Below are 56,733 nucleotides of genomic sequence, written 5' to 3'. Positions count from 1 at the left end.
GTGATCACGCCGGGCTCTTCGGGGGCGTTCCTGCTGAGCTTTACCGCGCTTTTTGACAGTGGCGACCGGGTCGGCATCGGTGCGCCGGGCTATCCCTCCTACCGTCAGATTCTGCATGCGCTGGGGCTGACGCCTGTTGATATCGAAACCTCGCTTGATCACCGCCTGCAACCGGTGCCGCAGGATCTGGCGGGGCTGGATCTGGCGGGTCTGATGGTGGCCTCACCGGCCAACCCGACCGGCACCATGCTGGACCGGGATGCGATGGCGGCGCTGATTGATGCGGCCCAGGGGCAGGGGGCGGCCTTTATCTCGGATGAGATTTATCACGGCATCGAATATGACGCGAAAGCGGTCACCGCACTTGAGGTGACGGATGAGTGCTATGTGATCAATTCCTTTTCCAAGTATTTCTCCATGACTGGCTGGCGCGTGGGCTGGATGGTGGTGCCGGAAGACCACGTACGGGTGGTCGAGCGCATCGCGCAGAACATGTTCATCTGCGCGCCTCATGCCAGTCAGGTTGCCGCGCTTGCGGCGATGGACTGCGGTGCGGAGCTGGAGGAGAATCTGGCGGTCTATGCGCGCAACCGGGCGCTGATGCTGGAGGGGTTGCCAAAGGCCGGGTTTGACCGGATCGCGCCACCGGACGGGGCGTTCTACGTCTATGCGGATGTTTCCGAGCTGACCAATGACAGCCGCGCCTTTGCCAAGGAAATCCTGGATCAGGCCGGGGTGGCGGTGACGCCGGGGCTGGATTTCGATCCCAAGCGCGGCGCGACCACCCTGCGGTTCTCCTATGCGCGGTCGACGGCGGATATCGAAGAGGGGCTGGCGCGGCTCAAGAGCTTTATGGAGCAGCGTCGGGTCTGAGAGCGCGTCGCGAAAGGGCAGGCCGTGCGGGGCAAGCGGATGAGGCTGGCAATCAGGCCTCGCGATGGCTTAGTCTTTGGCCAAAAGCCGTGCCGCCACCAGCCGCGCGGCCATCCTGTGTCCTTATGGCCGGGCAATACAAAAAAACGGGCGGAGCAACAGCCATGAGCAGACCTATTAAAGCCCTCGCAGCCCTGCTGCCGGCCCTGGTGATTGCGATGACGCCGCCGGTTGTCGCTGAGGAAACAGCTGCTGCCAGCAGTCAGATCAGCGGGCAGGGCTTCAGCGGTCTGGCGCGGATCCTGCCGCAGGACAGCCGCGCCACCGATCGCCGCTCGGGGGTGGATGTGACATTGGCGTTGAGCCAGGGGGTGCCGTATCGGCTGTTCACGCTGGATGGCCCGCCGCGCGTGGTGCTGGATTTTCAGGAGGTCGACTGGAGCGGCCTCGGCGCCGAGGCGCTGGTGACAGAGGACGGCATACGGACGGCGCAGTTTGGCACCTATGTGCCGGGCTGGTCGCGGCTGGTGCTGGAGTTGACGCGCCCAATGCAGGTCGAGACGGCGGCGATGGAGGTTGATCCGGTGACAGCGGCTGCGGGGCTGACCGTTGCCCTGCGCGAAACGAGCGCGGAGCAATTTGCCAAAACCACCGGCGCTCCGCGGGATGCCCGCTGGGATCTGCCCGCACCAACGCCAATGATCGCACCCGAGGACAAGGATTCGCTGGCGCCGCTCTTGGTGGTGATTGATCCGGGTCATGGCGGCATTGATCCGGGGGCGGAGGCCTTTGTTCAGGGCGGTCTGGTGCAGGAGAAGGATCTGATGCTGCAATTCGCCATCGAACTGGGCGAGATGCTGGTGCGGTCGGGCCAGTTCAATGTGCAGCTGACGCGCGACGACGATTACTTCGTCTCGCTTGAGCGGCGGATCGCGCTGGCGCATCAGGCCAAGGCGGATCTGTTCCTGTCGCTTCATGCCGACAGCCTGTCCGAAGGGCGCGCTCATGGCACCACGGTCTACACGCTGTCGAAAGACGCTTCTGATGCGGCCTCGGCGACGCTGGTGGAACGTCATGAACGCGGTGATCTGCTCGCGGGGACCGATCTGAGTCAGGTCGATGACCGGGTGACCGATGTGCTGCTGGATCTGGCGCGGGTGGAGACACATCCGCGCAGTCAGGCGCTGGCCCGGGCGCTGGTCAAGGGGCTCAAGACCCAAGGTGGGGCAATGAACCGCCGACCGCTGCGCGAGGCGGGCTTTTCTGTGCTAAAATCGGCCGACATCCCCTCGGCGCTGGTGGAAATCGGTTTCCTGTCCAGCCCGCGCGATCTGGCCAATCTGATGGACCCGGAGTGGCGCGAACGCACGGCGCGGGGCATCCTGAATGGGCTTTTGTCCTGGCGCATTGCCGATGATGAGACCCGCCCGCTGGTGCGTCAGTAGCTGCCGCTCGCCGGGATCGCCGGTCAGGCGGAACGGATCTGGCCCAGCGGCGTTTGATATCCGGGGACGGCCAGCACCGCTTTCCCCCTTTTTTCTCCGGGTCAGCGGCATCAATATGCCGTTTCCCGTTTTGACCCCACGCGCCGCTGCACCTATATAGGCGGCACTGCGCGAGAAAGGCTCTACAGTGGTCAGATATATTCTATCGTTCTTTGGTTCCATCTTCAGCACCATCACGCTGGGCATCGCGATGATCGCGCTGACCATTGGTGCGGTGTTCTGGATCTATGGCCGGGACCTGCCCAGCCATGAATCGCTGGCGCAGTATCAGCCGCCGACGATCAGCCGGATCTACTCCGGCGAGGGGCAGCTGATTGACGAATTTGCCCAGGAACGCCGCCTTTTCACGCCTTCCGAGGAAATTCCCGATCTGGTCAAACAGGCTTTCATCTCGGCCGAGGACAAGAATTTCTACAGCCACAAGGGCTATGACATGCGCGGCATCGCCGCGGCGGCGGTCGAGGCGGTGCGGTCGCGCGGGTCGAACGTGCGCGGCGCCTCCACCATCACCCAGCAGGTGATGAAGAACTTCCTGCTCTCCGGGGACCGCAAGGCGGAGCGGAAGGTGAAGGAGCTGATCCTGGCTTCCCGTCTGGAAGATACCTTGAGCAAGGAAGACATTCTCGAACTTTACATGAACGAGATCTTTCTGGGGCAGAACTCCTATGGCGTGGCCGCAGCCGCCCAGACCTATTTCAACAAGACACTGAGCGAACTGGCCCCGCATGAGGCCGCGACTCTGGCCGCCATGCCAAAGGCGCCGTCGGATTATCACCCGGTCCGCCAAAAGGACCGCCTGCTGACCCGCCGCAACTACGTGCTACGCGAGATGCGCGAAAACGGCTATATCTCTGATGCGGTTTACAAGGTCGAGGTCGATTTGCCGCTGCGCTCGGTGCAGAATGGCGATTTTGAGAGCTTCCGCACCGCGCTGCCGCCGCGCGACTATTTTACCGATGAAATCCGTCGTCAGCTTTCGGAGGATTTTGGCGAGGGCGAATTCTTCACCGGCGGCTTTACGGTGCGGGCGACGATCGACGAGGAGATGCAGGCCGAGGCCGCTGTTGCGCTGCGTGCGGGTCTTCAGGACTATGACCGGTCGCGTGGCACCTGGCGGGGCACTGGCGTGACGCTGGACGCCGATCTGTTGGCATCCGAAGACAGCTGGCGCGCGGCGCTCAGCGCTGCTGCCGTGCCGCGTGATATCGAACTGGGCGGCAAATGGCATCCGGCGGTTGTGCTGGAGGTCGGTGACCAGAGCATCAGCGTAGGCGTCGAGGAGGTGGCCGAAATCGGCTCGGTTCCGCGCTCTGACATCAAATGGATGAAGGGCAGCTTCAAGGACAATCTCGCCACCGGGGATGTGGTGCTGGTCCGCGCGGTCGAAAAGGACGGCGCACTGCAACATTGGTCGCTGCGTCAGGTGCCGGAAGTGCAGGGCGGCTTTGTCGCGATGGATGTGAACACGGGCCGGGTTCTGGCCATGCAGGGCGGGTTCTCCTACCAGCATTCGGTGTTCAACCGCGCGACCCAGGCGCAGCGCCAGCCGGGCTCCAGCTTCAAACCCTTTGTCTATGCGGCAGCTTTGGACAGCGGCTATAGCCCTGCGACCATCGTTGTGGACGCCCCGATCGAGATCAACACCCCGCAGGGGCTGTGGCGCCCCAAGAACTCCACCAACAAGTTCTACGGCCCGACACCGCTACGGACCGGAATCGAGATGAGCCGGAACCTGATGACCATCCGACTGGCCCAGGAGGTCGGCATGGAGGTGGTTGCAGGCTATGCGGAGCGTTTTGGGGTCTATGACAATATGGGGGCTTTCCTTGCCAACTCGCTGGGGGCCGAGGAAACTACACTCTACAAGATGGTGGCGGCCTATGCGATGTTTGCCAATGGCGGCGAACGGGTGCAGCCGACACTTGTGGACCGCATTCAGGACCGCCGGGGCGAGACCATCTATCGCCATGATGACCGTGACTGCGTGGACTGCGCCTCGCCTGCGCTGGCACCGGGGCAGGCGCCCCGGATCGTGGACAACCGCGAGCAGGTGATGGATCCGATCACCGCCTATCAGCTCACCTCGATGATGCGGGGCGTTGTGGAGCGTGGAACCGCCTCCAGCGTGATCAACCTGCCGGTGCCGACCGCAGGCAAAACCGGCACCACCAATGACTCGCGCGATGTGTGGTTTGTCGGTTTTACCTCCAATATCGTGGCGGGCTGTTACATGGGTTATGACCAGCCGCGTCCGATGGGCCGCGGCGCCTATGGTGGCACCATGTGTGGTCCGGTGTTCCAGCAGTTCATGCAGAAAGCGACGGCCAAATATGGCGGTGGTAAGTTCGCGGTGCCGGAGGGCGGCCATTTCATCAAGATCGACCGCTACACTGGTGCGCGCCTTGCCGATGCGGCTTCGGGGGCCAATGTGGTAGCGGAGTATTTCCGCGATGGTGAGGAGCCGATCTTTGGTCTGGCATTTGACGGTGGTTTTGCGATGGGGTCGAACCTGCCGCTGTTTGAGGAAGCCGCGCAATCAGCGCGCCGGGTGACCACATCGGATGGTGGCACGGCGGTTCTGGGACCGAAGGCGAGTTTTGGCACCATCAGTTCCGGCGGGCTTTACTGACGCCGACTGTTTAGCGCGAACCTATCTGTTGGGCGGGGCGTGGAAATCATGACCCCGCCCCGTTTTATGCTGTGCGGTGACGTGGTGCGCCAATCGCGCTGCTGCCTGCTGCGTCGGCTTGCCCGCAGGGCGCGGGTGGTTTATCACGCAGGCCTGATACGTGATTTCAAGGGATTGCCATGCGCGCCGAAACTCAGAACATCGTGGCCGATATCGAAAAGTCGCTGGAGCTTTTGGCGCAGCGTCTGGATTGGGAAACCGCAGAGTTCCGCCTGGAAGAGTTCAACGCCCGCGTTGAGGATCCCAACCTGTGGGACGACGCCGAGGCGGCGCAGGCCCTGATGCGCGACCGGCAGATGCTGGTTGATGCAATCGACACCTATAAATCCATCAAGCAGGATCTCAGCGACAATATGGAGCTGATCGAGCTGGGCGAGATGGAAGAGGACGATGAGGTCATAGCCGATGCCGAGGCCGCGCTGAAGGCGCTGAAGGAAAAGGCCGCCGAAAAGGAGCTGGAGGCGCTGCTGGATGGCGAGGCCGACAGCAATGACACCTTCCTTGAGATCAACGCAGGCGCTGGCGGCACCGAGAGCTGCGACTGGGCGTCGATGCTGGCACGGATGTATGTCCGCTGGGCAGAGAAAAAGGGTTACAAGGTTGAACTGCAGTCCGAAAGCGCGGGCGAAGAGGCGGGGATCAAATCCGCCGCCTACAAGATTTCGGGCCATAACGCCTATGGCTGGTTGAAGTCGGAAAGCGGCGTGCACCGTCTGGTGCGGATTTCCCCCTATGATTCCGCAGCCAAGCGCCACACCTCGTTCAGCTCGGTCTGGGTCTACCCTGTGGTGGACGACAATATCGAGATCGAGGTGAACCCGTCGGATATTCGGGTGGATACCTATCGCTCCTCCGGTGCCGGTGGCCAGCACGTCAACACCACCGATTCTGCGGTGCGCATCACCCACGTGCCCACCGGCATCGTGGTCACTTCCTCCGAGAAGTCGCAGCACCAGAACCGTGACATCGCCATGAAAGCGCTGAAGTCGCGGCTCTATCAGCTGGAGCTGGACCGCCGGAACGCCGATATCAACGCCGCCCATGAGGCCAAGGGCGATGCCGGCTGGGGTAACCAGATCCGTTCTTACGTGTTGCAGCCCTACCAGATGGTGAAGGATCTGCGCACGCAGCACGAGACCTCCGACACCAAAGGTGTGCTGGACGGCGATCTGGACGGGTTCATGGCGGCAACGCTGGCGTTGAACGTCGCCGGAAAGAGCCGCTCGGAAGCGCAGGGCGAGTGATTTCGACGCGGCATCCTGCCGCTTTGCGATAGCAGCACCCCCGGTTGAGAATTTGCAGACCCGTTTGCCTCGGCAAGCGGGTTTTCTTTGTGTTTTGCTGCGGCTAGGCTGACATCATCTGCCAGCCAGGAGCCCCCGGAGATGACCCAGATCCAGACCAGCGCCCGCGAGATCCTGCGCGATCTTTCGACCGGGCGTCGTCGCGCAGAGGCGCTGATGGAGGAGACGCTGGACCGCATCGAGGCGATCAACCCGAGCGTCAATGCAATTGTGGCCCTGCGGGCGCGAGACGTGCTGCTTGCCGAGGCGGCCGCTGCCGATCGGGCAGAGACGCGGGGGCCGCTGAATGGGCTGCCGATGGCGGTCAAGGATCTGGCAAATGTGGCTGGTGTTCCTTCGACGCAGGGTTCGCCATTGCTCGCAGATTTCGTGCCGCAGACGGACGATCTGATGGTGGCGCGGTTGCGGGCGGCGGGGGCTGTGATCATCGGCAAGACCAACACCCCGGAATTCGGCCTTGGGTCGCATACCTATAACCCGGTCTACGGGGCGACGGCCAACCCCTATGACCGCAGCCGCAGCTGCGGCGGTTCCTCCGGCGGCGCGGCGGTGGCATTGGCGACCGGGATGGTGGCACTGGCGGACGGGTCCGACATGATGGGATCTCTGCGCAACCCTGCCGGCTGGTGTAATGTCTACGGTTTCCGTCCCAGCTGGGGGCGGGTTCCGAATGAGCCACGCGGCGATCTGTTCCTGCATCCGCTGTCCACCAATGGGCCGATGGCCCGCAGCCCCGAGGATCTGGCGCTGCTGCTGGATGTTCTCTCCGGTCCCGATCCGCGTCAGCCGTTCTCGACCGGGTTTGCGGCGGCGGATGGTGTCGCCCCCCTGCCTGCCGCGCGACCGATGCGCATTGGCTGGCTTGCGGATTGGGGCGGTGCCTATCCGATGGAGGCGGGCATATTGGAGACCTGCGAGGCCGCGCTGGAGGTGCTGCGCGGCTTGGGGCATCAGGTCGAGCCGATTGCACCGCCTTTTGCGGCGGAGCGGATCTGGCAGAGCTGGAGCACGCTGCGCTCCTTTTCCGTGGCCTCTGGTCTCAGGGTGTTTTCCGGGCAGCGGCAACAGCTGAAAGCCAGCGCCCAATGGGAGTTGGAACGGGGCATGGCGCTGAGCGGGCAGGAGGTTCAGGCAGCATCTGATTTGCGGTCGGACTGGCAGCGCGTCGCGGCGCGTCTGTTTTCGCAGTATGACGCGCTGGTGTTGCCGACCGCGCAATGCTGGCCCTTTGATATCACGCTTGAGCACCCGCAGGCGGTCAACGGCACCGCGATGGACAGTTACCACCGCTGGATGGAGGTGGTGACACCGGTCAGCCTGCTGGGCCTGCCCTGTCTGGCGGCTCCGGCGGGGTTTGGAGCTGGTCAGCTGCCGATGGGCCTGCAGATCTTTTCCGCCCATGGCCGCGACCGTGACCTGCTGGCGCTGGGGCAGCAGTATCATCTTGCGACCCGCTGGCCAGAGCGGCGCCCGCCCGAGCTGCCGTGCTCGGACACGCCCCTGTAAGGAGCTCCTCATATGGATGAAAAAGCCTTTGGCGTGCCGCAGTTGCAGCCGATGACCCTGTCGACCCTGGGGCAGGCGTTGCGGCGCGGATGGGCTGATTTTCGGGCCAAACCGGGCTATGGGCTGTTCTTTGCCGGGGTCTATGTGCTGGCGGGCTGGATCATGGCCTGGATTACCGTTGCGACCGGCACAACCTTCTGGCTGGTTCTGGCGGCCATCGGCTTTCCGTTGGTCGGCCCTTTTGCTGCGGTCGGCCTATATGAGGTCTCGCACCGGCTGGAACAGGGGCGGGCGCTGGGTTTTGGCGCGATCCTGAGCGTTGTGCTGCAACAGAGCCGCCGTCAGCTGCCGTCGATCTGCGCCATCATCATCATTGTCTTCCTGTTCTGGTTCTTCCTTGGTCATATGATCTTTGCGCTGTTTCTGGGCCATTCGACGATGACCAATATCTCCAGCTCGCCCGAGGTTTTCCTGACGGCAAACGGGATAACCATGCTGCTGGTCGGCAGCCTGGTCGGGGCGGTATTTGCGCTGCTGCTTTACATGATCACAGTGATTTCCCTGCCGCTGCTGCTGGATCGTGAGGTGGATTTTGTCACCGCGATGATCACCAGTTTTTCCTATGTGCAGGCCAATTTTCTGGTGATGCTTGTCTGGGCCGCAGGCATTGCCATAGCCACATTCTTGGCCATGGTGCCGGGGTTTCTGGGGCTGTTTCTGGTGCTGCCATTGCTCGGCCATGCCAGCTGGCATATCTATCGGCTGATCGCGACCGCGGCCTGAGCGGCAGCTAGCGAAACCGGGTTCCCACGCCGAGCAACCGCTGCTGAAACGGGCTCAGCTCATGCTGTTCTATGAACCCGGCCCGGCGCGCGGCGCCGAGGATGGCGGCGGGATCCTGGCCGAGATGTTCATAGACCATGCGGGTTACCCGGTCCGACGTATCGCTTTCGCGGCTGGTGCGCGCAACATAGCCTGCCCAGATGTTGGCCTGCATTGACGGCACATTGGCAAGATAGTTGAAGGAGGAGGTCCGCCCGCCACGCCGCGACAGCAGAAAGGCTACCCCATCATCATGGGCCGAGGCGTAGCCACGGAACTCTCGTGATTGCGGATCCGACGGCAGGCCCTGGTAGCGCATGGCGGATTTCGCTTCATAACCGCGTAGGTAGGTGATGCCTTCGGTGCGAAAGACCAGCGCCAACCCCAGGATATAGCGATCCGTGCGTACAAAGCTGCGGCGTACGAACTGATAGAGGCCGGAGGGAAAGAATGCCTCGGTCACATTGGCAACGCCGGGGCCAAGAAAATCGCCGAGGAACGGCCCCTGAAGGATCTGCCCTTTGCAGGAGAGCTGATCGACGGGATCCAGCAGAATCCGCGCATCAACGTCAAAGAAATTGCAGATCCGGTCCAGCACGTCAGGGCGGGGGAAGCTCTCGCCGGTCAGGTAGCGGTTGAACTGGGTGCGATTGATCCCGAGGCGTCGAGACAGATCCGAAATTGAGCGGTAGCCCTTGGCGAGCTGACGCAGGTTGGCACCGAACATATTGCGCAGTTCCGCCGGCGAACGATCGGCCTGGTTCAAGATTGGCTCCCTCTGTGTCGTGGACCGGGTGTTACACCAGATCTTGTGGTTTCCCTAGGGACTCCCTAATACCCTTGTAGATAATACATGAGGATCTGACGCTATCCAGCATCAATTTTGCGCAAACCGGACACAAATTGACACAGATCTTGTTACAGGTTTTTGGTGTTCCTTTGCCATGATTTATCCCAGAATAGCTCGGGACCAATGTGAGGTATGATATGATTGGCGTCGTTCTTTGGACGGACTACGATCTGCGGCAGGCGGTGATCTGGAGCGAAGATCACGGTGATCTGGTATATTATCGCTGGACCTCGCTCGATGAACCCGTAGGGCTGCGCAAGGGTGACTGCGTCGCTTTTCGGGTTGAGACCAAGGGCGCGTTGCGGTTCGCCAGCGATCTGGATGTCATCGAAGAAAGCCAGAGTCCGGAACTGGCGGCGAAGCTTGGCGATGCCGAGCATGAAGCCAGCCAATCGCTGCCCAACAGCCGCTCGGAGGCGACGGTGATGACCTGGGAGGACGCGCGCCACGATCCCTTGTTTGTGGATCCCTCGGTCTACCCGGAGCATAACGCCCATGAGGTAAAAGCGCCTGTTCGTGGTGCCGGTGATAGCCAGCCGTCCAGCGCGACCATTTTGTCCTTCCCTGACAAACAGGCCCGCGACGCCCGCGCGCAGGCGAAACGGCGCAGCGCTGATCGAAAGCTGATCCGTAGCTGATCTACAGAGCGGATCCGCCGCAGGAGCGTGATCGGATCAGTTTGTATGGGACACGAAAAAGGGCTGCGCGATGGCGCAGCCCTTTTGTCATCCTGTCGGAATGGTCAATTGCCGCGCAGCAGGGCAGCTACGCCGGTGCGGGCGATCTTGGTCAGGCCCAGCGGGCGCATCATCTCGGCAAAGGCGTCGATCTTGTCGGGTGCGCCGGTCAGTTCAAAAATGAAGCTGTTGAGCGTGGTGTCGACAACCTTGGCGCGGAAAATATCCGCCAGCCGCATGGCTTCCACGCGCTTGTCGCCTTCGCCGACCACTTTCACAATGGCGAGTTCCCGCTCGACAAAGGGGCCTGCGACGGTGAGGTCGGTGACTTCATGTACCGAAACGATCCGGCCCAGCTGCGCCTTGATCTGCTCGATCACCTGCGGCGTGCCGGTGGTGACGATGGTGATGCGCGACAGATGGCCGGTGTGATCGACCTCGGCCACGGTGAGGCTGTCGATGTTGTAACCCCGACCCGAGAACAGGCCGATCACACGGGCCAGAACACCGGGTTCGTTTTCCACCAGAATGGTGATGGTGTGGCGTTCCTGAACATCCGAAAAATTCGGGCGCAGGTTATAGGCAGAATGGCTGGTGGAGCCTTTTTTGATGTGTAGGGCAGACATTTACGTCCCTTTCCTAGAAATCGGGGCAGGGCGATAGCGCCCCGCTGTATCTGTTCCTGAACCGGGTTAAACCAGCACCGCGCCGCCGGATTGGATGACGCCTTGGGTCTCGGCATCGCCCAGCAGCATTTCGTTATGCGCCTTGCCCGAGGGGATCATCGGGAAGCAGTTTTCGTGCTTCTCCACCAGACAGTCAAAGATCACCGGCCCGTCATAGTCGAGCATTTCCATGATCGCATCATCCAGATCCTTTGGATCCTTGCAGATGATGCCCTTGGCGCCAAAGGCCTCGGCGAGCTTGACGAAATCGGGCAGGGCTTCGGACCAGGAATGGCTGTAGCGTTCGCCGTGCAGCAGCTCCTGCCACTGGCGCACCATGCCCAGACGTTCATTGTTGAGGATGAACTGTTTCACCGGCAGGCGGTACTGCACGGCGGTGCCCATCTCCTGCATGTTCATCAGCCAGGAGGCCTCACCGGCGACGTTGATCACCAGCGCATCGGGGTGCGCGACCTGCACGCCGATCGAGGCCGGTGTGCCATAGCCCATGGTGCCCAGACCACCGGAGGTCATCCAGCGGTTGGGATCCTCAAAGCCGAGGTACTGTGCGGCCCACATCTGGTGCTGCCCCACTTCGGTGGTGATGTAGCGGTTGCGGTCCTTGGTCAGGGCTTCCAGACGCTCCAGCGCGTATTGCGGTTTGATGGAGGTCTCCGAGGCGGTGTAGGACAGACAGCGAATATTGCGCCATTCGGTGATCTGCTCCTGCCATTTTGCGATGGCAGCGCTGTTCACCTTGCGGCCGCGGCTCTTCCAGACTTTCAGAACGTCTTCCAGCACGTGGCCGATGTCGCCGACGATCGGAATATCGACGCGGATCACCTTGTTGATCGAAGAGGGGTCGATGTCGATATGCGCCTTGGTCGATTTCGGGCTGAAGGCATCCAGACGACCGGTGATGCGGTCATCAAAGCGGGCGCCGATATTGATCATCAGGTCGCAGCCGTGCATGGCCATATTGGCCTCGTAAAGACCGTGCATCCCCAGCATCCCGAGCCAGTTCTTGCCCGAGGCCGGATAGGCCCCAAGCCCCATCAGCGTGGAGGTCACCGGAATGCCTGTGGCCTCGGCCAGCTCGCGCAGCAGCTGGCTGGCGCCGGGGCCGGAGTTGATCACGCCACCGCCGGTGTAGAATACCGGGCGTTTTGCGGTTTCCATCGCCGCCACCAGCTCGGTGATGGCCTCCAGATCGCCCTTCACCGGCGGCTGGTAATGCGACGCGGCGGGTTTCGGCCCCTGATAGGTGCCGGTGGCAAACTGCACATCCTTCGGGATGTCGATCAGTACCGGACCGGGGCGGCCGGCAGTGGCGACATGAAAGGCCTCATGCAGGGTGCTGGCCAGCTTTTCGGTGTCTTTCACCAGCCAGTTGTGTTTGGTGCAGGGGCGGGTGATGCCCACGGTGTCGGCTTCCTGAAAGGCATCGGAGCCAATCATGAAGGTTGGAACCTGACCGGTGAGAACAACCAGCGGAATGGAATCCAGCAGCGCGTCGGTCAGGCCGGTCACCGCATTGGTGGCGCCGGGACCGGAGGTCACCAGAACAACACCGGGCTTGCCGGTTGAGCGGGCATAGCCTTCGGCGGCGTGAACCGCGCCCTGTTCATGGCGCACAAGAATGTGCCGGATATCATTCTGCAAAAAGATCTCGTCATAGATCGGCAGAACGGCACCGCCGGGGTAGCCAAAGACCGTGTCCACCCCCTGATCCTTCAGGGCCTGAACAACCATTTTTGCGCCGGTCATCTCACGTTTCATCTGCTTTAGCTCCAATTGGCGGCATCGTCCGTTTCGCATAAAAAAAGCCCCCGATTTCTGGTCGGAGGCGCATGGGTTCGATTATGGTCTACCGTTACCGGCCCATGCGCGTGGTTCCTACGACTACGACTAGGATATTCATCGTGTTGGCTCCTTTAGCGTTGCAGCGGACCTTAGGACCGGTGGCCGGGGGCGTCAACAGGGAAATGAACCGAAAATACCCCAGTTTCGGACATTTTGTTGCGTCGGTGGGGTTCCTGGCGACATTTTCGCCTTTCGCACGGCTGAAAATCGGGCCATTTCGGCCCTAAAGTCGAAAATCTCCCTGAACCAAAGGCCAAGGTCAGATCACGCGCGACGGCGTTTTGCCAAATTGCGAGGCGCTTCGGACCTAGTTTGCGGGAGTTTCTGCTGCATTGCGGCGCAATTTTAGCTCTGCCACCAGGCGGCGGGGTGGGCGGGTCAGAAACTGTGACCGGTGCCCTGCAGCACGCCATGTTCCAGCGCGTAGCGTGTGAGACCGGCGGTCGAGGAAATGCCAAGCTTGCGTTTGATGTTCTTGCGATGGGTTTCCACGGTGCGCACCGAGATATCCAGCGCCAGGGCAACGTCCTTGTTGGATTTGCCCTGTGCGAGTTCGAGCAGAATGGTCTGCTCACGTCCGGTCAGCGCCTCGCGGGCGGGGTCGTCCTTGGGCTTCAGCGAGCCTTCGGCGCCGGTGCAGAGATATGTCTCGCCACGCATCACCGTGTCGATGGCCTGGCGGATCTCCTCGGTTGGGACATCTTTCAGCACATAGCCCATGGCCCCATGCGCCAGCGCGCTGGAGATATATTCGGGGCTGTCGTGCATGGACAGGATCAGGATGCGGGTGGCAGGGGTCTGTTCGAGGATGATTTCCGTGGCGCTCAACCCGCCCAGTTTCGGCATATTGAGATCCATCAGGATCACATCGGGTTTCAGCGCGCGGGCCTCGGCCACCGCCTCTTCGCCGTTGCCGGGGATGCCGACAACCTCGATATCGTCATAGCTTTCAAGGATGGATTGAATGCCCTCGGCGACCATCGGGTGATCGTCAACGATCAGAACGCGAATGGTATTTGGCATGGTCTCCCCCCTCATTTGGCGTGGCGCGGTCTAGCCCGTCGCGTGCATCCACCGGTGCGGCGGCGACAGTCTGGCAAGAGCGCCGATTGGCTCAGGACACCCGCTTGGACGCCGGTTTGGAGGCATCACCCGGGGGCAGCAGATGGCTCAGCGGCAGCAGGACCTCGATCACGGTGCCGCTTTGCGTGCCCCGTGATGACAAAATCCTGAGGGTGCCGTCAAGCTGTTCGATTCGTTCCTGCATATTGCGCAGCCCGATGCCGGGCCCGCTGCGGTCCTGAACCGGGGGCAGGCCGCGGCCATTGTCGGTGATCCGCATAGTGGCACCGCGCGCGTGTCCGCGCAGATCCATGGTGACCTCCGTCGCCTCGGCGTGGCGTTCGATATTGGTGAGCGCTTCCTGCGCGATCCGGTAGAGCGCAATCTTGGCATCCCCGTCCAGACGGTTGCGGAACACGACAGTGCTGAAACGGGTCTCGATGCCGGTGCGTGCGGCGAAATCATCGGTCAGTGCCTTCAGCGCCGGGCCAAGGCCGAGATCATCCAGCACACCGGGGCGCAGGTCGCGGCTGATGCGGCGCACCTCGGTGATGGCGGTGCCCAGATGCGAGATCCCTTTGTTCAGCGGATCCTCGACCCGGTCAAAATCTCCCCGCGACAGGCGTCTGCGCGCGTTGTCCAGCGCGTAGCGCACCCCGACGAGGAGCTGACTGATCCCGTCGTGCAGCTCGCGCGCCACCCGGCCGCGCTCTTCCTCCTGGGCGTCGAAAACCCGCTGGGTCAGCTCTTTCAACTTGGCGTCCGCCAGACGACGCTCGCGGATGTTCAGCACCATGCCGGAGGCAAAGACCAGCCCCAGTGCAAACAGGGTGATGCCACCGATGTAGTAGAACGTACGGCGCACACGGGTCTCGACTTCGGCGCGCGAGGCTGCGACAGAGGCCAGCACATCGTCAATGAACACCCCGGTGCCGATGGCCCATTGCCAGTCCTGCAAGCCCAGCACATAGGCAACCATCTGCGCCTCTTCGCCGGTTGAGGGTTTCTCCCACATAAACGTGTGCCATCCGGCGCCCTGACGGGCCAAGCGGATGAATTCATCCACGACCGGTGTGCCGCGGCTATCGGTCAGCCCCTTCCAGTTGTTGTTGATGAACTCGGTCTGGCGCGGGCTAACCAGATTGGTGCCGTCGTAGTCATAGACAAAGAAAAACCCGTCGCGGTCATAGATCATTGCACTGAGAATCTGGGTGACCTTTTCCTTGGCCTCCTCGTCATCTGGCGCCGCCAGACCGTAGATGTGCGAAAACCCATTGCGGGCCTGGGTCACATAGTTGCGCAGCTCGGCCATCTTGGCCTGCAACAGCTGCTGTTCCAACGCTTTGATCTCGCGTTCGGCCAATGCGCGCGACTGCACGGAGACCAGCACGGCAATGGCGGCACCGGCCACGATCAGCGGCAGCGTCGCCAGCAGGGACAGCTTCTGGGCGTAGTTGGGTCGCAAGAATTGGGGGATCAGCTGCATGGTCGAATCGTTACGCAATCCGCCCGGAGAATCAAAGCCCCCACAGCTGCGCTCAGCGCGCGAATCTCGGGATCGGCCTTGGCGGTTGTCACAGGCTGCCCAGATTTTGGCCAAATAATTTGTCCAAAATGCGGTTTTCTACGCAGTAGTAGGTATTCACATGACGCAGCGTACAGCTAGGCTTGCGTCACTCGACAAGACCCGCCTCGGGCACAGACCCGGGGCAATCCAATTAAATGGGAGGAGAAACCTATGGATCGTCGTTCCTTTTTGAAGACATCCGCGCTGGGGGGCAGCGCCGCTGCAGCAACCACTCTGGCCGCACCGGCTTATGCGCAGGGCAAGCGTACCCTGACCATGGTCACCACCTGGGGCCGTGGCGCCGCGGGCGTTCATGACTCCGCACAGCGCGTCGCAGATTCGATCACCGCCATGTCCGATGGCGACCTGACCATCGACCTCAAAGCTTCCGGCGAACTGGTTGGTGCATTTGAGGTATTTGACGCGGTGACCGCCGGTCAGGCCGACATGTACCACGGTGCCGACTATTATTTCACCGGCCAGCACCCGGCCTATGCCTATTTCACTGCAGTACCTTTCGGCATGACGCCGCAGGAACTGGTGAACTGGTACTACCAGGGCGAAGGCATGGCCCTGCATGATGAGCTGGGCCAGATCTTCGGTCTGAAATCCTTCCTTGGCGGCAACACTGGCCCTCAGGCCGGCGGCTGGTTCAACAAGGAAATCAACAGCCCCGAAGATTTCAACGGTCTGAAGTTCCGTATGCCGGGTCTGGGCGGCAAGGCGCTCGGCAAACTGGGCGCATCGGTTCAGAACATTCCCGGCTCCGAAGTGTATCAGGCGCTGTCCTCCGGTGCGATCGACGGCACCGAGTGGATCGGCCCCTGGGCAGATGAGAAGATGGGCTTCCAGGAAATCACCAAGGTCTACTACACCTCCGGTTTCCATGAGCCGGGTGCGGCGCTGTCCGTGGCGACCAACCGTGACGTGTTCGACAGCCTGTCGCCCGCGCATCAGAAAATCATCGAAATCGCGGCGGCCGAAGGTCACCAGTGGAGCCTGTCGCAGTTCATGAACAACCACGGTGCGGCTCTTCAGCGTCTGCAGACCGGTGGCGTGAAGACCCTGGAATTCCCTGACAGCGTCTGGGATGCCTTTGGCTCCGCGACCAAGGAAACCCTGGACGAGTTCATGGGTGACGAGCTGTTCGCAAAAATCCGCAACAGCGTCGAAGCGTCGATGAAAGCCTCTTCGGGCTGGATTACCAAATCTGAAGGTGCCTATCGCACCCAGCGCGACCGCGTTCTCGGCTAACCGCCCCAAGAGTGGGTTCAATCGGATCCTCCGCATCGGCGGGGGATCCTTTCGCAATAGCAGCCGACACGGATGGCTCGCGCCATTAGTGTCCATCGGGTCCCAGGATCCGTGCGGCCTGATTATTATCCCTATGATGACGATCCAGACCGCCCACGCTGCACGCATTTATTCGAGGGAAAAATGCAGGACGAAAGTGGCGTTTCCTTTTTCGGGACCTTACTGGACGGCCTGATCTGGCTGGTACAGAACATCGCGGGCGCCTTTTACAACTTCGGCTATGCCGTCGCCAACCCGCAGCTCTGGCTCGACTGGTCGGACAAGGCTTCCATCATGCGGTTCGTCTACTATGGCGGGTCGGTTGAGTTCTTCTTTGTTGTCTTCACCGCGTTTCTGGTGCTGACGGCGGTCGGCATGTATCGCCGCTCCATCATGTGGGGGGTCGTGCGCGGACTGGAGGGCTTTGCCAACACGCTGGGTCGGCTGTTTGCCTGGGCAGGTCTTCTGATGGTGCTGCAACAGATCATCATCGTCTTCATGCAGCGGGTGTTTGCGCGCCCGGACATGAGCTTTGGCCTGGGTATCGCGCTGGAAAAAGACATCAGCTGGTTCGCAGAAGAACTGAAGCTTTACAATGCCTTGGTGGTCTGCCTTTGTGTCACATACACCTTTGTGCAGGGCGGCCACGTGCGGGTCGATCTGATCTACTCCGGCATCAGCTTCCGGGCCAAGCGGGTGGTGGACATGCTGGGATCGCTGATCTTCATGATGCCCGCCGCCGTGCTGACCTGGATGTATGGCTGGTACTTCCTGTGGCGTCACCTGATCGTGCCGAAGCCCTCGGCCTCGGACACGCTGGAGCGTCTGGTGATGAAATCCCGCGCGCTGCGCTGGAACATCGAGACCATCGGCTTCAGCCCCAATGGGTTCAACGGATACTTCCTGTTCAAGATCCTTCTGGTGACATTCGCCGGTATCGTCTTCCTGCATGCCATCGCGTTTTTCTACCGCTCGTATCTTGAGTTTGTGGAAGGCCCCGGCAGCGAGAACAAACACCTCGACAAGGACAGCCTTGGTGAAGGTGAAGAAGCCTATGAAGGCGCGCATTAAATAAGGGACAGCCCCCATGCTATTCGGACTTGATGGCGTTGAAATCGGCCTGATCATTGTCTTCTTCTGCCTTTTCGGAGGCATTCTCTCCGGCTTTCCAGTGGCCTTTGCCATTGGCGGAGCCGGCATCATCTCCTTCGGGATCATTGCGGCGCTCGACAGTGCCGGGATCCTGGTTCACCAGGCCATCGACACCTCGTCGCAGGTCTATCGCGACCTGGTGGGCTCCGGCGTCAAGCCGGATGTCATATCGGTGTTCAGATATCCTGAACTGCCACGGGTCGCCGAGGCGGTATTCCCGCAGGGTTGGGAAGTTGCGATGGACCGCAACATCTCCTTTGTCGTGAACCGTATGAACGAACGGGTTCTGGCCGGTGCCTCGATCGAGACCCTGCTGGCAGTGCTGATGTTCGTCCTGATGGGCATCACGCTGGAACGGTCGAAGATCGCCAACGACCTGCTGACCACCATGGCGCGCGTCTTTGGTCCGCTGCCCGGCGGTCTGGCAGTTTCCATCGTGGTTGTAGGCGCTTTCCTTGCGGCCTCCACCGGGATCGTCGGCGCAACCGTGGTGACCATGGGCCTGCTGGCGCTGCCCACCATGCTGCGCAACAACTATTCGCCGGAACTGGCGACCGGTGTGATCGCCGCCTCGGGCACGCTGGGGCAGATCATTCCGCCCTCCATCGTGATCGTTCTTCTGGGCACGCTTGCGGGGGATCTCTATTCCACCGCACAGGAAACCCGTGCGCAGGAATTCGGCTGCTCCGATGCGCTGACCTATCTGGGTGAGCCAGCGGTTGTTTCGGTCGGGACGCTGTTCCAGGCCGCGCTGCTGCCGGGTATCCTGCTGGCGCTTCTTTATGCGCTCTATGCCTTTGGCTATGCGCTGCTGAATCCGGAAAAAGCTCCGGCAGTTGTGCTTGAGGGCGGTACTGGCGAGCCGATCACCCGTGGCGAAGGCCTCACCTGGTTCCTCGGTGTGCCGGTGGCGCTGATTGCCGGTGCGTTGCTGCTGGGCCAGGTGAACCTGATCGGTAGCCAGAACATCACGGTTTCGACCTTCTCCGATGCGGGGCAGACGGCATCGCTGCGCACCAATGTGGGTGCGGACTGTCAGGCGGCAATGATTGACCTGCATGGCCAGGAGGCCTGGGATGCCGCCGTCGCCGAGCAGAAGAGCATCGACGACGCAGGCGGCGTTGCCCAGGCAACCAAGCTGACCGAGGACGAGATGGCCGCAGCCCGTGTCGCCAAGATCGAAGCCGCGGCTCCGATTGGCACCGGTCTGACCGTGCTGATGGTGCTGATGGGGCTGACGCTGGCGGTTGGTCGCGGGGTTTCGCCCTCGCGGGATCCCAAGCCCTTGATCCTGGGGGCGATTGGCGTGCTGCTGATTGCGCTGGTCGATATCGTGGCAATTTCACCGACCACGACGCCCGGGGTCACCGTGCTGCTGATCGCGCTGCCAAGCCTCCTGGCGCTCTATGGGTGCAAGGTCGCGGCGGTGCGCAGTTCACAGAACGATCTGATCCGCGTGGTGTTCCCGCCGCTGATCCTGATCATTGCGGTGCTGGGGTCCATTCTGGGCGGCATCACCAACCCGACGCCCGCTGCGGCGCTGGGGGCTGGTGGCGCCATCATGCTGGCGGCCTACCGCAAGCTGCAGGACCAGGGGAAATCCGGCTGGATCATCATCTGGGCAACCCTTGCAGTGGCGATCTGTATCCTGGTTGGTGTCAACTTCGATCTGCGGATCAATGGGCAGGATGGGGTTTCGGCAGAGACCATCATCGCCTTTGGTGTGGCCTATGGCGCCTATCTCTTTGCGCTCTTCGGGCTGCTCTACGGTTGCTGGGTGCTGTTCAAGGGCGGGGTGCTGACACCGGTGGTACGCGAAACGGCCAAGGTCACGTCGATGGTCTTCACCATCCTGATCGGCTCGCAGCTGCTCAATCTGGTGGTGATCTCCTTTGGCGGGGAACACTATATCCAGCAGTTCCTCAAGAGCTTTGACAGCGAGCTGAAGGTCTTCCTGATCGTGATGGTGGTGCTGTTCATCCTTGGCTTCGTGCTCGACTTCCTGGAGATCATCTACATCGTGATCCCGATTGTCGGGCCGGTGATCTACGGCGGCTCCTTCGATCCGAAGTGGGTGACCATCATGGTTGCGGTGAACCTGCAGACGTCGTTCCTGACGCCGCCGTTTGGATTTGCGCTGTTCTATCTGCGCGGGGTGGCACCGAAGGAGGTGACCACAGGCCATATCTATCGCGGGATCCTGCCATTTGTGCTGATCCAGGTGGTGGGTCTGGGGATCCTGTGGATGTTCCCCTCCATCGTGACCATCGTGCCGGCGCTGATGCCAAACTGATTGCAATCAGCCAAAGACGACAAAGGGCCCCGCTTGCGGGGCCCTTTTTTCATGTCGGCACCGGGGCGAAAGCAGAAACAGGGGCGCTGCCCCTCTGCGCCATGCGGCGCATTCACCCCGGGATATTTGACGCCAGAAGATTGGCCATGCAGCCGTTTGCCGATGGCAGCTGAAGGGGCGGTGCCGAATGGGACCGGCGCCGTGCGGTTCAGGTGAGCTGGAGCAGATCCCAGCGGTTGCCGAACGGGTCGCGCCAGACCGCAACCCATCCGTAGGGTTCATGGCGGGGTGCTTCGTCGAAGGTGACGCCCGCGGCCAGCATGGCGGCATGGTCTCGGGCGAAGTCATTGGTGTGCAGGAACAATCCGACGCGGCCGCCAAATTGATTGCCGATGATGGTCTTTTGAGCACCACTGTCGGCCCGGGCCAGGATCAGGCTGCCCTCACGGGCGCCCGGCGGCAGGATCCGGACCCAGCGCTTGCGCCCCTGATCGACATCTTCGGCCAGCTGCCATCCGAGGGTGCCGCAGTAAAACGCGATCGCGCTGTCGTAGTCCGGGACAATCAGCGTCACGGCATGAAGAGATTGCATTGGGTTACCTGCTGTGGCTGCGCGATTCCGGCAGGTGAATATTAGCGACCTGTTCCGCAATCGGATCGGTCGACAGCGGATGCGCCGTGTCATCAAAGGCGTCGGGATCGGTCATCGGCTGCCAGGCGCCGCGATGATAGACTTCAAGCCCGGTGAACTTCGCCTTGTAGCCCATCTTGGCGCTGCCTGGCACCCAATAGCCCAGGTAGACATAGGGCAGCCCGGCCTCGCGCGCGATGTCGATGTGATCCAGGATCATGAAGGTGCCGAGCGAGTTTTGCGGCAGATCGGGCCGATAGAAGGAATAGACCATGCTCAGCCCATCCTCCAGCACATCGGTCAGCGACACCGCCGTCAGCGCGTTGCTGTCGCGGTCGATATATTCGACGACGCGGCTGCGAATGGGCGTCTCCTCGATCATGGCGGCATATTCGAAGACATCCATATCGGCCATGCCGCCATCGGCGTGCCGGCTGTCGAGGTAGTTGCGGAACAGCGCATATTGATCTTCGGTCGCCCAGGGAGAGGTCGCGCGCCGATCCAGCCCGGCGTTGCGCTTCAACGTGCGTTTCTGCCCCCGGCTGGCGGTGAAGGCGGCGACATTGATCCGGGCAGACAGGCAGGCGGAACAATCGGAGCAGGATGGCCGGTACAGAACATTCTGCGAGCGGCGGAATCCCTGCTGCGACAGGCTGTTGTTGAGCTGTTCGACACCATCGCCCTGCAGGGCGGTGAACAGTTTGCGCTCCATCCGATCTGCCAGATAGGGGCAGGGCTGCGGCGCAGTCACGTAGAACTGTGGGGCAATCGGCAGAGTGTGGCGCATCAGGCGGTCAGGTGTCCGTTTGGGCTTGGCACAAATGGCCCCGAGTGTCGCGCGGGCGCCGAGCACTGATCACGGAGCCGCTGACAGATCGGGGCATTCTGGCCACAGGGTTATCTTGAATGATAGCAATGCCATCGCACTGCGCCAAGAGGCCAGTTGGGATTAAGGTTTACAGATTGCTCATCTTCGCCTTGAATCAGACGGCGGATCAGCGGCGCCGGTTCAGCATGACGGTCCCCATCACCGCATCCGTCAGCCCCTGACCGCGCGCGGACATCAGCATCATGAGGATGGAGATCACCTGCAGCAGCGGGAAGGCCATGGAGACTGTATATCCGGCGGTATGCAGCAATGCGCCCTGACCGTCGAGCTTGCGTCCCGACAGGTCGCGCAATTCGATGCCTGCGACGGTCATGCCCCAGGTCGCGGAACCAGAAGCGATGGCTGCGGCACGATAGATGAAACCGATCACCAGATAGAGCAGCGGCCAGATGAACAGCCCGGTAAAGGCGGTGAAAACCACGGCGATACTGGCAAGAACGGTGATCAACAGGCTGTCGATAAGCCAGGCAAACAGACGTTTGGCAGGGACCAGCTGATAGAAATCAGCCTGGTAGTCTGGATCGGGCAGGGCGGTCATCAAAGCTTCCTTATCGCGATAACGGGGTCGAAAGAACCGGGGCGGGGAACCGGGCTCATGGTTTGGCCGTCTGGCCAGGGTGGCGGCTGACACGCGGGCTGATCATCAGCTTCGGCGCCAGGCCGCTCCCGCCGGGATAGGCCCCGCCCAATGCGGGCGGAGCTGGCTCTGGTCAGTGACGCTTGCTGCGCGGGCTGTCCGCGTCATCCTCTGCATCATCGATTTCGATGGCCTCATCGTCGTTCTGCAGCGCGCGTTCGTGCATGAACTGATCGAATTCCGATTTGTCCTTTGCAGCCCGCAGACGTTGCAGGAAGGCTTCGAAATCATGCTGTTCCTGTTCCAGCCGGTGCAGCGTATCGGCCTTGTAGGCGTCAAAAGCGCTGTTGCCGGACGGGGTCATCGCGGACATGCCATGACGGGCCCAGGATTTACGGCGTGTGGTGCAGGATTTCGAGAACATGCGCTTGCTCCAGATCATGTAAAACAGCAGGGCGAGGCCAACCGGCCAGAAAAAGACGAAGCCGAGGACCATGGCGGCAATCCAGGCGCCTTTGCCTTTGCTGTCGAGCCAGGATTCACTGCGGGAAAACCAGCCCTGTTCGGACGGGTGCGGGGCGGTAGAGGTGTAACTCGTCATCGGGGTCTCCAGGTTAACGTTGCGAGGTTCGGCGTCCATGTAAATGCGCTTCACATTATGGAATATCGGACTGCCCCCGCACGGTTTCAAGCCTGCATGTAAACATTTTTCACATTTTCGCAGATCGAAACAATTAACCTGTTGATATGTTTGTGTTAATTGATGATTTTTTGGCTAAGGGGAGATAAACGGCTGCGCTTTGCTGTCAGACTTTGTGATACATATCCGATGACCTGAACACGCGTTGTATCGACATTTGGGCAATACTACGGTGCCGGTCGGTCACTGGTTCACTGGTTACTAAGACGCTGTCTGACATGCCCCCGGAACTTGAGCGCAGCCGCAGTACCAGCATTAATGTCTCATTCATAAAAGGGCTATTCCGGTATTCCTTACCTTACGTAACCTTTTGAGCTCTGGCAGGGCCAGAGGGTGGTTTCCTCAATTGACGACGGCGGCGTCTCACCCCAGTGTCTGCGGATGGGACAGTCGATTGATATTCAGCGCCTTCCACGGGCATTTGATGCGGATCTGGCCGGCGATGCGCTTGCGCTTGTGCCGGACCTTGGCGGCGATGAGGCGCGCCTGGTCGCAGGGGCGGCGGGCTCCAGCCCTTATCTGAAGGAGCTGATCACCCGCGAGGCCGCCTGGCTGGCGCCCGCACTGGCTGATCCGCTGGCTGCGCTTGGTAAGATCATGGAGGATGTGCGCGGTTTGGCACCGGATCAGCTGAAGCCGGGGCTGCGGCAGGCCAAGCGCCGACTTGCGCTGCTGAGCGGGCTTTGCGATCTGGCCGGGGCCTGGGATCTGATGCAGGTGACCACGGCGCTGACGCAATTTGCCGAACTCTGCGCCGATCGGGCGATCAAGGCGGAAATTGCCGCACTGATCCGCCGTCAGAAACTGCCGGGCCTGACCGAGGCCGATGTGGAGACCGCCGGCGGGTTGACCCTGCTGGCCATGGGCAAGATGGGCGCCTATGAGCTCAACTACAGCTCCGACATCGACATGATTTGCCTGTTTGACGAGACACGGTTTGATCCGGCCGACTTCTATGAGGCGCGTCAGGGCATGGTGCGGGCGACGCGCAACATGTGCACGGTACTGAGCGAACGCACTGCCGACGGCTATGTCTTCCGTACCGATCTGCGCTTGCGGCCCGACCCGGCGGTTACACCGGTGGCCATGGCGATGGAGGCGGCGGAGCGCTATTACGAGAGCCTCGGGCGCACCTGGGAGCGCGCCGCCTATATCAAGGCGCGCCCCTGCGCCGGTGATCTGAAGGCGGGGGCCGAGTTCCTGCAGACGCTGCGCCCCTTTGTCTGGCGGCGGCATCTGGATTTCGCGGCTATTCAGGACGCCCATGACATGCGTTTGCGGATCCGCGAAAACAAGGGGACCGGCGGGCCACTGACGGTGCCCGGCCATGACATGAAACTGGGGCGTGGCGGCATCCGCGAAATCGAGTTCTTTACCCAGACCCGGCAGCTGATCGCCGGCGGGCGGGATGAGAGCCTGCGTCAGCGCGGCACGCTCGACGGGCTGACCGCGCTCGCGGCCAAGGGCTGGGTGCCGCAGGAGGCCTGCGCGCAGCTCAGCGCGCATTACATTGCCCACCGCGAGGTGGAGCACCGCATCCAGATGGTGCATGACGCCCAGACCCACCGGGTGCCGCAGTCCGAAGATGGCATTGCCCGGATTGCCTGTCTGATGGACCGCGACCCGCAGGCGCTGCAGGCGGAGATCCGTGGGCGGTTGCAGGAGGTGCATGAGCTGACCGAGGGGTTCTTTGCCCCGGATGTGCCAAGGCCGCAACCGGCCGCGGCGGTGCCGGAGGCTCTGGATGGCGATATCCTGGCGCGCTGGCCGACCTATCCTGCGCTACGCTCGGCGCGCGGTGCGCAGATATTCGAGCGGCTGAAACCGGAGCTGCTGGCGCGACTGTCCCGCACCGCCCAGCCGGCCGAGGCGCTGGTGGCGCTGGATGGGTTCCTGGCGGGGCTGCCTGCCGGTGTGCAGCTGTTTTCACTCTTTGAAGCCAACCCGCAACTGATTGATTTGCTGATAGATATTGTCGGCACCTCTGGTACGCTGGCGAGCTATCTGTCGCGTAATTCCGGGGTATTCGATGCGGTGATCGGCGGCTCTTTCTTCAGTGACTGGCCCAAGCGGGAGGGGCTCTGCCAGTCGCTTGCGGCGGTGCTGGCGCAGGAAGAGGATTATGAAACCCAGCTGGATGCCACCCGGCGCTGGTGCAAGGAGTGGCATTTCCGTATCGGGGTGCATCATCTGCGTGGGCTGATCGATGCTGCCACCGCAGGGGCGCAATATGCCGAACTGGCCGAGGTGGTGATTGCCGGGGTGGCGCCGGTTGTCCTGCAGCAGTTTGCAAAGAAACACGGAACGCCTCCGGGGCGCGGGGCGGCGGTTCTGGCCATGGGATCGCTGGGTGCGGGGCGGATCAATGCGCTGTCGGATCTCGACCTGATCGTGATTTATGACCCCGGAACCGCGGAGGCCTCGGAGGGGCCGCGATCGCTGGCGACACGCCCGTATTATGCGCGGCTGACCCAGGCGCTGATCACGGCGCTGACTGCGCGTATGTCGCAGGGGCAGCTCTATGAGGTGGACATGCGGCTGCGACCTTCCGGCACCCAAGGCCCGGTGGCCACGAGCCTCGAGAGCTTCTGCGCGTATCAGCGCAATGACGCCTGGGTCTGGGAACATCTGGCGCTGACCCGGGCGCGGGTGATGGCGGCTGTGCCTGCACCGGGCGCGGAGGGGCTGGCACAGGATATCAACGCATTTCGAGCGGGTTTTCTCGGGGCGCCGCGCAGCCGCGCGGCGATCCTGCCCGAGGTCGCCAAAATGCGCGCCCGTCTGGCCGCTGCCAAGGTGCCGACAGGTCCCTGGGACGCCAAGACCGGCGCGGGTCGGCTGATGGATATCGAGCTGATCGCCCAGGCCGGGGTCCTGCTGAGCGATGCCACCGGGCAGGACGTGGCCGCCGGGCTGGCGGGCGCTGTCGCCTGTGGCTGGCTGGATGCCGCAGATGCAGCGGAATTGCAGCGCGGCTATGATCTATTCTGGTCGGTACAGACGGCGGCGCGGCTGGTCTCGGGCAAGGCAATTGATGCACGGACATTGGGAGAGGGCGGCGCGCTCTTTCTGTGTCGCAGCACCGGCTATGACGATCTCGCCGCGCTGGAGGCGACGCTGACCGAGAGCTACGGCAGATGCGGTGACATCATCGCCGCCGCATTGGAGAGAGAGGGGGCGACAGGCCATGACGAATGAGGCGACGGTTGATGCGGCGCAGCTGGCGCGTCTGGATCCCAAGGGGTTGATCCGGGAAAGCTACCGTATCGAGGGGATTGGCGAGGGCGAATGCCGCAGCATCTTTCTGGATTGGGCGCTGAGCCTGCCTGATGGGGTCGACAGCCGTGTGGCAACCATCGCGCTCGTGGAGCAGCTTGCGGCAGTGCATCCCGATCACCCGATGACGGCTGTTCTGCGCGAGGGGCAGGAGGCTGCCGACAGGCCTCGCAGGCGCGGCGGCTGGCGTTCCCGCCCGCGGTGAACTCACTTGCGCCGCGCGGGATCGGGCCGCAGAGCCTGACGCGACCAAGGCATCGGCTCTGCGTGGCGGATGCCCTTTCAACCGCGCGTCGTTGGGAGTAAGAGAGGCGCATGACAGCATCTTCCTCCGCGCCCGAGCGCGCCCGCGTAAAACTGAAACCCAAAGCCAATGCCCGTGCCCTGCGCCACGGCTTTCCCTGGGTCTATGCCAATGAACTGGTCACCGACCGGCGCACCCGGAAACTGGCACCCGGCACCCTGGCGGTGCTGGAAGACGACGCGATGACGCAGATGGGGCTGGTTGCGGTCAACCCCGAAAGCAAGATCATCGCGCGGATGCTGGACAGCGATCCTGCGGCCGAGCTGAGCGTGGAGTGGTTCAGCGCCCGCCTGCGCCGCGCGCTGGAGCTGCGCGAACAGCTGTATGATGCGTCGTTCTACCGGCTGGTCCATGCTGAATCCGATGGTCTGCCCGGCGTGGTGATCGACCGCTTTGGCGATACCTGCGTGGTGCAGCCCAATGCCGCCTGGGCCGAAGCCCATATCGAACCGCTGACCGAGGCGCTGGTGGCGGTGACCGGGGTGACAACCGTATTGAAAAACGCCTCGGGCCGGACGCGCAGCCTGGAAGGGCTGGACGATATCAGCACTGCCCTGCGCGGCACCGCCCCCGAGGCGCCGGTAGAAGTGTCCATGAACGGCGCCACCTATATGGCGGATCTGACCGGCGGGCAGAAAACCGGCCTGTTCTACGACCAGCGCGACAATCATGCCTTTGCCGCCAAGCTGGTCAGGCCGGGCGCAAATGTGCTTGACGTGTTTTCCCATGTCGGCGGCTTTGGTCTGGCGATGCTGGCGGCTGGCGCAGCGACGGCAACCTGTGTCGACGGATCCGCTCCGGCGCTGGATCTGGCGCGGGACGGCGCAGGTGCCAGCGGTTTTGGCGATCGGTTCAACGCACGGCAGGGCGATGCCTTTGAGGTGCTGGCCCAGCTCGCCGAAGAAGGGGCGCAGTTTGATGTGGTGATCTGCGATCCGCCAGCCTTCGCACCGTCGAAACAGGCGCTTGAGGCGGGGTTGCGGGCCTATGAGCGGATTGCCAAACTGGCCGCCCCTCTGGTGGCGCCGGGTGGCTATCTGGGGCTGTGCTCCTGCTCGCATGCGGCTGACCTCAGCCGGTTCCGCAATGCCTCGGCGCGTGGCATCGGGCGCGGCGGGCGGCGCAGCCAGCTGCTGCACACCGGGTATGCCGGGGCGGATCATCCACAGCTGCCTCAGCTGGCCGAAAGCGGCTATCTGAAGGCTGTGTTCTTCCGGCTCGACTGATCTGTTGCGGTTGATCAGGCCATGAAACTGTTGCTGGACGCCTGTGTCCTCTATCCGACCGTGATGCGTGAGATGCTGCTGGGGGCAGCCCGGATTGGCCATTTCACCCCGCTGTGGTCACAGCGCATCCTTGAGGAATGGGCGCGGGCGGCGCGCAAGATCGGTCCTGAGGGGGAGCCGCAGGCGCGGGCAGAGATCGCGCTGATCTCTGCGGCCTGGCCAAAGGCTGCCGTCACCCCGACAGCGGCGGTTGAAGCACGGCTTTGGCTGCCGGACGTGGCCGATATCCATGTGCTGGCCGCCGCCATTGCCGGCCATGCCGACGGGATCGTGACCGTCAACAACAAGGACTTCCCACGCCACACGCTTGCCGAGGAGGGGCTGGAACGGATCGGCCCGGACCAGCTGCTTTATGATCTGTGGCGACAGGATCCGGACGGGATTTCGGGCGTGGCTGCGGCTGTGCTCGCCGAGGCAAACCGGCTGTCAGGCGGCGGCTGGGAGCTGCGCCCGCTGCTGAAGAAGGCGCGGCTGCCAAGGGTGGCCAAGGCGCTGTCGGCCTAGCGTGCTCGGCCGCTGAGACCTTGGCGCGGCTCAGATGTCGGCCAGCACCTCAGCGGCGATCTCAAAGGATCGCAGCCGTGCATCGTGGTCATGGATCTGCCCGGTCAGAATGATCTCATCCGGTTGATACCGCTCAAGAATACCAGACAGTTCGGCGGCCACCGTTGCCTTGCTGCCGGTCGCGGAAATCCGCAGCGCCTCATTCACCCCGTGCAGCACCGGCGGGGCGATATGCTGGGTGATATCCTCCACCGGAGCCGGCAACTTGCCGGGTTTGCCTTCGTGCAGCCGGGCAAAGGCCTGCTGCATGGTGGTTCTCAGCCGCTGCCCTTCGCGGTCGGTATCGGCGGCAAAGACGTTGACCGCGATCATGGCGCGGGGAGCGTCGAGATGCTCAGATGGCTGAAAGCCGCTGCGATAGGCGGCCAGCGCCTGCTCCAGCGCGGCGGGGGCAAAGTGCGAAGCAAAGGCATAGGGCAGCCCCAGCTGTGCCGCAAGCTGCGCCCCATAAAGGCTGGAGCCGAGGATCCACAGCGGCACCCTGGTGCCCTGTCCCGGAAAGGCCCGCACCCGCGCTTCGGGTGTTTCGGGGCCAAGGTAGTTGATCAGCTCGATCACATCATGCGGGAAGGTATCGGGATTGCGCTCACCGGTTTGCAAGCCCCGACGCAGGGCGCGGGCCGTCTGCAGATCCGTGCCGGGCGCGCGTCCCAGCCCAAGATCAATGCGGTTGCCATATAGGCTGGCCAGCGTGCCAAAGGCTTCGGCCACCATATAGGGGGCGTGGTTGGGCAGCATGATTCCCCCGGCACCGACCCGGATCGTTTTGGTCTGTCCGGCGATATGGCCGATCAGAACAGCGGTGGCGGCACTGGCGATCCCCGGCATATTGTGATGCTCCGCCAGCCAGTAGCGGTGATATCCCCAGGCCTCGGCCCGCTGTGCCAGATCAGTGCTGTTGCGCAGCGATTGAGCGATGTCATGGCCTTCGGGTACGGGGGCAAGGTCAAGAACGGAATAGCGCATGGTAGGTCTCCGGGAGCCCGCCCAGGCGGGTCGTTAGGTCTTGTGTCCGCAGGGACATATCTGACTGAAACGCCTACAACGGCGGAATGGTTGCCCACAGATGGGGATGGCGGCCGCACGGGCCAAGGGGGATGACGCGCCCGGTTGCGCTTGATATTGGGTAAATATCATTAAAACAATGACTTGCGGGTTTGTCTTCAGCTCTTTCCCTTACTCCAGCGCTGTTCGAGCCGGTCCAGCGCGGCAATACGCTCCTCGGTCTTGGGGTGGCTCATCAGCCAGGCGGGCGCCATGCCGCTGCGGGCCTGTGTCAGCTCTTCCAGCTTGCGAAACAGGCTTTTCTGCGGAGCGATGCCGATCCCTGCCTTGGTCAGCAGTGCTGCGGCATATTCATCGGCCTCATATTCATCGCTGCGCGACAGCCGCGCCGCCAGCAGTGAGGTCAGCACATTGGCAATCCAGTGCCCGACAAAAGGCACGAAACGGCCGATGATAAGCATCAGCGCCGTGCGCAGCGCGTTCTGCCCGGAAAAATCAATCATGCGTTTTCGCGCGTGCCCCAGCGCCACATGGCCCAGCTCATGTGCAATCACCGACGCCAGTTCAACATCGCTGACCTCGCCATTGCGGTATTTGCGATAGAACCCACGGGTGATGAAGATCCGGCCATCCGGCGCCGCCAGCCCGTTTACCGGATCGACCTCGTAGATATAGACCGGGATATGGCTGATGCCGAGCGCCGCTGCCATTCGATCCGTCAGCTGGCGCAGGCGGGCATCGGCCAGCTCGGTTGATTGCTGATCAAGGGCCCGATGGGTGCGCCAGACCGACAGGCGGTACATGACCAACCCGTAGATCACGGCGAGAAGGATGGGGGTTAGACGCAACATGCTTTAGGATATGGGGCTGGCGGTGAGAGCGGACAAGGCGCGTGGCCCGACAGGCCGGGCGGTGGGCAGCGCGTCAGTCATCGCAGGATGGCGTGGCCGCGCGCGCCTCTGCCTTTACCTCGTCCCAGAGCGCGTCCATTTCCGCCAGGTCACTGTCTTCGGGACGTTTGCCGCGGTCGGAGAGCTTGGCCTCGACCCCTTCAAAGCGGCGGGTGAACTTGGCATTGGCGGCCCGCAGTGCGGCTTCCGGCTCCACCCCCAGATGGCGGCCCAGATTGGCCATCACAAACATCAGATCGCCGAATTCCTCCTCCACCTCGGCCTGGCTCAGGCAATCGCGGGCTTCTACCAGCTCGGCGGCCTCTTCGACGATCTTGGCGATCACATTGTCCGCCGACGGCCAGTCAAAGCCGACACGTGCGGCGCGTTTTTGCAGCTTGTAGGCGCGCAGCAGGGCGGGCAGGCCGACGGCCACACCGTCCAGCGTCCCCTGTTGCGCCTTGCCTGCGCGCTCCGCGGCCTTGATCGCCTCCCAGTCAGCGGTCTGCTGGTCGGCGGATTTCTCGCGGCTCTCGTCACCAAAAACATGCGGATGGCGCGCGACCATCTTGTTGGACATGGTGGTGACCACATCCTGAAAGGTGAAATGCCCGGCCTCCGCCGCCATCTGCGCATGAAACACCGACTGGAACAGCAGATCCCCCAGCTCGCCCTTCAGCTCATCCCAGGCCTCGCGCTCAATTGCATCGGCAACTTCGTAAGCTTCTTCAATGGTATAGGGCGCGATGCTGGCAAAGTCCTGTTCAATATCCCAGGGGCAGCCATGCTGTGGGTCGCGCAAGCACGCCATGATCTGCAGGAGCCGGTCGATACCGGCGGTTTCATCGTGGATCAGGTTGGTATCGGGCATTGCGGCGGCTCTTGTTCCTGTGTCAGATGCATCAATCCCGAGTCTGACCAAGGAGTCCACCCCCATGCCGGTTGTGAACCGAATTGCCGATTACGCCGAGGACATGACAGCCTGGCGGCAGCATCTGCACCAGATCCCCGAGCTGGCGCTGGATCTGCCGAAAACAGCGGCCTTCGTGGCGGAACGGCTGCGGGACTTCGGCGTTGACGAGCTGCATGCAGGGATCGCAAAGACGGGCATCGTGGCCATCATCAACGGTCAGGAGAGCAGCGCGGCGGATGCCCCCTGTATCGGTCTGCGCGCCGACATGGACGCCTTGCCAATCCCGGAGGAGACCGGTGCGGCCTATGCTTCGACCCATGCCGGCAATATGCACGCCTGCGGCCACGATGGGCATACGACGATGCTGCTGGGTGCGGCGAAATATCTGGCGGAAACACGCAACTTCAAGGGCCGGGTGGCGCTGATCTTCCAGCCCGCCGAGGAGGCCATCGGCGGTGCGCGCATCATGGTCGAAGAGGGGATCATGGAACGGTTCAACATCGGTGAGGTCTACGCGCTGCACAATGCGCCGGGTCTGCCGGAGGGGCATTTCATGACAACTCCGGGTCCGCTGATGGCGGCGGTGGATAGTTTCCATATCCATATTCAGGGCGTTGGCGGCCATGGCGCGATGCCCCATGAAACCCGCGACCCGGTGATGGCGGCCTGCGGCATCGCCCAGGCGATCCAGACCATCGTCTCGCGCAACCATTACGCGCTGGATGATCTGGTGGTGTCGGTGACGCAGATCCACACCGGCACGGTGGACAATGTGATCCCCGATACGGCCTATATCAACGGCACCGTGCGCACCTTTGATCCCAGGGTGCAGGAAATGGTGATACGGCGCATGGGTGAGATCGTGGCCGGGCAGGCGGCCAGCTACGGGGTCGAGGCGGAACTGGACTATGAGTTCGGTTATCCCGCGACCATCAATGACGCGGCCAAGACCGATTTTGCGGTCTCCGTCGCGGCCGAGATCGCAGGCGCGGAGCATGTCGAGGCCGAGGCCGGCCGCGAGATGGGGGCGGAAGATTTCTCTTATATGCTACAGGCCCGTCCCGGCGCCTATCTGTTTCTGGGCCAGGGCAATAGTGCCGGGCTGCACCATCCAAGGTACGATTTCAATGACGATATCGCACCGGTCGGAGCCTCGTTTTTTGCCCGTCTGGTCGAGAAAGCACAGCCCGCAAGCTGATCTGGCGACAGCGCGGGGGCTTTCAGATGACAAGGCCACGCGCATTCGCTAGGAGATGGCCACAACCCGAGAAGAGGGAGCAGTCTGCATGGCGCTAGAAGACGCAAAGAAACAGGTCGATCAGGCCTTCACCCGCGACGACCTGAAGGGGTTGAGCTTTGAAAACACCTTTGGCGGGGCGACGTCCTTTCTGCGGCGCCGCTACACCAAGGACCTGACCCATGCGGATATTGCCGTCACAGGCATTCCCTTTGATCAGGCGGTGACGAACCGCCCCGGCACCAGGCTTGGCCCCCGCGCGGTGCGTGAAGCCTCGGCCCTGCAAAGCCCCGATGCCCCCTATGGCTGGGACATTTGCCCGGCAAGCGAGCTGGCGATTGTCGACTACGGCGATCTGGCCTTTGACTACGCCAATGTCGCGGCCTTCCCCGACGCGCTGACCGAGCACATCCGCGGCATTCTGGCGACCGATACGGCTTCGGTGGCCATCGGTGGCGACCACTATGTGTCCTTCCCCATCCTCAAGGCCTATGCCGAGAAATACGGCCCGATTTCGCTGCTGCATTTCGATGCCCATAGCGACACCTGGCAGGATGATGATTTCAGCCGCGTCGATCATGGCACGATGTTCTACAAGGCGGTGAAATCCGGCATCATTGACCCCAAGACCTCTGTTCAGGTGGGTATTCGGACCACCAATGAGGACAATCTCGGCGTGCCCACCATCGACGCGCCCACCGTGCATGAGATTGGCCCGGACGAAACCGCGCACCGTATCCGCGACGTGCTGGGTGACCGGCCGGTTTACCTGACCTTCGATATCGACTGTCTGGATCCGGCCTATGCGCCGGGCACCGGCACGCCGGTCTGGGGTGGTCTGACCTCGGCACAGGCCGAAGCCATCCTGAAAAACCTGCGCGGTATCAACATCCTGGGCGGCGATGTGGTCGAAGTGTCGCCCCCCTTTGACACCACCGGCGCCACCGCCATCGCAGGCGCGCATGTCGCCATGAGCATTATCTGTCTTCTGAGCTGGAGAATTACGGGCCGATGACTGACTTTAACCAGCCGATCAGCGGCAATGATCTGGCGCGGTTCTCCGGGCCGAACACCTTTATGCGGCTGCCGCAGGCGACCTCTCTGGAGGGGCTGGATGTGGCCATTCTGGGTGTGCCGATGGATATCGGCACCTCCTGGCGCTCAGGGACCCGCTTTGGGCCAAAGCAGATCCGCGCCGAAAGCGCGATGATCCGACCTTATAACATGACCAGCGGTGCGGCGCCCTTTGACAGTCTGAACATTGGCGATATCGGCGATCTGGCGATCAACACGTTCTCGCTGCCCGACAGCCTGCGCATCATTCAGGAAAGCTACAGCGCCATCCTGTCCAGCGACGTGACGCCGGTCGCAATGGGTGGCGATCATTCGATCACCCTGCCGATCCTGCGCGCGATTGCGGAAAAATACGGGCCTGTCGCATTGGTCCATGTCGATGCCCATGCGGATGTGAACGACGATATGTTCGGTGAGCGCGAGACCCATGGGACGGTCTTCAGGCGCGCCTATGAAGAGGGGCTGATCGTCGCGGACAAGACCTATCAGATCGGCCTGCGCGGCACAGGCTACGGGGCGGATGATTTCAAGGAGGCGCAGCGCTGGGGGTTTCAGCATTTCCCCGCAAGCGAGCTTTGGAACCGCTCCCTGCACGGGATGGGTGCGGAAATTCGTCGCGATATCGGTAATAGGCCGGTCTATGTCTCCTATGATATCGATAGTCTGGACCCGGCCTATGCACCGGGTACCGGCACGCCGGAAATCGGCGGGCTGACCACACCGCAGGCGCTGGAACTGATCCGCGCTCTGCGTGGTTTGAATATTGTGGGCTGCGATATGGTCGAAGTATCGCCGCCTTATGACACGTCGGGCAACACGGCGCTGACAGCGGCCAACCTGCTGTATGAGCTGCTCTGTGTGCTGCCGGGTGTGACAACCAAATAAGGCCGGCTGTCCAGTGGCAGCCGCCACGAGGGAGAGCGGACCATATGGGTCGAGTGATGATATTTGTCTGGCTGAGCATCGCAGCAGTCGTTGTGGTGCTCGGGTTTATCCGGCTGGCGCCCAGCGATCCGCTGGACTGGAACACCCAGCCTGAATTCACCGAAGACAAGACCTTTCGCGGTGGCGTGTTCCGGGTGCTGCGCAGTGGCGAGGACGGGCTGGAGCGGTTCCACAACGTTGCCAGCAACGCTCCGCGCACCCGTGTGCTGGCCGGTTCGGTTGAGGATGAGATGGTCACCTATGTGACGCGTACGCGGTTTCTGGGCTTTCCCGATTACACCACCGCGCGGCAGGATGGCGATCTGCTGAAAGTCTATGCCCGTCTGCGGTTTGGCCGCTCCGATCTGGGCGCCAACAATGACCGGATCAACAGCTGGATCGCGCAGATGGCGCCCGCACCGCAATAGCGCCCTGATGCGGATCTCCCGGCCGCGTATGCTGCCCGGCCTGATATGACAGGCCAATGTCAACAAACGCATATCGGAGGGATCAGATCCGCGGCAGCGGCTCCGCAGCCGTCGAGATGGCCGGCGCCGTATCAGCCTCAGCCGCAAGGCAGCCCGCCTGAACTTCGCGCCACATCGGCACATTCAGCGACATCTGGCATTGGGCCGTGAACATGCGCCCGTCGACCTGCAGGCAGACAAATTCGCCGAGCTCAACCCGGCTGCCGCTCTTGTCGGTGCAATAACAGTCGATCGTGCGCCCATTCGGCGCGACAACATCGGCCCGAATGGGCGACGCGGTTGCGCTCCAAGCCAGCGCAAACCCCAGCAGATACAGCAAAGAGCGGGGCAGGCCTGGTGTCGCAGGGGTCAGCCACCCAAGCTCAGGCAGGCGGCGCTGCGCATGATCCTTTCCCGCAATATGAGGACTGGCATGTTGCATGACCCTAGCATATCACAAGGGCAGCCTTGCGCAAAAGACAGATCGATACGGATATTGCACGCATGATCCCCGAAGACCGCCTCGAGCAGATTTTACAACGGTTTCAGTATCTTGAGGCCGCAATGGCAGAGGGTGTCGCAGGCGGCGATATTGCGGCTCTGGCCAAGGAATATTCCGATCTGCGCCCGGTTGCCGAGCAGATCAGCGCCTATCGCCGCCTGCTGTCCGATCTTCAGGAAGCAGAAGACATGCTCGCCGATCCCGATATGGCGGCGCTGGCGGAGGAGGAGCTGCCCCAGCTGCGCGCGGCGCTGCCCGAGGCCGAACATGCGCTACAACTGGCGCTGCTGCCCCGGGATGAGGCCGACAGCCGCCCGGCCATTCTGGAAATCCGCCCCGGCACCGGCGGCGATGAGGCGGCCCTGTTCGCCGGGGATCTGCTGCGCATGTATCAGCGCTACGCCGAGGCGCGGGGCTGGGGGTTTGACATCATCGAGGAACAGACAACCGAACTCGGCGGGCTGAAAGAGGTGGTCGCCCATGTCAAAGGCGAAAACGTCTTTGCCCGGTTGAAATATGAGTCCGGTGTCCACCGCGTGCAGCGCGTTCCGGTGACCGAATCCGGCGGGCGCATCCACACCTCTGCCGCCACGGTTGCGGTGCTGCCCGAGGCAGAGGATGTCGATCTGCGCATTGATCCGGCGGATCTGCGGATCGACACCATGCGCGCCTCCGGGGCCGGTGGCCAGCATGTGAACACCACCGATTCCGCCGTGCGGATCACCCATATTCCCACCGGTATTATTGTGGTCAGCTCCGAGAAATCGCAGCACCGCAACCGCGAGATCGCGATGCAGGTCATGCGCACGCGGCTTTACGATCTGGAGCGCCAGCGCATCGACAGTGAACGGTCCGCCGATCGCGCCAGTCAGGTTGGCTCTGGCGACCGGTCGGAGCGGATCCGTACCTACAACTTTCCGCAGGGCCGGATGTCGGATCACCGTATCAACCTGACGCTCTATAAGCTTGACCAGATCATGCAGGGCGATCTGGACGAGATCATCGACGCGCTGACGGCGGACGATCAGGCGCGGCTGCTGGCCGAGATGGGCCAATGAACGCGCCGCAGACAGCCGCTCAGGCGATGGCTGCCGCTGCGGCCCGGCTGCGCGCGGCCGGTGTGCCGGACCCGGCGCGCGATGCGCGGATCCTGCTGGCCCATGCCGCCCGGATCGAGGCCAGCCGCGTGACCCTGATCGCGCCCGAAGATCTGGCGCCTGAAATCGCCGAGCGCTATGAGCAGCTCATCGCCCTGCGCGCCATCCGGGTGCCGGTGTCTCAGCTGATTGGCGAGCGGGAGTTTTATGGCCGCCGCTTCAAGGTCTCCGGCGATGTGCTGGATCCGCGTCCTGAAACCGAAACCCTGATCGAGGCGGCGTTGGCCGAACCGTTCTCGCGGGTGCTGGACCTCGGCCTTGGTTCGGGCTGCATTCTGGTCACCCTGCTGGCCGAGCAGCGTGCCGCGACCGGCGTTGGCGTCGATCTGAGCGAAGCTGCCTGCCTTCAGGCGAGCGCCAATGCGGTGCTGCACCGGGTTGAGGCGCGTGCCGAAATCCTGCAGTCGGACTGGTTTTCCGCCGTCGAGGGGAAGTTCGATCTGATTGTCTCCAACCCGCCCTATATCGCGCTTGACGAAATGTCGGAGATTTCGGATGAGGTGCGCGCCCATGAGCCGGAGATGGCGCTGACGGATGGCGGCGACGGGCTTGGCGCCTATCGGACCATCGCCGCCGATCTCGGCGATCATCTGGCCGCAGGGGGGCGGGTCTTTCTGGAGATCGGCCCGACGCAGGGTACGGCGGTCAGTGATCTTCTGCTGTCGGCCGGGTTGAAAGAGGTCCGCATCCTGCCGGATATGGATGGGCGCGACCGGGTGGTCTGTGGCCGCAGCTGTGGCCAAAACAGCTCCTAAACCCGTGAAAATGGCCTGAATTTGTAGTTTCGTAAGAAAAAGCACCGATAATCGCCTGGACCCCCTTGTCTGAAAGGGCGGAACATGATTACTCAAAGAAGTCGCTTTAGGGTGAGGTAAAGAATACCTCCCGGCGACATCAAGCCCAAAATGGTCGATGATCCGGCGCAGAGGCGCGCTGGTATGGATCCACGACAAATACAATCAAGGCTGACGTTAGGCATATGAGATCGTCCAAATCACGTTCGCGTTCCAAGTCGAACCGGAACCGCCCAGCAGGCGCAAATGTTGTCAACCGCGTGTTCGACAGCTCCGGCCCCGAAGGCAAGGTACGCGGAACGCCGCAACAGATCATCGACAAATACAATCAGCTGGCGCGCGATGCCCAGCTGAGCAATGATCGCGTTGCCACCGAGAATTTCCAACAGCATGCTGAGCATTACCTGCGTATGCTGAACGAAGCGCAACGCGAAATTGATGCGCGTCGCGAAGAGCAGGAACGCCAGAACCGCGAGCGTCAGGCTGAGCGGGACCGTGAACGCGCAGAGCGTCTGGAGCGCCAGGAACGCGAGGCGGGCAGCCGCTCCGACGATCCGTCCGCCGCGCCCCAGCCCGACGTGATGGATCCGCGCGATGGCAATGGTGACAGTGGCCTGGTGGAAACACCCGAGAGCCGCGATCAGTCCGCCGCCGACAGCGACGGCGACAGCAAACCGGCAAAGCCAGCAGCGCGCAAACCGCGCAGCCGCAAGCCCAAAGCTGAGGGCGACAAGCCTGACAGCAGCTCGACCGATGAGGCAAACGCGGACGCGCCCAAGGCGGGCGCCGATGCCCCGGCAGCAGATGGGGCCGCGGCACCGGAACGCAAACCAGCACCTCGGCGCAAGCCCAAGCCGAAACCCACGGCTGAAGACGCTCCCGAAGCGGCCGAATAATCCGCAGGCCGGCCGTTCGACCGGATCGAAGGATACAGGGATAGATAAAAAGCCCGGTCTCAGCTGAGACCGGGCTTTTCTCTTGTCGGTCACATTGCGGACAGCCTGGGATGGATGTTGTTGCCTGTCTGGCGTGGCTGGTCAGGATTCGTTCTTCAGGCTTCGCGCCAGCGCGCAGAAGGCTTCCAGCCCGACCTGTTCCGCCCGCTCGGTTGGTGGAATGCCCACCGCCACAAGGTGATCCTCAATATCGGGGCTCACGCTCTTGAGACTGGCGCGCAGCATCTTGCGGCGCTGGTTGAAGGCGGCGGCCACCACCTTGTTCAGCGTGCCGGCATCTGCCGGATACCGGGGTGCCTCCAGCGCTTTCAGATGCACCACCGCGCTATGGACCTTGGGTGGCGGGCTGAAGGCCTCCGGCGGCAGCGACAGCACGATGCGGGCATCGGCGCGCCATTGCGCCAGCAGCGCCAGTCGTCCATAGGCCTTGCTGCCGGGCTGCGCGACGATCCGTTCGGCGACCTCGCGCTGGAACATCAGCGTCAGGCTCTGCCAGAAGGGCGGCCAGGCCTTTGGTGTCAGCCAGCGCACCAGCAGTTCGGTACCGACGTTGTAGGGCAGGTTGGCGGCGATGCGGATGGGCGGTGTCAGATGGGTGAGCGGGTTCACCTCCAGCGCGTCACCTTCGATGACCTGCAACCGGCCCGGATAGGCCGCGGCCACCTCTGCGAGTGCGGGGATGCAGCGGCTGTCCTTCTCCACCGCCAGCACGCGCCGCGCGCCTTCGGCCAGCAGACCGCGGGTCAGACCGCCGGGACCGGGACCGATTTCCAGCACGTCGCATTCGCTGAGGTCGCCGGCCTGGCGGGCAATTTTTGCCGTCAGGTTCAGATCCAGAAGAAAATTCTGCCCCAGCGATTTGCGCGCCGAGAGCTGGTGGGTCTCGATCACCTCACGCAGGGGAGGAAGGGAGTCGATAGCGCTCATATCATCTGTACCTTGGGACGGGGCGCAGCGGCTGCGCCTTAGATTTTCATGCCTCCGGCGGGGATATTTCCGGCCAGAAGAAGTTTCAAGTGCTGCTGGCCGCGTTCGGGGTCCGGCGCTGCGCCATGGATTGCGCCAGCCGCAGCGCCTCGATCAGGCTGGAGGGGTTGGCGATCCCCTGACCGGCGATATCGCAGGCAGTGCCGTGATCCGGCGAGGTGCGGATGAACGGCAGCCCCAGCGTGACATTGACGCCGCGATCGAAATCGAGCGTCTTGATCGGGATCAGCGCCTGATCGTGATACATGCAGATCGCCGCGTCATAACGCGCGCGTGCAGCGGCATGGAACATCGTGTCGGCAGGGTGCGGCCCAGAGAGCGTATAGGCGCCGCCCTGCATATCGGCAATCAGCCCGCGCATCCAATCCAGCTCTTCGTGGCCCATGGCGCCATCTTCACCGGCATGGGGGTTCAGCCCCGCAACCGCAATCCGGGGGTGGGCCAGGCCAAACTGGTCCCGCAGCCCCTGCGCGGTGATTTCAATCGTGCGGCGCAGGCCGTCGGCCGTCAGCTGCCGCGGGACCTGTGACAGAGGGATATGGATGGTGGCGGGCACCACCCGCAGCTCCGGGCTTGCCAACATCATGACGACATTTGGCGTGCCGCCCAGATGGGCGAGAAACTCGGTATGGCCGGGGTAGGCAAATGCGGCGCCGTCAATCAGCGCCTTCTTGTGGATCGGCGCGGTGCAGAGCGCGCTGGCCTCGCCGGATTGCACCAGCGAGACACCGGCCTCAATGGCGCGGATGACACCGGCGGCATTTTCGGGGTTGAGCTGTCCGGGCACGGTTGGGGCGGCAAAGTCGACCCGCAGCACAGGCACAGCGCTGGCACTGACATCGACGGCCTCAGCGGCATTGTCGATCTCTTGCCAGTCTGTTCCCGTGGGCAGGTGTCGCGGATCGCCCAGCCACAGGAACGGGCAACTGTCGCGCAAGTCCTGCCAGGCTTTGACCGCCAGTTCCGGGCCGATACCCGCCGGTTCCCCACAGCTGAGCGCGATGGGCAAGGGGCGGGCAGGGCGGCTCATTCCCCGCTGATCCGCGCGTCGGCTTTCAGCTGTTCCAGAAGGCTGTCGGCAAAGGCGCCGAGCCGTTGCTGGGTCAGCGCATTGCCGACGCTTTCGCGGCTGGCTTCAGCGTTCACTTCAGCGGTGCGGCCACAGAGCATCAGCAGCATCAGGGTCTGGCCATTGTTGCGGGTCAGCGCCAGCGAGGTCTCATTAGGGTCGAGCTTGGCAAGTTCAATGGCGATATCCTGCGGGATCTCACCCGGCGCCAGGGTTTCGCGGTCCAGTACAGAGGGATCCTGACCCTTGGCCACACCATAGAGATCATCGCAGCTGTCAACCGCATTGACCACCTTGGTGCCAGCGGCCAGCGCCTCGGGGGTGCGGCCTCCGGGCAGATAGTAGGCCGCGTATTCGATGGCGGCATAGCTGGGTGCGGCGCCGCTGGTTTCGCGCAGATCACGCAGCTGGAACAGGGCAACCGCGCCATCCAGCGGCAGCGGCGCAGTGACTTCACCGGGGCGCAGCGCCAGGACGACCTGTTGCAGCTGGGGGGGCAGGTTGGTCAGCGGCATCCAGGGCAGCCGTCCGCCGCTTTGCCGGGTGGCCGTGGCCGAATATTGTTGCGCGGCCTGCGAAAACGCGCCGGTGGTGGTGATCCGGCTGACCTGTTGGGCGATATCCTCGACCTGGGCGGCATTCTGCGCGTTGATCGGCATGATCAGCTCGGACAGGAGCACCTCGACACCACCGGAACCGGCAAGCCCCATGGCGCGGTCGATCTCTTCCTCGCTGGGGCGAGCCTGTGCCAGATAGCGAGCGGCAACATATTCGCGCCATGCGATGCCCACACGGGTGAAATCGCGCAGGGTTTCAGGTGCCACGCCGTTCTGACCCAGCACATTCAGGAATTCCTGCAGGCTGAGATTGGCGCGGCCGGCCAGTTCGGTCATACCTGCGACAATTTCTTCTTCGGCCGGCTCGATCCCGGCCTGGGCCAGAACGTCGAGTTTCAACCGGTCCTCGATGAGGTCTTCGCGGGCTTTTTCCAGCGGATCGCCCGGATCGCGCAGCAGGGTCAGGAACCGGGCGCGCTGTTGCAGCTCGTAATTTGTGACCACTGCGTCATTCACCGTCACCGCCGGGGCAAACAGCCCCTGTGCCAGGGCGGCGGGAGCGGGGGCGAAGATCACCGCCGCTGCCAGCGCCACGGCTGTTGCGGTCTGGGTCAGTCGCTGAACGAAGGGGGCCGCATCTTGGGGCCGGAAACTCAGGTGTTTTTGCATGATCGCCTGTACTTCTTGCTGCCGCTGTCCACGGAAAACCCGTTTAACGCGATGGTAAAGCCGAAATCCGTTGTCGGCTCAACACTTGTTGTCGATGTATAGCGCCGGTTGACCGAAAGATCGACCGTCACGCATTCGTTGGAATAGACCAGCCCGAGGCCTGCGCGGGTGGCCCGGGCGTCAGAGATGTCGTAGCGCAGATTGGCGCTGGCGGTCCAGCCGGGGCTGACCTCATAGGCACCGTCGAACCAGAGTTCGGAGACCTCCTCGGCGCGGCCTTCGGCGGGATCGGTGCCCAGCCACATATAGGTGCCGGTCAGGCGGCTGCGGTCGGTCATCCAGTCGCCGCGCACCTCCGCCTTGGAGAAGTTGAGTGAGCCGTTCAACAGGCCCCGCGTGGTGATCGCCAGATCATCGTTCAGTTTCAGCTGCGCGGCCATCAGGAGGTCGGAGGAGGTGCCGCCGAGGCCGGAGCTCTTGGTGAACCGACCATCGTCGCTGTCGCGGAACACCTGCCCGATGGTGGCCGAGGCCTGCCAGCCACTGGGCGAGAACCGCGCCCAGTTCAGCCCGAAAGCCACCGTCACCCCGTCCTCGCGCGCATCGGTGGCCGGAAACCGCGACAGATCCAGCAGGTTGCCCCGGTCGAACTCCACGAAATTGCTTTCGTCGTTGGGGACAGCGGTATCGCCGGTATCGGTCCAGCCGATCTGCAGGATCGGTTCCAGAAACTGCGTGGCGCCGGACTGCTCCCGCCGGGTCATCGGCAGGCGGAAGGTGAGCGCGCTGCGTGGGCTGAAGCGCGAGGTGTTGTTGGCAAAGACATCGTCGTCATAGACCGCAAAGGCATCCGCCGCAGCGCCCAGCGACCAGTCCGCCACCAGCCCGTTGGCAAAGCGCCAGCTGCGGTTCCAGTCCACATCAAATGTCGCCCGGCCAATATCGCGGCCGCCCGGATCGGTCAGGTTGCCCCGGATGTCGGAGGTTCGGTTATGACCGTGGGTTTCCAGTGACAGGCGCAGCTCGCCGCCGATCTGCGTCGGGAAAAACCGTCGTTCATAGTAGAGGTTGCCGACGGAGGACGGGATCAGATCCTGATTTTCGCTATCGCGCAGTGTCTTGTAGGAAATCGCGCTGGCGCGGAACAGGCTGTCGCGCTCGACCTTGGTCACCACAACCTCGGAGCGGAGGCGGTCCAGATCACGCAGGCCGTAGTCGACCAGATAGGCATCATCCGACACCGTCTTGAGATCGAACCGCAGCTTGAACGCATTGGGCAGGTCAAAGGTCCCCTCGGCAAAGACATAGCCGCGATCCTCGCCCCGGTAGAGCTCATCCCGGGTATAGGCGCCGTTGACTTCGATCTCGCCACGGCGGAAGGCCTGACGATAGCGCATGTCCAGCGTCCGGGTGCGCGACGACAGGTAGGGCGACAGCGTCAGGTCACGATGTGGGCCGATGGTCAGGAAATACGGCAGTTTCACCCCGGTGCCGAGGTTCGAGGTGGTGCGGATCGACGGAATCAGAAATCCATTGGCCCGCTCCAGCGTCGGGTCGGGCAGGCGGATGCCGGGGAAATAGAACACCGGCGTGTCCAAGATCCTCAGCTGGGCGTTCTCCAGATAGAGCTGGCGCTCCTGCTGATCGTGGGTGATCCGCTCGGCCCGGATCTGCCAGAGCGGCGGCCGCCCGTCGGTGCAGACATGGCAGGAGGTGACAGCGGTTTTGTAAAGCTGCGTGTAGCGGCCGCCAACGCGGGTCATCTGCAGGGAGGCCAGTTGCAGCTGCTGCTGAAACACCATGCGCGCGCCGACCAGCAGGCCATTGCGCAGATCCCGGTCCAGCTCGGCAGCATCAGCCAGAATGGTGATGTCGCCGCCTTCATCGATGCGAATGGGGCCTTCGATCTGCAGGGCGCCTTGGGTCTGATCAAAGGTGATCTTCCGCGCCCGGAGCCTGACATCGCCCTGGAAGGCTTCGACATTGCCTTCGGCCACCAGGGTACGATCCGGGGTGATGAACAGCTGATCGGCCACCAGAATTGCGGGCGTATCAGCCGATTGCGCAGCGGCGCCGGGGCGGGCGCTCTGGGCATGGGCGACATCGCTCAGCGCCAGCTGGCCAACCGCCAGCCAGGGCAGAACCGTCGAGAGTAGCAGGGCGCGGCGCATGTTATCCGTCCTCGGCATGTAAGAGTAACCCCATCGTCAGCAGGATCGCCGCCACCGGCGGTGCCCAGCCGGCCAGCGCCACGGGGATCTGGCCGTTTTCCCCCAGGATCTGGGCGAAATTGCGCAGGAAATAAAGCCCGAACCCCAGCAGCACCGCTGTCAGAACCGCCAGACCGGTGCCGCCAAACCGCGTATGGCGCATGGTAAAGGCGGCGCCAACCAGCGCCATGGCGATCAGGAACAGCGGTCGCGCCAGTTCCACCTGCAACCAAACCTCATAGCGCTTGGTGGAGAACCCGGCCTCGGACAGCTCGCGGATCGTGGCGGGCAGATCGTAGACGGAGATCCCGGTCGCAGTGCCCAGCGTGTCGCGAATCCGCTCCGATGTCAGCGTGGTCGAGAGGCGCAGTGTCGGGTGCCGCTCGGCGTTGGTCTCGGGGTTCACACCCACGATGAGCGGCCAGACCTTGGCCTTGGTCAGCACCCAGTCGCCGCCATCCAGCGTCGCCTGTTCCGCAAGGGTCTGGCGGATCGGGCGGCCTTCGGGGCCGTAAGAAAGGATCGTCACATCATGGAGCGTGATATCGCCGGTATCGCCGCTGTAGCCGGTGGCGTGGATGACCGATTGCCCCAACGCGCCGCCCTGCCGCAGCCACAAGCCCTCACCGGTAAGAGACAGCGCCGCCGGGCCGCCGTTGCGGTAGGTCTCCGCCAGATCGCGGTAGCGGTTGGAGGTCGCCGCCACGATCGGGTTCAACGTGCTGACAGCCAGCACCCCGATCAGCGCCGCCAGCAACACCGGAGCCGCCAGCGCGCGGATGCCCGAGCGGCCAATGGCGCGGGTCACCACCAGCTCGCTGCTGCGCGCCAGCCCGATGAACAGCACGATGGTGGTGAGGATCATGATCAACGGCAGAAATTCACTCAGCGCCGCAGGGGTATTGAGCAGCGTCAGGCCGAACAGCTGGCCCAGCGACAGGTCCTGCGCCTCAAACCGGCGGATCTGCTCATTCAGGTCGATCAACATCACAAGCGTTAACAGGACGCCGCAAATCACTGCAAACCATTGCAAAAAGCGGCGCGCGTAATACAGGTCCAGGGTCATGTGGCGCGCTCCCTGCGGGTTTGGCGGCTATGGCGCCGCCGCGCCAGCAGTGGTCCCAGCGGCTTGGCCGCCAATTGCAGAAACGCCAGCCCGACCAGCAGCCCGATCAGCGTCGGCAGGTAGATCAGCGGCCAGAAATCGGCGTTGTGCAGCACCGGTTCGGAGACCACGCCGCGCAGCCCCTCGACAAAGATCAGCAGCACAAAGGCAAGAAGCGCCTGCCGCCAGACCCCAAATCGCGAGAAACCGCCCAGCATCAGGGAGGCAAAGCCGATCAGCACCACAGCGACACAGACCAGGGCACGGGCAAACCGCAGGTGCAGCTCTTCGGCCAGCGCGCCGGCACTATAGGGGCCATCGGCGATCAGCTTCGGCATCTCGCGCAGCAACTCAAGGCTGGGGATGGCGCGGATATTGCGGGTCTTTTCTTCAGCTTTGTTGGCAAGGCTACTGATATCATAGGAGAAATCGGAAAAGATGGTGGAAGACAGGCGCTGGGTCTCAGCGTCGATACGCTGTGACATGCCATCAACCATCACCAGATGGGTCCTGTCGTCGTCGCGCACCAGATAGGCCTTGCCGCCGGTATAGGTGACGCTTTCTGCCGGGTTGCGGCGATCGGACAGGAACACGTCATTGAGCGTCCCATCGGGGTCAATCCGACCAATGTAAAAGGTGACGCCGCGCGCCGGATGCAGGAAATCACCCTCGCTCAGCAGCTTGGCTGTCACATTGCGGGCGACCTCGGATTCGCGCTGCTCCAGCGTTGCGATGGAGGCAGGCAGCAGAACATGGGTCAGGATCGACATCATCAGCGCGGTGATCAGGCCAAAGGCCAGCGCCGGTTTCGCCATCTGCCAGGGGCTGGTGCCGGTGGCCCGCAGAACCGTCAGTTCGCTTTCGCTGTTGAGCCGGTTGGTCACCCAGACCGATGCGGCAAAGGCCGCAACCGGCAGCACCATACGCACCAGATTCGGCAGGGCAAGGGCGGTGAATTCCAGGAAAACCAAGGCCGACTGCCCGTCGCCGATCAGCCGGTCAAACAGTACCACCGCGCGGTTGATCCAGAATACGGCCACCAGAATCAAGGCAAAGAACCCAAAAAACAGCAGGTATTGGGACAGCACATATCTGTCGTATCGTGACACGCGATCCCCCCAGATCCTACTGCCCTTGTTTTGAGGAGACCTTAGAGGATTTGTTGGCCGGGGAAAACTGCATTCTGCGGACGCGCGACAGTCGGCCGGTGGCCGCCCCCTAGCCCGTTCGGCGCATCCTTCGACGGCGGTCAAACCATATCTGGCCCTAGTCATTGTCGCACAGGCAGGCTACCTGTTGGGGATTGAGGAATTGACCCTGACAGGAGCCCCGCATATGCGTCCGCTGACCCCTACACGTTTTGTCGAATTTGATCCCAAGACCCTCTCCGAGATTGAGGGCCGTGTGGTGGTTCAGATCACCCCGGAGGGGACATTGGGGCAGGCAGCGCGCACGGCAAACCGGCTGACCAAAGGGGCGCTGGCACGTCTGGTTGAAGCGAAGGGTTTTGAGAAGACCAAGGCGGGCGATGTGATTTCGCTGGCCTGGCCCGCTGGCATGAAAGCCGAGGCGCTGGATATTTTGGTCACCCCGCGCAAGATCAGCGCGATCGAGGCGCGCAAGGCCGGCGCCAAGCTGGCCGCGCGCAGCGATGGAAAATCGGTGACGGTGATGGCAGGCTCCATGCCACGCGCTGCGGATCTGGCGCTGGGGATGGCTCTGCGCGACTATCGCTTTGACGATCACAAGACCGGCGACAAGGCCCCCTCCGACGCTGAGGTGGTGATCGCCCATAAGTCCCCCGCCGATGTCGAGGCCGCCTATGGCCCGCTGGCAGCCGTGGCCGAAGGTGTCCACATGACCCGCGATCTGGTCAATGAGCCTGCCAATGTGCTGACCACTACAGAATTTGCCAATCGGCTGGCGGAGATGGAAAGCCTCGGACTGAAGGTTGAGGTGCTCGACGATGACCAGCTGGAAGAGCTGGGCATGCGGACGCTGCTCTGCGTGGGGCAGGGGTCCGACAGCCCGTCGAAAGTGGTGGTGATGCAGTGGAACGGCGGCGAAACCGATTCCGCACCGCTGGCGCTGGTGGGCAAGGGCGTGGTGTTTGACACTGGCGGCATCTCGCTGAAACCGGGCGCGGGCATGGAAGACATGACCATGGATATGGGCGGTGCCGGCGTTGTTGCGGGCACCATGCGGGCGCTGGCTCTGCGCAAGGCGAAAGCCAATGTGGTCGGTCTTGTCGGGCTGGTCGAGAACATGCCGTCTGGCAACGCGACCCGCCCGGGCGATGTCATCAGATCCATGAAGGGCGACACCGTCGAGGTGATCAATACCGACGCCGAGGGGCGCTTGGTTCTCTGCGACGTGATGTGGTACGCGCAGGAGCGCTTCAAACCGGTGGGCATGATCGACCTCGCCACCCTGACTGGCGCCATTATCATCGGCCTTGGCCATGAAAACGCGGGCGTCTTCTCCAATGACGACACCTTCTGCAACCGCTTCCTGAAAGCCGCCGAAGCCGAGGGCGAGGGCGCCTGGCGGATGCCTCTGGGCAAGGCCTATGACGACATGCTGAAATCGCGCATTGCCGACATGAAGAACATCGGTGGACGCCCGGCCGGGTCGATCACCGCCGCGCAGTTCCTGCAACGTTTCGTCAAGGAAGACACCCCCTGGATCCATCTGGATATCGCAGGCGTCGCCTCGGTCAAGACAGACACCGACTACGCCCCCAAAGGCGCGACCGGCTGGGGCGTCATGGCGTTGAACCGGCTGGTGCAGAATATGTTCGAGACGGACTGAGACAGGCAGAGATACAGACCATGGGGGCGGCCTATTTCTACCATCTGACCCGGCGTTCGCTTGAAGAGACGCTGCCGGTCCTCCTCGACAAGGCGCTTGGCGCCGGGTGGCGCATTGTCGTGCGCGGGGTGGACCTGCCGCGGATCACGCAGCTGGACGAACGGTTGTGGCTTGGGCCGGAGGAGCAGTTTCTTCCGCATGGTATTCTCGGCGGCCCCCATGATGCGCTTCAGCCCGTTCTGCTCAGCCATGAGGCGACGCCGGTGCCCGGTACCAGCTGCCTGATGGCGGTGGATGGCGCCGAGGTCACGGCGGAGGAGGTTGCCGCGCTGGAGCGGGTCTGCATTCTGTTTGACGGCACCAACCCGGACGCGGTGGCCCGCGCACGGGTGCAGTGGAAATCCCTCACCGATGCGGGATGCTCAGCGCAATATTGGTCCGAAGAGAGCGGGCGCTGGGAGAAAAAGGCCGAGAAAACCGCCTAGGTATCAACCCGCGAAGGGGGGGGCGGCGCTGGCCTCAGCGCGTCAGGATCAGCGATCCGTTGCGGATCTCGATGCTGGACCAGCGTTGCAGGTAATCCATCCCCAGGAGCGACTGATCCATCTGCCCCTCGTTCACCGAAAGCGTGATATCGCGGTCAGTGATGCCGCCCAGCGACATGCTCTTGACCGTGGCCAGCGCAGTGCGCACCTCGCCATTGGCGGTGCGCGCCCGTCCCAGATAGGCAAGGCTTTCGGGATCAATGCCAACCCGTCGGGCATCTTCATCGTTCAGCACCACGGCGCTGGCGCCGGTATCGACCAGGAAGCGCACCGGCACCTCGTTGACATCGACGGTCAGATAATAATGCCCGTCGCGCGCACGCGGCACATCCACGCGCCCCTCGTCGCGCATCACCACCTGCTGCGGCTGCACCGTGCTGCGGATGTCCTCCCACAGGCCGTAACCGGCTATCACGCCAAGGAAGATGAAGGCCCAGATCGCCAGCTGCTGCACGGTTTTGCCCAGCCCCTGCCGGTTCTGCACAAACACCCAGGAGCCAACCGCGACCAGCAGCAACACCAGATAGATCAATCGTGGAGTCTCGATGCCGTCCAACCTGTTTCTCCTGCCTTGCGCCGATCTCTCCCCTCAATATGGGGAGGCACCCGGAAAGTTTCGAGAGGCTCAGCCCCCGGCAAATCCAAAGGCCTGCAACCCGTCCAGCACGAATTGCACCGACAGCGCGGCCAGCAGCATCCCCAGCAGCCGTGTCACAACAGTAATGCCGGTCTTGCCCAGCAGCCGTTCAAACAGGCCGGAGAACAGGCACATCAGCAACAGGATGCTCAGCACTGCAAAGACCACCGCCATCACCATGGCAAATCCGGCAAACCCCGGCTGCTGACCGGTCAGCAGGATCACCGTGGCAATTGAGCCCGGCCCGGCAATCAGCGGGATCGCCAGTGGAAAGACCGAGGGATCGTCAAAGTCATCTTCCTCGCTGCGGTCCTCGCGCCGCTTGTTGCGACGTTCAAACAACATGTCGAGCGCGGTCAGGAACAGCAGAACGCCGCCGGCGATGCGAAAGGCGGCCATGGAAATCCCGGCAAACCCCAGCACCGCCTCGCCAAAGGCCGCAAACACCGCCAGCAGCACCGCAGCGGTGATGGTGGAGCGCAGGGCAATCGCCCGCCGCTGCGCTGGCGTCATGCCCTGGGTCAGCGCCAGAAAGATCGGCGTCAATCCAATCGGATCGACAATCACGAACAGCGTCACAAAGGAGGTGATCAGAAAGGCGGTATCGATCATAGCGCTTCTGCCTTTTCCAGTTTTTCAACCGCCTTCAGCCACAGATCCTCTGCCCGGTCCTGCGCCTCCATCACCTCGGCGTATTTGCGCTGCCAGACCAGCGCCTCATCCTTGCGATCTTCGTCATAGAGGGCAGGATCGGCCAGTTTCTTGGCCAGTTTGTCGCGCATTTCGCTGACCTTCTCCAGCCGTGCCTCGCCTTTGCGCACCTCGGCGCGCAGCGCCTGTAGCGCATCGCGCGACGGGCGTTTGGGCTTTTCCGCCTTGGCCTTGGATTTGCCCGCCGGTTTGTCCCGTGTAAGCAGCAGATCGCGGTAGGAGGGCAGATCGCCCTCATAGGGTTTCACCGTGCCGCCGGAGACCAGCCACAGCCGGTCGGCAACAAGGCTGAGCAGGTGCATATCGTGGCTGACCAGAATGACCGCGCCGGAATAGGCGGTCAGCGCCTCCACCAGCGCCTCGCGGCTTTCGATATCCAGGTGGTTGGTCGGCTCGTCGAGGATCAGCAGATGCGGCGCGGGCAGGGTGGCCAGCAGCAGCGACAGACGCGCCTTTTGCCCACCAGAGAGGCGCCCGACCTCGGTATCCGCCTGATCCGACCCGAGACCAAAGCCTGCCAGCCTTGCGCGCAGACGGGCCTGGCCCTCATTGGGGCGTTCGCGTTGCAGATGCTGCAACGGGGTTTCGTCAATATGCAGCTCATCGACCTGATGCTGGGCAAAGAAGCCGATCCGCAGCTTGCTGGACTGGGTCATCTTGCCCGTCATTACATCCAGCCGGCCCGACAGCATCTTGGAGAGGGTGGATTTGCCCTCACCGTTTTTGCCCAGAAGCGCAATGCGGTCGTCCTGATCAATGCGCAGGTCCAGCCGGCTCAGGATCGTGGTGCCGTCATAGCCCACCGATGCGCCCTCGGTGGCGATGATCGGCGGCGACAGTTCTTCGGGTTCGGGAAAGGTGAAGACCGTGCGCGCGGCGTCTTCGGGCGCGCGGATGGTCTCCATCTTCTCCAGCATCTTGACGCGGCTCTGCGCCTGTTTGGCCTTGCTTGCCTTGGCCTTGAACCGATCGACAAAGGCCTGCAAATGCGCCCGGCGGGCGTCCTGCTTCTTGGCCTGTGCCGCCTGATTGGCGCGGTTGGCAGCGCGCTGGCGGGCAAACTGATCATAGTTGCCGGAATAAAACGTCAGCCCGAGATCTTCGAGATGCAGGATGCCATTCACTGAGCGGTTCAGCAGCTCGCGGTCGTGGCTGATGATGATCACGGTGTGCGGATACTTGACCAGATAGGCCTCCAGCCACAGCGCGCCTTCCAGGTCCAGATAGTTGGTCGGCTCATCGAGCAGCAGCAGATCGGGTTGCGAAAACAGCACCGCCGCCAGCGCGACCCGCATCCGCCAGCCGCCGGAGAAATCCGAACAGGGGCGCTGCTGCGCCTCATAGTCAAACCCCAGCCCCTTCAGGATCGAGGCGGCGCGGGCTTCGGCGGACCAGGCGTCGATATCGGCAAGGCGGGTCTGGATTTCGGCAATCCGGCCCGGATCCTGTGCGGTCTCGGCCTCCGCCAGCAGCTCGGCGCGCTCGGTATCGGCGGCCAGCACCGTATCGATCAGCGACACACCCGAGGCTGGCGCTTCCTGCGCGACACCGCCAATGCGCGACCGGCTGGGCAGCGAGATGCTGCCGGATTCCAGCGAGAGCTCATTGCGGATGAGGCGGAACAGGGTGGTCTTGCCGGTGCCGTTGCGGCCCACCAATCCGACCTTGTGGCCTGTGGGGATCGTGGCGCTGGCGCCATCGAACAATAGACGGCCTTCGACCGCATAGGAGATATCGCTGATACGTAACATGGCAGCGGTGTGACCCAGTGACCCGGTGCTGTCAATTGGCCTCGGGGCGTCCAATGGGCCAAAGCGTGCCGCGATGCGTCCGAACGGACATATATGTCGCGACTCTGGCCTGCTACTTTGGCCCGCCGATGGCCCGCACGGGGCAGCGGCAGTGCAACAACCCCCTTCCCATGGCGCGCAAGCCATGCTAGGCGGCGCGCGAAGTTTCCGGTCCCGGGAGGTCCATCCCGCGACCCAAATTGCAGGAGTATGCCAAATGGCTCTGGAACGTACCTTTTCGATCATCAAACCCGATGCAACCCGTCGCAACCTGACCGGCAAGATCAACGCGAAATTCGAAGACGCAGGTCTGCGCATCGTCGCGCAGAAGCGCATCCACATGACCAAAGAGCAGGCCGGCGTGTTCTACGCTGTCCACGCTGAGCGTCCCTTCTACGACGAACTCTGCGAATTCATGTCCTCCGAGCCGGTTGTTGTGCAGGTTCTGGAAGGTGAAAACGCCATCGCGAAAAACCGCGAAATCATGGGCGCGACCAACCCGGCAGACGCGGCTCCCGGCACCATCCGCGCCGAATTCGCCGAATCCGTCGGCGAAAACTCCGTTCACGGGTCCGACGCACCTGAAACCGCAGCGGTTGAAATCGCCTATTTCTTCTCCGGTCTGGAGCTGGTCGGCTAAGCCACCGCTGTTTCAGCCTGACTAAAATTTGAAAAGGCCGCTCCGGATCATCCGGCGCGGCCTTTTTCTTGCGGTCACGGGTATCAGATGGTCATGATGCCAGTAAGCGGCAGCGATCAGCCGTGGCGCGGCTCTGCGGCCGGGCGCGCGCGGCCCGCGTGCAGCCGACGCGGCAGATCACGGGTGGCCTTCAGTGTTCTGCGGGTTGGGGCGTTGATATGGTCGAACCCTCTGCGGGCCAGCCGTTTGGCCAGAGGCTCGCCCGCCATCGTCTTTTTTTCGAGATGCCGCCTCAGCAGGGCAACATTGCGCAGGTTGGCCTTCCAGCCGATGTCGAAAATGTCACCGATTAGGGGCACGGTGCCGATCAGCGCGTCGATGCCGATGTTGCCGACCATCCGCGCCAGCGTCCCGGATGAGGCCCCCATGCGATAGCCAGAGAGCACGATATACCCCGCAGGCGCCAGCGCCAGCGCGTCGCCGACGCCGGGAACCAGCCCCAGGATACTGTCCCAGCCGATGCGCGTGCCGATCACCGGCAAGCGAAATGCGCGGTCCATCCCATGGGCCAGCCGCTCAAGCGATTGCAGGCGATCTTCCTGCGGGATCTGCAGGTTAGGCATGCTGCGGCTCCCGCGCGATGACCCAGACGGCATGGACGATACCCGGGATATAGCCAAGCAGGGTCAGCAGGATGTTCAGCCAGAAATGCTTGCCCAGACCGACCTGTAGAAAGACGCCCAGCGGGGGCAGGATGACGGCGGCGATGATGCGAATAAGATCCATGAGAATTCTCCCGGATGTGCGGTTGCTGTTGCGAGGACAACGCGCATCATTCGGCAAATGTTCCCGGATTCAGCGCCGTTCGATCACGCCGATCTCGTCCAGCGCCCGCTCCAGAGCCGAGCGATTGGCATCGAAACTGCCCGCCTTCAGCGCATCGAACCGCTTGCGCAGCGCCGCCTTCTCCGCCCCCTTGCAGTCGTTCCAGGGCCGCCCCTGAAGCGCCATCACCAGAACATAATAGCCGATGAAATGCGGTCTGTTGCCAGCCTCCAGCAGGCGGGTGTAGGCGGCATCGGCCCCCAGGGCGCGCAGCGCCTCGGCCGAGGTGATCCCTGCCTTGCGACAGGCCTCTTCAAAGGCGGGGCCGAGATTGCGGATCGACGACACAGGGGTGGAGGCAGATGCGGACATATCGGGAACATACTCAAGGCATCTCGGCCTGTCACGACCGTATTTTAAGGAAATTTGAAACATTTCTATGATGAATTGTGCCAAGGCCCAACGCTAAGGTTGTGCGGGTACTATCCTTTTTCGCGCTTCAAAACGCCCACTGGATAGAAGATCGCAAGCACCGACTTCCCTAGTGTGAGATCAACACGTCATCCCTGGTTCAAGCCAGACACGCCACGATACGCCGAAAGGAATGCAGCATGATCTATCCCATCGTTCTCGCCGGAGCCACAGACGCCGATGTCACCAATGGCGCCGACATGGTGCCGATGCACTTTGAGGATGCTGCCGGCGTCCAAAGCCGCTTCCAGACCCTGCTGTCGGCCGTTGCCACTGCCGAGTTCCACGCCCCGACCGTGCTCACCTGCGGCGCTTTTGCCGAGGTGGCGGCCACCCAGATGGAGGCGATGAAGGTCGCGGGCCAGCTGCTGCTGGAGCCGGGCGCCACCAAAACCGCTGCCGGCACAATTGCAGCGCTGCACAGCCTGAAGGCGGCTGCCGACAGCCTGGTGCTGATCCTGCCTGCGGATCAGGATTTTGACGATGCGGATCAGCTTCAGGATGCTCTGGCTCAGGGGATGCAGTCGGCCCAGAACGGCGAAATCGTGATGCTCGGCGTGCAGACCGATCGCGCCTGCCGCAGCCACGGCTATATCGAATGTGCACGCAGCCTCAACGCAGAAGGCGCCACCCCGGTCAGCAGCTTCCTCGATCAGCGCAACCCGGCCTTTGATGGCTGGCGTGATCAGCCTGCCGCCAAACTCTGGAGCACTGGTATCTATCTGGCGCGGCTCGACACTTTGATGGCCGCCTACAAGAAATACGCCGCCCGCATTCTGATGCCCGCAAAGGCCGCCGCCACCCGCGGTATGAAAGTCGACGGGATCCTCGCGCTTGATGCCGACAGCTACCGTCGGGCCCGCAGCAGCACCTTCGAAAGCGCGATCCTGTGCCATGCCGCGCGCTTGTCCGTGGTCGAAATGGATGCAGGCTGGGACGAGATGTCGGCCTGGCAGGTGGAACCGGAAGTTGCCAGCGACGCCGAGTGGGAGGCCTGGTTGGCCGGCAGCGTCTCGGGCGAGGCGACCTGGTGCAAGACCATGCCGCACAGCCGCAAGGATGGCGCGCAGGGCCCCGCCGAGTTGACCCAGACCGCAACCGGTGTCAGCGACGCTGCGAGCCTGGCCAGCTGGTACGCCGATCAGCTGAGCGAGGGCGCCTCCCGCAACAGCAGCGAAATCGAAACCGAAAGCTGGGGCCGCAGCGAGACCCTCGACACCGGCGCTCATCACATTGTCAAACATCTGACCGTCTTGCCGGGGCAGAGCCTGCCGCTGTCTGTTGCGACCCTTGGCACCTACTGGCGGGTGGTCGAAGGCTCCGCGATGGTGACCTCGGATGAGCGGGTGCGGATGGTCTGGCGCGATCAGAGCCTCACCAGCGGTGGCGAAATCCAGCGAATCGACAATATCGGTATCCGTCCGCTGCGCTTGGTCGAAGTGGCCCCGGCGCGCAGTGCCAAGATGTCGAAGCGCAAGTTTGTCCAGGTGGTTGCCTGACCCGATCAGAGCGGCGCGAAAACCTCTCGCCGGTCGCAATCCGCGCATAGCTAACCGCCGAACAGCAGGCCGCGACAGTCAGCGGCCCGCTGTCTGTGTCCAGCACCAGATTATCCGCCGTGCAGCCCGGGGACTGAGATTCGCATGGCCGCATCTTTCGGGCATAGGGCTTCTATCGCGTCGTGCTGACTGAGGAAGACCTGACCGCTCAGATGCGTCAGAAAATCGCCGCGCCGCAACCGGTCCATCACCGGTCCTTTAACCTCCGACAGATGCAGGGTGACCCCCATCTCCGACAGCCGGTGCATGATCTCCTCCAGCGAGTCCAGCGCGCTCAGGTCAATGTCATTGATCGCTGAGCATTGCAGCACCACATGGTCGATCTGCGGATCATCGGCGACCCGCCGGTGAATGCAGTCCTCCAGAAATCGCGCATTGGCGAAAAACAGGCTCTCATCCACCCGCAGCGTCAGCAGGCTGGGATGGGTTTCCACCTCGTGACGCAGGACATTGCGGAAATGCTCAGTGCCCGGCACCCGCCCGACCTCGGCAATATGCGGGCGCGAGGATTTGTAAAGATGCAGCAGGATCGACAGTAGCACCCCGGCGGTGACCCCGGCCTCGACCCCCAGCAGCAGGGTCAGCGCGATGGTGGCCAGCACTGCGGCAAAATCCGCCTTCGAATAGGCCCAGCTCCGCCGCAGGATGGAGAAATCGACCAATCCAAGAACCGCCGTGATGATGGTCGCCGCCAGGGTCGCTTTTGGCAGGAAGTAGATCAGCGGCGTCAGCGCCACGGCGGCAATGGCCAGCCCGATGGCGGTAAACGCCCCCGCAGCCGGGGTTTCGGCGCCGGCATCAAAATTCACGACCGAGCGGGAAAATCCCCCCGTCACCGGGAAACCGCCGGTAAAGGCCGCGCCGAGATTGGCGCTGCCAAGGCCGATCAGCTCCTGATCCGGGTCAATACGCTGGCGCCGTTTCGCCGCCAGGGTCTGCGCCACGGAGATGGATTCGACAAATCCAATGACCGAGATCAGCACCGCCGGCAGTATGAGCTGCCCCAGCAGCTCATACGACAGATCCGGCAGGGTGAAGGGCGGCAGCGCCTGTGGGACGGCCCCGACAATTCTGACCCCGCGCTCCGCCAGATCCAGCCCCCAGACCGCAAGCGTCGTGGCAATCACGGCGGCGACCGGTCCGGCCTTGGTCAGGAACCCGGCCAGCGGTGCGCCGACCCCAAGCGCACGCAGGGCGGGGTTCAGCCCATGCCGGACCCAGACCAGAAACCCCGTCGTCCCAACCCCGATCAGTGCCGTCGGCCAGTTCAGCTCAGGCAGGTTCTGCGCCAGCGACAGGAGCAGTTCGGGCAGCGTGTGCCCGTCGGCATTCACCCCCAGCACATGTTTGATCTGGCTGGTGGCGATCAACACGCCGGAGGCGGTGATAAAACCGGCAATCACCGGATGTGACAGGAAATTGGCCAGAAACCCAAGCCGCAGCAGCCCCATCGCCAACAGGATCGCGCCGGATAGCGCCGCCAGCGACAGTGCTGCAACCCCGTAGCCGATGCTGCCCTGCGCTGCGATCTCGCTCAGGCTGGCGGCCGTCATCAGCGAGACCACCGCCACAGGTCCGACGGCCAGCGCCCGGCTGGTGCCAAACACCGCATAAAGCAGGATCGGCACGATAGAGGCATATAGCCCGGCCTCGGGCGGCAATCCGGCCAGCAGCGCATAGGCCAGCGATTGCGGGATCAGCATGATCGTTACGATCACCGCAGCGATCAGATCATTGGTGAGGTTCAGGCGGCTATACGCCCGCCCCCAGGTCAGCAGCGGCACATAGCGGATCAGCAGAGGAGGCATTCAGGTCTTTCTTCGCGTGACACCGGACCGGGGGGCGGTTCGGTAGCGTTTGGCGCTCAGTGCGCTTGGCGT

At 62.8% G+C, this 56,733-nt stretch carries 51 protein-coding genes (1 of these 51 only partly in view); 25 read left to right on the top strand and 26 right to left on the bottom strand.

From position 1 onward, the window contains the following. The 6 genes from VWZ87_RS02985 to VWZ87_RS02960 all read left to right on the top strand — a co-directional run. Positions 1-873 carry the 3' portion of a pyridoxal phosphate-dependent aminotransferase gene (locus VWZ87_RS02985; RefSeq protein ID WP_340545918.1) on the top strand. The gene continues 276 nt to the left of window position 1, outside the view, so the window shows 873 of its 1,149 coding nt (coding positions 277-1,149); its start codon lies beyond the left edge, outside the window; its stop codon occupies positions 871-873. A 164-nt stretch (positions 874-1,037) separates the two neighbouring features. Then, complete coding sequence (locus VWZ87_RS02980; protein WP_416534238.1) at positions 1,038-2,318, top strand: N-acetylmuramoyl-L-alanine amidase; 1,281 nt, start codon at positions 1,038-1,040, stop codon at positions 2,316-2,318. A 187-nt stretch (positions 2,319-2,505) separates the two neighbouring features. After that, the gene (locus VWZ87_RS02975; protein WP_416534237.1) at positions 2,506-5,007 is read left to right on the top strand and encodes a penicillin-binding protein 1A; all 2,502 of its coding nucleotides are present in this window, start codon (positions 2,506-2,508) and stop codon (positions 5,005-5,007) included. 179 nt (positions 5,008-5,186) lie between these two features. Next, positions 5,187-6,311, top strand: a complete 1,125-nt coding sequence (gene prfB / locus VWZ87_RS02970; RefSeq protein WP_340545916.1) for a peptide chain release factor 2 — start codon at positions 5,187-5,189, stop codon at positions 6,309-6,311. Between the two features lie 141 nt (positions 6,312-6,452). Beyond that, the gene (locus VWZ87_RS02965) at positions 6,453-7,877 is read left to right on the top strand and encodes an amidase (RefSeq protein WP_416534235.1); all 1,425 of its coding nucleotides are present in this window, start codon (positions 6,453-6,455) and stop codon (positions 7,875-7,877) included. Positions 7,878-7,889: 12 nt separating this feature from the next. After that, a complete protein-coding gene (locus VWZ87_RS02960) occupies positions 7,890-8,660 on the top strand; it encodes a DUF2189 domain-containing protein (RefSeq protein ID WP_340545914.1) in 771 nt (256 codons plus the stop codon). Positions 8,661-8,667: 7 nt separating this feature from the next. Here the strand turns inward: VWZ87_RS02960 and VWZ87_RS02955 are convergent, their stop codons facing one another. Then, entirely contained in the window at positions 8,668-9,426 is a 759-nt protein-coding gene (locus VWZ87_RS02955; protein ID WP_340546329.1) for a helix-turn-helix domain-containing protein, read from the bottom strand. 260 nt (positions 9,427-9,686) lie between these two features. Here VWZ87_RS02955 and VWZ87_RS02950 point away from each other — a divergent pair, with 260 nt between their 5' ends. Then, positions 9,687-10,187 (top strand): hypothetical protein, encoded by a 501-nt coding sequence (locus tag VWZ87_RS02950; protein WP_416534234.1) that lies wholly within the window; start codon positions 9,687-9,689, stop codon positions 10,185-10,187. Positions 10,188-10,291: 104 nt separating this feature from the next. Here VWZ87_RS02950 and ilvN read toward each other — a convergent pair whose 3' ends face one another. The 4 genes from ilvN to VWZ87_RS02930 form a co-directional block, all read right to left on the bottom strand. Next, positions 10,292-10,852, bottom strand: coding sequence for an acetolactate synthase small subunit (ilvN, locus tag VWZ87_RS02945; RefSeq protein WP_340545912.1), 561 nt, complete (start codon positions 10,850-10,852; stop codon positions 10,292-10,294). A 66-nt stretch (positions 10,853-10,918) separates the two neighbouring features. Beyond that, positions 10,919-12,670 (bottom strand): acetolactate synthase 3 large subunit, encoded by a 1,752-nt coding sequence (locus VWZ87_RS02940; RefSeq protein WP_340545911.1) that lies wholly within the window; start codon positions 12,668-12,670, stop codon positions 10,919-10,921. 462 nt (positions 12,671-13,132) lie between these two features. Further along, positions 13,133-13,777 (bottom strand): response regulator transcription factor, encoded by a 645-nt coding sequence (locus VWZ87_RS02935; RefSeq protein WP_416534233.1) that lies wholly within the window; start codon positions 13,775-13,777, stop codon positions 13,133-13,135. A gap of 91 nt (positions 13,778-13,868) precedes the next feature. After that, the gene (locus VWZ87_RS02930; RefSeq protein WP_340545909.1) at positions 13,869-15,302 is read right to left on the bottom strand and encodes a cache domain-containing protein; all 1,434 of its coding nucleotides are present in this window, start codon (positions 15,300-15,302) and stop codon (positions 13,869-13,871) included. A 252-nt stretch (positions 15,303-15,554) separates the two neighbouring features. On the opposite strand from VWZ87_RS02930, the gene VWZ87_RS02925 reads away from it, so the two are divergent. From VWZ87_RS02925 to VWZ87_RS02915, 3 genes are all read left to right on the top strand, one after another. Beyond that, positions 15,555-16,637 carry a TRAP transporter substrate-binding protein gene (locus VWZ87_RS02925; RefSeq protein ID WP_340545908.1) on the top strand — a complete coding sequence of 361 codons (1,083 nt, stop codon included), beginning with the start codon at positions 15,555-15,557 and terminating at the stop codon, positions 16,635-16,637. Positions 16,638-16,820: 183 nt separating this feature from the next. Further along, on the top strand, positions 16,821-17,747 hold the full coding sequence (locus VWZ87_RS02920; protein ID WP_416534232.1) for a TRAP transporter small permease subunit: 927 nt from the start codon (positions 16,821-16,823) through the stop codon (positions 17,745-17,747). 16 nt (positions 17,748-17,763) lie between these two features. Next, on the top strand, positions 17,764-20,121 hold the full coding sequence (locus VWZ87_RS02915; protein WP_416534231.1) for a TRAP transporter large permease: 2,358 nt from the start codon (positions 17,764-17,766) through the stop codon (positions 20,119-20,121). Positions 20,122-20,329: 208 nt separating this feature from the next. Here VWZ87_RS02915 and VWZ87_RS02910 read toward each other — a convergent pair whose 3' ends face one another. The 4 genes from VWZ87_RS02910 to VWZ87_RS02895 all read right to left on the bottom strand — a co-directional run bounded on the left by VWZ87_RS02910 (position 20,330) and on the right by VWZ87_RS02895 (position 22,819). Then, the gene (locus VWZ87_RS02910) at positions 20,330-20,713 is read right to left on the bottom strand and encodes a VOC family protein (RefSeq protein WP_416534230.1); all 384 of its coding nucleotides are present in this window, start codon (positions 20,711-20,713) and stop codon (positions 20,330-20,332) included. 4 nt (positions 20,714-20,717) lie between these two features. After that, positions 20,718-21,539, bottom strand: coding sequence for an arginyltransferase (locus VWZ87_RS02905; protein ID WP_340545904.1), 822 nt, complete (start codon positions 21,537-21,539; stop codon positions 20,718-20,720). A 208-nt stretch (positions 21,540-21,747) separates the two neighbouring features. Then, complete coding sequence (locus VWZ87_RS02900; RefSeq protein WP_416534229.1) at positions 21,748-22,179, bottom strand: RDD family protein; 432 nt, start codon at positions 22,177-22,179, stop codon at positions 21,748-21,750. Between the two features lie 172 nt (positions 22,180-22,351). Beyond that, complete coding sequence (locus tag VWZ87_RS02895; protein WP_416534228.1) at positions 22,352-22,819, bottom strand: DUF2852 domain-containing protein; 468 nt, start codon at positions 22,817-22,819, stop codon at positions 22,352-22,354. Positions 22,820-23,299: 480 nt separating this feature from the next. Here VWZ87_RS02895 and VWZ87_RS02890 point away from each other — a divergent pair, with 480 nt between their 5' ends. From VWZ87_RS02890 to VWZ87_RS02875, 4 genes are all read left to right on the top strand, one after another. After that, positions 23,300-26,116 carry a glutamine-synthetase adenylyltransferase gene (locus VWZ87_RS02890; RefSeq protein WP_416534227.1) on the top strand — a complete coding sequence of 939 codons (2,817 nt, stop codon included), beginning with the start codon at positions 23,300-23,302 and terminating at the stop codon, positions 26,114-26,116. Continuing rightward, the gene (locus VWZ87_RS02885; protein ID WP_340545900.1) at positions 26,106-26,399 is read left to right on the top strand and encodes a hypothetical protein; all 294 of its coding nucleotides are present in this window, start codon (positions 26,106-26,108) and stop codon (positions 26,397-26,399) included. The genes VWZ87_RS02890 and VWZ87_RS02885 overlap by 11 nt, the downstream gene beginning before the upstream one ends. A 110-nt stretch (positions 26,400-26,509) precedes the next feature. Then, positions 26,510-27,724 carry an RSP_2647 family RNA methyltransferase gene (locus VWZ87_RS02880; protein WP_416534226.1) on the top strand — a complete coding sequence of 405 codons (1,215 nt, stop codon included), beginning with the start codon at positions 26,510-26,512 and terminating at the stop codon, positions 27,722-27,724. 21 nt (positions 27,725-27,745) lie between these two features. Next, positions 27,746-28,288, top strand: a complete 543-nt coding sequence (locus VWZ87_RS02875; protein ID WP_416534225.1) for an RSP_2648 family PIN domain-containing protein — start codon at positions 27,746-27,748, stop codon at positions 28,286-28,288. A 30-nt stretch (positions 28,289-28,318) separates the two neighbouring features. On the opposite strand, the gene VWZ87_RS02870 is transcribed toward VWZ87_RS02875, so the two are convergent. The 3 genes from VWZ87_RS02870 to mazG form a co-directional block, all read right to left on the bottom strand. Then, on the bottom strand, positions 28,319-29,314 hold the full coding sequence (locus tag VWZ87_RS02870) for an LLM class flavin-dependent oxidoreductase (RefSeq protein WP_416534224.1): 996 nt from the start codon (positions 29,312-29,314) through the stop codon (positions 28,319-28,321). A gap of 197 nt (positions 29,315-29,511) precedes the next feature. Beyond that, positions 29,512-30,204 carry a M48 family metallopeptidase gene (locus tag VWZ87_RS02865; protein WP_416534223.1) on the bottom strand — a complete coding sequence of 231 codons (693 nt, stop codon included), beginning with the start codon at positions 30,202-30,204 and terminating at the stop codon, positions 29,512-29,514. Positions 30,205-30,277: 73 nt separating this feature from the next. After that, positions 30,278-31,114 carry a nucleoside triphosphate pyrophosphohydrolase gene (mazG, locus tag VWZ87_RS02860; RefSeq protein ID WP_416534222.1) on the bottom strand — a complete coding sequence of 279 codons (837 nt, stop codon included), beginning with the start codon at positions 31,112-31,114 and terminating at the stop codon, positions 30,278-30,280. Positions 31,115-31,178: 64 nt separating this feature from the next. Here mazG and VWZ87_RS02855 point away from each other — a divergent pair, with 64 nt between their 5' ends. The 4 genes from VWZ87_RS02855 to VWZ87_RS02840 all read left to right on the top strand — a co-directional run bounded on the left by VWZ87_RS02855 (position 31,179) and on the right by VWZ87_RS02840 (position 34,819). Next, entirely contained in the window at positions 31,179-32,354 is a 1,176-nt protein-coding gene (locus tag VWZ87_RS02855) for a M20 aminoacylase family protein (RefSeq protein ID WP_416534221.1), read from the top strand. A gap of 88 nt (positions 32,355-32,442) precedes the next feature. Then, a complete protein-coding gene (gene speB / locus VWZ87_RS02850) occupies positions 32,443-33,408 on the top strand; it encodes an agmatinase (RefSeq protein ID WP_416534220.1) in 966 nt (321 codons plus the stop codon). Then, positions 33,405-34,352 carry an agmatinase gene (speB, locus tag VWZ87_RS02845; RefSeq protein WP_340545892.1) on the top strand — a complete coding sequence of 316 codons (948 nt, stop codon included), beginning with the start codon at positions 33,405-33,407 and terminating at the stop codon, positions 34,350-34,352. The genes speB (VWZ87_RS02850) and speB (VWZ87_RS02845) overlap by 4 nt, the downstream gene beginning before the upstream one ends. 44 nt (positions 34,353-34,396) lie before the next feature. Continuing rightward, positions 34,397-34,819, top strand: coding sequence for a DUF1499 domain-containing protein (locus VWZ87_RS02840; RefSeq protein WP_340545891.1), 423 nt, complete (start codon positions 34,397-34,399; stop codon positions 34,817-34,819). Between the two features lie 82 nt (positions 34,820-34,901). Here the strand turns inward: VWZ87_RS02840 and VWZ87_RS02835 are convergent, their stop codons facing one another. Next, positions 34,902-35,198: a hypothetical protein gene (locus VWZ87_RS02835; protein ID WP_416534244.1), complete on the bottom strand. Its 297-nt coding sequence runs from the start codon at positions 35,196-35,198 to the stop codon at positions 34,902-34,904. A 164-nt stretch (positions 35,199-35,362) separates the two neighbouring features. Between VWZ87_RS02835 and prfA the strand changes: the two genes are divergently transcribed. From prfA to VWZ87_RS02820, 3 genes are all read left to right on the top strand, one after another. Next, positions 35,363-36,418 carry a peptide chain release factor 1 gene (gene prfA, locus VWZ87_RS02830; RefSeq protein ID WP_340546327.1) on the top strand — a complete coding sequence of 352 codons (1,056 nt, stop codon included), beginning with the start codon at positions 35,363-35,365 and terminating at the stop codon, positions 36,416-36,418. Then, positions 36,415-37,272, top strand: coding sequence for a peptide chain release factor N(5)-glutamine methyltransferase (gene prmC / locus VWZ87_RS02825; RefSeq protein WP_416534219.1), 858 nt, complete (start codon positions 36,415-36,417; stop codon positions 37,270-37,272). Before prfA ends, prmC begins: the two co-directional genes overlap by 4 nt. A gap of 224 nt (positions 37,273-37,496) precedes the next feature. After that, positions 37,497-38,207: a DUF4167 domain-containing protein gene (locus tag VWZ87_RS02820; protein WP_416534218.1), complete on the top strand. Its 711-nt coding sequence runs from the start codon at positions 37,497-37,499 to the stop codon at positions 38,205-38,207. Positions 38,208-38,348: 141 nt separating this feature from the next. On the opposite strand, the gene rsmA is transcribed toward VWZ87_RS02820, so the two are convergent. The 6 genes from rsmA to lptF form a co-directional block, all read right to left on the bottom strand. Continuing rightward, entirely contained in the window at positions 38,349-39,194 is an 846-nt protein-coding gene (gene rsmA / locus VWZ87_RS02815; protein WP_340545888.1) for a 16S rRNA (adenine(1518)-N(6)/adenine(1519)-N(6))-dimethyltransferase RsmA, read from the bottom strand. Between the two features lie 85 nt (positions 39,195-39,279). Beyond that, a complete protein-coding gene (gene pdxA, locus VWZ87_RS02810) occupies positions 39,280-40,284 on the bottom strand; it encodes a 4-hydroxythreonine-4-phosphate dehydrogenase PdxA (protein ID WP_416534217.1) in 1,005 nt (334 codons plus the stop codon). Continuing rightward, the gene (locus VWZ87_RS02805; RefSeq protein ID WP_416534216.1) at positions 40,281-41,549 is read right to left on the bottom strand and encodes a peptidylprolyl isomerase; all 1,269 of its coding nucleotides are present in this window, start codon (positions 41,547-41,549) and stop codon (positions 40,281-40,283) included. The genes pdxA and VWZ87_RS02805 overlap by 4 nt, the downstream gene beginning before the upstream one ends. Continuing rightward, positions 41,534-43,720, bottom strand: a complete 2,187-nt coding sequence (locus tag VWZ87_RS02800) for an LPS-assembly protein LptD (RefSeq protein ID WP_416534215.1) — start codon at positions 43,718-43,720, stop codon at positions 41,534-41,536. The genes VWZ87_RS02805 and VWZ87_RS02800 overlap by 16 nt, the downstream gene beginning before the upstream one ends. A gap of 1 nt (position 43,721) precedes the next feature. Next, complete coding sequence (gene lptG, locus VWZ87_RS02795; protein WP_340545884.1) at positions 43,722-44,825, bottom strand: LPS export ABC transporter permease LptG; 1,104 nt, start codon at positions 44,823-44,825, stop codon at positions 43,722-43,724. After that, positions 44,822-45,973, bottom strand: coding sequence for an LPS export ABC transporter permease LptF (lptF, locus tag VWZ87_RS02790; RefSeq protein ID WP_416534214.1), 1,152 nt, complete (start codon positions 45,971-45,973; stop codon positions 44,822-44,824). Before lptF ends, lptG begins: the two co-directional genes overlap by 4 nt. 226 nt (positions 45,974-46,199) lie before the next feature. Here lptF and VWZ87_RS02785 point away from each other — a divergent pair, with 226 nt between their 5' ends. Both VWZ87_RS02785 and VWZ87_RS02780 read left to right on the top strand, forming a co-directional pair. Continuing rightward, positions 46,200-47,675 (top strand): leucyl aminopeptidase, encoded by a 1,476-nt coding sequence (locus VWZ87_RS02785; RefSeq protein WP_416534213.1) that lies wholly within the window; start codon positions 46,200-46,202, stop codon positions 47,673-47,675. 20 nt (positions 47,676-47,695) lie between these two features. Next, positions 47,696-48,160, top strand: coding sequence for a DNA polymerase III subunit chi (locus tag VWZ87_RS02780; RefSeq protein WP_416534212.1), 465 nt, complete (start codon positions 47,696-47,698; stop codon positions 48,158-48,160). 34 nt (positions 48,161-48,194) lie between these two features. On the opposite strand, the gene VWZ87_RS02775 is transcribed toward VWZ87_RS02780, so the two are convergent. From VWZ87_RS02775 to VWZ87_RS02765, 3 genes are all read right to left on the bottom strand, one after another. Beyond that, the gene (locus VWZ87_RS02775) at positions 48,195-48,776 is read right to left on the bottom strand and encodes a retropepsin-like aspartic protease family protein (protein ID WP_416534211.1); all 582 of its coding nucleotides are present in this window, start codon (positions 48,774-48,776) and stop codon (positions 48,195-48,197) included. Positions 48,777-48,845: 69 nt separating this feature from the next. Continuing rightward, on the bottom strand, positions 48,846-49,469 hold the full coding sequence (locus VWZ87_RS02770) for a MarC family protein (protein WP_340545879.1): 624 nt from the start codon (positions 49,467-49,469) through the stop codon (positions 48,846-48,848). Beyond that, the gene (locus VWZ87_RS02765) at positions 49,466-51,319 is read right to left on the bottom strand and encodes an ABC-F family ATP-binding cassette domain-containing protein (RefSeq protein ID WP_340545878.1); all 1,854 of its coding nucleotides are present in this window, start codon (positions 51,317-51,319) and stop codon (positions 49,466-49,468) included. The genes VWZ87_RS02770 and VWZ87_RS02765 overlap by 4 nt, the downstream gene beginning before the upstream one ends. A gap of 256 nt (positions 51,320-51,575) precedes the next feature. On the opposite strand from VWZ87_RS02765, the gene ndk reads away from it, so the two are divergent. After that, complete coding sequence (ndk, locus tag VWZ87_RS02760) at positions 51,576-51,998, top strand: nucleoside-diphosphate kinase (RefSeq protein ID WP_340545877.1); 423 nt, start codon at positions 51,576-51,578, stop codon at positions 51,996-51,998. A 116-nt stretch (positions 51,999-52,114) separates the two neighbouring features. Here the strand turns inward: ndk and VWZ87_RS02755 are convergent, their stop codons facing one another. The 3 genes from VWZ87_RS02755 to VWZ87_RS02745 form a co-directional block, all read right to left on the bottom strand. Continuing rightward, the gene (locus tag VWZ87_RS02755; protein ID WP_416601020.1) at positions 52,115-52,621 is read right to left on the bottom strand and encodes a DUF4112 domain-containing protein; all 507 of its coding nucleotides are present in this window, start codon (positions 52,619-52,621) and stop codon (positions 52,115-52,117) included. Continuing rightward, positions 52,614-52,784 (bottom strand): YqaE/Pmp3 family membrane protein, encoded by a 171-nt coding sequence (locus tag VWZ87_RS02750; protein WP_014874958.1) that lies wholly within the window; start codon positions 52,782-52,784, stop codon positions 52,614-52,616. Before VWZ87_RS02750 ends, VWZ87_RS02755 begins: the two co-directional genes overlap by 8 nt. 69 nt (positions 52,785-52,853) lie before the next feature. Beyond that, entirely contained in the window at positions 52,854-53,195 is a 342-nt protein-coding gene (locus VWZ87_RS02745) for a TfoX/Sxy family protein (RefSeq protein WP_416534210.1), read from the bottom strand. A 239-nt stretch (positions 53,196-53,434) separates the two neighbouring features. Here VWZ87_RS02745 and VWZ87_RS02740 point away from each other — a divergent pair, with 239 nt between their 5' ends. Next, entirely contained in the window at positions 53,435-54,793 is a 1,359-nt protein-coding gene (locus tag VWZ87_RS02740) for an alginate biosynthesis protein (RefSeq protein ID WP_416534209.1), read from the top strand. A gap of 110 nt (positions 54,794-54,903) precedes the next feature. On the opposite strand, the gene VWZ87_RS02735 is transcribed toward VWZ87_RS02740, so the two are convergent. Further along, positions 54,904-56,661, bottom strand: a complete 1,758-nt coding sequence (locus tag VWZ87_RS02735; protein ID WP_416534208.1) for a SulP family inorganic anion transporter — start codon at positions 56,659-56,661, stop codon at positions 54,904-54,906. Positions 56,662-56,733 lie beyond the last annotated feature (72 nt).

The sequence above is a fragment of the Phaeobacter sp. JH20_37 genome, assembly GCF_048056015.1.
GTDB classification, from domain to species: Bacteria; Pseudomonadota; Alphaproteobacteria; order Rhodobacterales; family Rhodobacteraceae; genus Phaeobacter; species Phaeobacter bryozoorum.
This window is presented reverse-complemented; position numbering and strand designations above follow the sequence as displayed.

Bases quoted from the DNA above. Each gene is read 5' to 3' on its own strand.
- VWZ87_RS02960 (WP_340545914.1), top strand. From the start codon at position 7,890: ATGGATGAAAAAGCCTTTGGCGTGCCGCAGTTGCAGCCGATGACCCTG.
- VWZ87_RS02935 (WP_416534233.1), bottom strand. From the start codon at position 13,777: ATGCCAAATACCATTCGCGTTCTGATCGTTGACGATCACCCGATGGTC.
- prfB (WP_340545916.1), top strand. From the start codon at position 5,187: ATGCGCGCCGAAACTCAGAACATCGTGGCCGATATCGAAAAGTCGCTG.
- VWZ87_RS02895 (WP_416534228.1), bottom strand. From the start codon at position 22,819: ATGACGAGTTACACCTCTACCGCCCCGCACCCGTCCGAACAGGGCTGG.
- VWZ87_RS02905 (WP_340545904.1), bottom strand. From the start codon at position 21,539: ATGCGCCACACTCTGCCGATTGCCCCACAGTTCTACGTGACTGCGCCG.
- prmC (WP_416534219.1), top strand. From the start codon at position 36,415: ATGAACGCGCCGCAGACAGCCGCTCAGGCGATGGCTGCCGCTGCGGCC.
- VWZ87_RS02920 (WP_416534232.1), top strand. From the start codon at position 16,821: ATGCAGGACGAAAGTGGCGTTTCCTTTTTCGGGACCTTACTGGACGGC.
- VWZ87_RS02770 (WP_340545879.1), bottom strand. From the start codon at position 49,469: ATGATCGATACCGCCTTTCTGATCACCTCCTTTGTGACGCTGTTCGTG.
- prfA (WP_340546327.1), top strand. From the start codon at position 35,363: ATGATCCCCGAAGACCGCCTCGAGCAGATTTTACAACGGTTTCAGTAT.
- rsmA (WP_340545888.1), bottom strand. From the start codon at position 39,194: ATGAGCGCTATCGACTCCCTTCCTCCCCTGCGTGAGGTGATCGAGACC.
- VWZ87_RS02880 (WP_416534226.1), top strand. From the start codon at position 26,510: ATGACAGCATCTTCCTCCGCGCCCGAGCGCGCCCGCGTAAAACTGAAA.
- speB (WP_340545892.1), top strand. From the start codon at position 33,405: ATGACTGACTTTAACCAGCCGATCAGCGGCAATGATCTGGCGCGGTTC.
- VWZ87_RS02980 (WP_416534238.1), top strand. From the start codon at position 1,038: ATGAGCAGACCTATTAAAGCCCTCGCAGCCCTGCTGCCGGCCCTGGTG.
- ilvN (WP_340545912.1), bottom strand. From the start codon at position 10,852: ATGTCTGCCCTACACATCAAAAAAGGCTCCACCAGCCATTCTGCCTAT.
- VWZ87_RS02800 (WP_416534215.1), bottom strand. From the start codon at position 43,720: ATGCGCCGCGCCCTGCTACTCTCGACGGTTCTGCCCTGGCTGGCGGTT.
- VWZ87_RS02885 (WP_340545900.1), top strand. From the start codon at position 26,106: ATGACGAATGAGGCGACGGTTGATGCGGCGCAGCTGGCGCGTCTGGAT.
- VWZ87_RS02870 (WP_416534224.1), bottom strand. From the start codon at position 29,314: ATGCGCTATTCCGTTCTTGACCTTGCCCCCGTACCCGAAGGCCATGAC.
- VWZ87_RS02955 (WP_340546329.1), bottom strand. From the start codon at position 9,426: ATGTTCGGTGCCAACCTGCGTCAGCTCGCCAAGGGCTACCGCTCAATT.
- VWZ87_RS02925 (WP_340545908.1), top strand. From the start codon at position 15,555: ATGGATCGTCGTTCCTTTTTGAAGACATCCGCGCTGGGGGGCAGCGCC.
- VWZ87_RS02915 (WP_416534231.1), top strand. From the start codon at position 17,764: ATGCTATTCGGACTTGATGGCGTTGAAATCGGCCTGATCATTGTCTTC.
- VWZ87_RS02900 (WP_416534229.1), bottom strand. From the start codon at position 22,179: ATGACCGCCCTGCCCGATCCAGACTACCAGGCTGATTTCTATCAGCTG.
- VWZ87_RS02855 (WP_416534221.1), top strand. From the start codon at position 31,179: ATGCCGGTTGTGAACCGAATTGCCGATTACGCCGAGGACATGACAGCC.
- VWZ87_RS02865 (WP_416534223.1), bottom strand. From the start codon at position 30,204: ATGTTGCGTCTAACCCCCATCCTTCTCGCCGTGATCTACGGGTTGGTC.
- VWZ87_RS02930 (WP_340545909.1), bottom strand. From the start codon at position 15,302: ATGCAGCTGATCCCCCAATTCTTGCGACCCAACTACGCCCAGAAGCTG.
- VWZ87_RS02755 (WP_416601020.1), bottom strand. From the start codon at position 52,621: ATGCCTAACCTGCAGATCCCGCAGGAAGATCGCCTGCAATCGCTTGAG.
- pdxA (WP_416534217.1), bottom strand. From the start codon at position 40,284: ATGAGCCGCCCTGCCCGCCCCTTGCCCATCGCGCTCAGCTGTGGGGAA.
- VWZ87_RS02740 (WP_416534209.1), top strand. From the start codon at position 53,435: ATGATCTATCCCATCGTTCTCGCCGGAGCCACAGACGCCGATGTCACC.
- speB (WP_416534220.1), top strand. From the start codon at position 32,443: ATGGCGCTAGAAGACGCAAAGAAACAGGTCGATCAGGCCTTCACCCGC.
- VWZ87_RS02965 (WP_416534235.1), top strand. From the start codon at position 6,453: ATGACCCAGATCCAGACCAGCGCCCGCGAGATCCTGCGCGATCTTTCG.
- VWZ87_RS02805 (WP_416534216.1), bottom strand. From the start codon at position 41,549: ATGCAAAAACACCTGAGTTTCCGGCCCCAAGATGCGGCCCCCTTCGTT.
- VWZ87_RS02910 (WP_416534230.1), bottom strand. From the start codon at position 20,713: ATGCAATCTCTTCATGCCGTGACGCTGATTGTCCCGGACTACGACAGC.
- VWZ87_RS02745 (WP_416534210.1), bottom strand. From the start codon at position 53,195: ATGTCCGCATCTGCCTCCACCCCTGTGTCGTCGATCCGCAATCTCGGC.
- VWZ87_RS02820 (WP_416534218.1), top strand. From the start codon at position 37,497: ATGAGATCGTCCAAATCACGTTCGCGTTCCAAGTCGAACCGGAACCGC.
- ndk (WP_340545877.1), top strand. From the start codon at position 51,576: ATGGCTCTGGAACGTACCTTTTCGATCATCAAACCCGATGCAACCCGT.
- VWZ87_RS02940 (WP_340545911.1), bottom strand. From the start codon at position 12,670: ATGAAACGTGAGATGACCGGCGCAAAAATGGTTGTTCAGGCCCTGAAG.
- VWZ87_RS02765 (WP_340545878.1), bottom strand. From the start codon at position 51,319: ATGTTACGTATCAGCGATATCTCCTATGCGGTCGAAGGCCGTCTATTG.
- mazG (WP_416534222.1), bottom strand. From the start codon at position 31,114: ATGCCCGATACCAACCTGATCCACGATGAAACCGCCGGTATCGACCGG.
- VWZ87_RS02950 (WP_416534234.1), top strand. From the start codon at position 9,687: ATGATTGGCGTCGTTCTTTGGACGGACTACGATCTGCGGCAGGCGGTG.
- VWZ87_RS02735 (WP_416534208.1), bottom strand. From the start codon at position 56,661: ATGCCTCCTCTGCTGATCCGCTATGTGCCGCTGCTGACCTGGGGGCGG.
- VWZ87_RS02840 (WP_340545891.1), top strand. From the start codon at position 34,397: ATGGGTCGAGTGATGATATTTGTCTGGCTGAGCATCGCAGCAGTCGTT.
- VWZ87_RS02780 (WP_416534212.1), top strand. From the start codon at position 47,696: ATGGGGGCGGCCTATTTCTACCATCTGACCCGGCGTTCGCTTGAAGAG.
- VWZ87_RS02890 (WP_416534227.1), top strand. From the start codon at position 23,300: ATGGGACAGTCGATTGATATTCAGCGCCTTCCACGGGCATTTGATGCG.
- VWZ87_RS02750 (WP_014874958.1), bottom strand. From the start codon at position 52,784: ATGGATCTTATTCGCATCATCGCCGCCGTCATCCTGCCCCCGCTGGGC.
- VWZ87_RS02875 (WP_416534225.1), top strand. From the start codon at position 27,746: ATGAAACTGTTGCTGGACGCCTGTGTCCTCTATCCGACCGTGATGCGT.
- lptG (WP_340545884.1), bottom strand. From the start codon at position 44,825: ATGACCCTGGACCTGTATTACGCGCGCCGCTTTTTGCAATGGTTTGCA.
- VWZ87_RS02785 (WP_416534213.1), top strand. From the start codon at position 46,200: ATGCGTCCGCTGACCCCTACACGTTTTGTCGAATTTGATCCCAAGACC.